The 52,670-nt window shown below is 62.5% G+C and carries 50 protein-coding genes and 2 pseudogenes; 25 read left to right on the forward strand and 27 right to left on the reverse strand.

The window, feature by feature from the left end; translation table 11 throughout:
* Positions 1 to 278: 278 nt before the first annotated feature.
* Positions 279 to 1,700, forward strand: a complete 1,422-nt coding sequence (gene tcuA, locus EXZ48_RS29325) for an FAD-dependent tricarballylate dehydrogenase TcuA (protein ID WP_130520429.1) — start codon at positions 279 to 281, stop codon at positions 1,698 to 1,700.
* Complete coding sequence (gene tcuB / locus EXZ48_RS29330; protein ID WP_130520431.1) at positions 1,697 to 2,830, forward strand: tricarballylate utilization 4Fe-4S protein TcuB; 1,134 nt, start codon at positions 1,697 to 1,699, stop codon at positions 2,828 to 2,830. The genes tcuA and tcuB overlap by 4 nt, the downstream gene beginning before the upstream one ends.
* A 252-nt stretch (positions 2,831 to 3,082) precedes the next feature.
* Here the strand turns inward: tcuB and EXZ48_RS29335 are convergent, their stop codons facing one another.
* A complete protein-coding gene (locus EXZ48_RS29335; protein WP_023515563.1) occupies positions 3,083 to 3,769 on the reverse strand; it encodes an SMC-Scp complex subunit ScpB in 687 nt (228 codons plus the stop codon).
* Positions 3,770 to 3,771: 2 nt separating this feature from the next.
* The gene (locus tag EXZ48_RS29340) at positions 3,772 to 4,725 is read right to left on the reverse strand and encodes a DUF1403 family protein (RefSeq protein ID WP_130520433.1); all 954 of its coding nucleotides are present in this window, start codon (positions 4,723 to 4,725) and stop codon (positions 3,772 to 3,774) included.
* 277 nt (positions 4,726 to 5,002) lie between these two features.
* Here EXZ48_RS29340 and EXZ48_RS29345 point away from each other — a divergent pair, with 277 nt between their 5' ends.
* The 3 genes from EXZ48_RS29345 (at position 5,003) to EXZ48_RS29355 (ending at position 9,585) form a co-directional block, all read left to right on the forward strand.
* Positions 5,003 to 6,763, forward strand: coding sequence for a penicillin-binding protein 2 (locus tag EXZ48_RS29345; RefSeq protein ID WP_023515743.1), 1,761 nt, complete (start codon positions 5,003 to 5,005; stop codon positions 6,761 to 6,763).
* 114 nt (positions 6,764 to 6,877) lie between these two features.
* A complete protein-coding gene (locus EXZ48_RS29350; RefSeq protein ID WP_024269936.1) occupies positions 6,878 to 7,816 on the forward strand; it encodes an AraC family transcriptional regulator in 939 nt (312 codons plus the stop codon).
* A gap of 197 nt (positions 7,817 to 8,013) precedes the next feature.
* Positions 8,014 to 9,585, forward strand: a complete 1,572-nt coding sequence (locus tag EXZ48_RS29355; RefSeq protein WP_165909464.1) for a calcium-binding protein — start codon at positions 8,014 to 8,016, stop codon at positions 9,583 to 9,585.
* 113 nt (positions 9,586 to 9,698) lie between these two features.
* Here EXZ48_RS29355 and EXZ48_RS29360 read toward each other — a convergent pair whose 3' ends face one another.
* The gene (locus tag EXZ48_RS29360) at positions 9,699 to 10,637 is read right to left on the reverse strand and encodes a phytanoyl-CoA dioxygenase family protein (protein ID WP_130520435.1); all 939 of its coding nucleotides are present in this window, start codon (positions 10,635 to 10,637) and stop codon (positions 9,699 to 9,701) included.
* Between the two features lie 129 nt (positions 10,638 to 10,766).
* Between EXZ48_RS29360 and EXZ48_RS29365 the strand changes: the two genes are divergently transcribed.
* Entirely contained in the window at positions 10,767 to 11,621 is an 855-nt protein-coding gene (locus EXZ48_RS29365) for an AraC family transcriptional regulator (protein WP_023515186.1), read from the forward strand.
* Positions 11,622 to 11,717: 96 nt separating this feature from the next.
* On the opposite strand, the gene EXZ48_RS29370 is transcribed toward EXZ48_RS29365, so the two are convergent.
* Positions 11,718 to 11,909, reverse strand: coding sequence for a DUF3008 family protein (locus EXZ48_RS29370; protein ID WP_023515187.1), 192 nt, complete (start codon positions 11,907 to 11,909; stop codon positions 11,718 to 11,720).
* Positions 11,910 to 11,997: 88 nt separating this feature from the next.
* Positions 11,998 to 15,723: a PAS domain-containing protein gene (locus EXZ48_RS29375; RefSeq protein ID WP_130520437.1), complete on the reverse strand. Its 3,726-nt coding sequence runs from the start codon at positions 15,721 to 15,723 to the stop codon at positions 11,998 to 12,000.
* Between the two features lie 290 nt (positions 15,724 to 16,013).
* On the opposite strand from EXZ48_RS29375, the gene EXZ48_RS29380 reads away from it, so the two are divergent.
* From EXZ48_RS29380 to EXZ48_RS29395, 4 genes are all read left to right on the forward strand, one after another.
* The gene (locus tag EXZ48_RS29380) at positions 16,014 to 16,220 is read left to right on the forward strand and encodes a hypothetical protein (protein WP_023515189.1); all 207 of its coding nucleotides are present in this window, start codon (positions 16,014 to 16,016) and stop codon (positions 16,218 to 16,220) included.
* Positions 16,221 to 16,233: 13 nt separating this feature from the next.
* Entirely contained in the window at positions 16,234 to 16,626 is a 393-nt protein-coding gene (locus EXZ48_RS29385) for a CBS domain-containing protein (RefSeq protein ID WP_023515190.1), read from the forward strand.
* A 2-nt stretch (positions 16,627 to 16,628) separates the two neighbouring features.
* Positions 16,629 to 16,889, forward strand: coding sequence for a DUF982 domain-containing protein (locus EXZ48_RS29390; RefSeq protein ID WP_088016523.1), 261 nt, complete (start codon positions 16,629 to 16,631; stop codon positions 16,887 to 16,889).
* Between the two features lie 301 nt (positions 16,890 to 17,190).
* Positions 17,191 to 17,562 (forward strand): CBS domain-containing protein, encoded by a 372-nt coding sequence (locus EXZ48_RS29395; protein ID WP_023515192.1) that lies wholly within the window; start codon positions 17,191 to 17,193, stop codon positions 17,560 to 17,562.
* A gap of 268 nt (positions 17,563 to 17,830) precedes the next feature.
* Here the strand turns inward: EXZ48_RS29395 and EXZ48_RS29400 are convergent, their stop codons facing one another.
* The 6 genes from EXZ48_RS29400 to EXZ48_RS29425 form a co-directional block, all read right to left on the reverse strand.
* A complete protein-coding gene (locus EXZ48_RS29400) occupies positions 17,831 to 18,679 on the reverse strand; it encodes a sugar phosphate isomerase/epimerase (protein ID WP_023514287.1) in 849 nt (282 codons plus the stop codon).
* Positions 18,679 to 19,884, reverse strand: a complete 1,206-nt coding sequence (locus EXZ48_RS29405) for an NAD(P)/FAD-dependent oxidoreductase (RefSeq protein WP_130520439.1) — start codon at positions 19,882 to 19,884, stop codon at positions 18,679 to 18,681. The genes EXZ48_RS29400 and EXZ48_RS29405 overlap by 1 nt, the downstream gene beginning before the upstream one ends.
* Before the next feature lie 49 nt (positions 19,885 to 19,933).
* A complete protein-coding gene (locus tag EXZ48_RS29410) occupies positions 19,934 to 20,878 on the reverse strand; it encodes a substrate-binding domain-containing protein (RefSeq protein ID WP_023514289.1) in 945 nt (314 codons plus the stop codon).
* Positions 20,879 to 20,954: 76 nt separating this feature from the next.
* The gene (locus EXZ48_RS29415; protein WP_023514290.1) at positions 20,955 to 21,266 is read right to left on the reverse strand and encodes a MocE family 2Fe-2S type ferredoxin; all 312 of its coding nucleotides are present in this window, start codon (positions 21,264 to 21,266) and stop codon (positions 20,955 to 20,957) included.
* Positions 21,263 to 22,297 carry a sterol desaturase family protein gene (locus tag EXZ48_RS29420; protein WP_130520441.1) on the reverse strand — a complete coding sequence of 345 codons (1,035 nt, stop codon included), beginning with the start codon at positions 22,295 to 22,297 and terminating at the stop codon, positions 21,263 to 21,265. The genes EXZ48_RS29415 and EXZ48_RS29420 overlap by 4 nt, the downstream gene beginning before the upstream one ends.
* A gap of 171 nt (positions 22,298 to 22,468) precedes the next feature.
* Complete coding sequence (locus EXZ48_RS29425) at positions 22,469 to 23,470, reverse strand: LacI family DNA-binding transcriptional regulator (RefSeq protein WP_130520443.1); 1,002 nt, start codon at positions 23,468 to 23,470, stop codon at positions 22,469 to 22,471.
* 476 nt (positions 23,471 to 23,946) lie between these two features.
* Here EXZ48_RS29425 and EXZ48_RS29430 point away from each other — a divergent pair.
* A pseudogene (locus tag EXZ48_RS29430) lies at positions 23,947 to 24,624 on the forward strand (IS30 family transposase); the annotation flags it as partial.
* Positions 24,625 to 24,706: 82 nt separating this feature from the next.
* On the opposite strand, the gene EXZ48_RS29435 reads toward EXZ48_RS29430, so the two are convergent.
* On the reverse strand, positions 24,707 to 26,641 hold the full coding sequence (locus tag EXZ48_RS29435; protein WP_130520445.1) for a methyl-accepting chemotaxis protein: 1,935 nt from the start codon (positions 26,639 to 26,641) through the stop codon (positions 24,707 to 24,709).
* Between the two features lie 389 nt (positions 26,642 to 27,030).
* Complete coding sequence (locus tag EXZ48_RS29440) at positions 27,031 to 27,942, reverse strand: LysR family transcriptional regulator (protein ID WP_024269931.1); 912 nt, start codon at positions 27,940 to 27,942, stop codon at positions 27,031 to 27,033.
* Between the two features lie 147 nt (positions 27,943 to 28,089).
* On the opposite strand from EXZ48_RS29440, the gene dctP reads away from it, so the two are divergent.
* The 4 genes from dctP to speB are packed head-to-tail and all read left to right on the forward strand — an operon-like array spanning position 28,090 to position 32,059.
* Positions 28,090 to 29,094, forward strand: coding sequence for a TRAP transporter substrate-binding protein DctP (gene dctP / locus EXZ48_RS29445; protein ID WP_130520447.1), 1,005 nt, complete (start codon positions 28,090 to 28,092; stop codon positions 29,092 to 29,094).
* Positions 29,095 to 29,146: 52 nt separating this feature from the next.
* Positions 29,147 to 29,764, forward strand: a complete 618-nt coding sequence (locus EXZ48_RS29450; protein ID WP_024269929.1) for a TRAP transporter small permease — start codon at positions 29,147 to 29,149, stop codon at positions 29,762 to 29,764.
* A 3-nt stretch (positions 29,765 to 29,767) separates the two neighbouring features.
* Positions 29,768 to 31,048, forward strand: a complete 1,281-nt coding sequence (locus EXZ48_RS29455; protein ID WP_130520449.1) for a TRAP transporter large permease — start codon at positions 29,768 to 29,770, stop codon at positions 31,046 to 31,048.
* Positions 31,049 to 31,075: 27 nt separating this feature from the next.
* Positions 31,076 to 32,059 carry an agmatinase gene (gene speB / locus EXZ48_RS29460; RefSeq protein ID WP_130520451.1) on the forward strand — a complete coding sequence of 328 codons (984 nt, stop codon included), beginning with the start codon at positions 31,076 to 31,078 and terminating at the stop codon, positions 32,057 to 32,059.
* 214 nt (positions 32,060 to 32,273) lie between these two features.
* Here the strand turns inward: speB and EXZ48_RS29465 are convergent, their stop codons facing one another.
* The 10 genes from EXZ48_RS29465 to EXZ48_RS29510 are packed head-to-tail and all read right to left on the reverse strand — an operon-like array spanning position 32,274 to position 41,508.
* Positions 32,274 to 33,041: an HpcH/HpaI aldolase/citrate lyase family protein gene (locus EXZ48_RS29465; protein ID WP_130520480.1), complete on the reverse strand. Its 768-nt coding sequence runs from the start codon at positions 33,039 to 33,041 to the stop codon at positions 32,274 to 32,276.
* 7 nt (positions 33,042 to 33,048) lie between these two features.
* Positions 33,049 to 33,831: a fumarylacetoacetate hydrolase family protein gene (locus tag EXZ48_RS29470; protein WP_023513513.1), complete on the reverse strand. Its 783-nt coding sequence runs from the start codon at positions 33,829 to 33,831 to the stop codon at positions 33,049 to 33,051.
* A 14-nt stretch (positions 33,832 to 33,845) separates the two neighbouring features.
* Complete coding sequence (locus EXZ48_RS29475) at positions 33,846 to 35,300, reverse strand: 2-hydroxymuconic semialdehyde dehydrogenase (protein ID WP_050746030.1); 1,455 nt, start codon at positions 35,298 to 35,300, stop codon at positions 33,846 to 33,848.
* A gap of 28 nt (positions 35,301 to 35,328) precedes the next feature.
* Positions 35,329 to 36,006, reverse strand: coding sequence for a class II aldolase/adducin family protein (locus EXZ48_RS29480; protein WP_130520453.1), 678 nt, complete (start codon positions 36,004 to 36,006; stop codon positions 35,329 to 35,331).
* Between the two features lie 4 nt (positions 36,007 to 36,010).
* Positions 36,011 to 36,868: a VOC family protein gene (locus EXZ48_RS29485; protein ID WP_023513510.1), complete on the reverse strand. Its 858-nt coding sequence runs from the start codon at positions 36,866 to 36,868 to the stop codon at positions 36,011 to 36,013.
* Positions 36,865 to 37,725, reverse strand: coding sequence for a VOC family protein (locus EXZ48_RS29490; RefSeq protein WP_130520455.1), 861 nt, complete (start codon positions 37,723 to 37,725; stop codon positions 36,865 to 36,867). The genes EXZ48_RS29485 and EXZ48_RS29490 overlap by 4 nt, the downstream gene beginning before the upstream one ends.
* Positions 37,726 to 37,782: 57 nt before the next feature.
* Positions 37,783 to 38,754 (reverse strand): TRAP transporter substrate-binding protein, encoded by a 972-nt coding sequence (locus EXZ48_RS29495; RefSeq protein ID WP_130520457.1) that lies wholly within the window; start codon positions 38,752 to 38,754, stop codon positions 37,783 to 37,785.
* A complete protein-coding gene (locus EXZ48_RS29500) occupies positions 38,751 to 39,704 on the reverse strand; it encodes a 3-hydroxyacyl-CoA dehydrogenase NAD-binding domain-containing protein (RefSeq protein ID WP_130520459.1) in 954 nt (317 codons plus the stop codon). The genes EXZ48_RS29495 and EXZ48_RS29500 overlap by 4 nt, the downstream gene beginning before the upstream one ends.
* Positions 39,704 to 40,975: a TRAP transporter large permease gene (locus EXZ48_RS29505; protein ID WP_130520461.1), complete on the reverse strand. Its 1,272-nt coding sequence runs from the start codon at positions 40,973 to 40,975 to the stop codon at positions 39,704 to 39,706. The genes EXZ48_RS29500 and EXZ48_RS29505 overlap by 1 nt, the downstream gene beginning before the upstream one ends.
* Positions 40,972 to 41,508, reverse strand: coding sequence for a TRAP transporter small permease (locus EXZ48_RS29510; protein WP_037404858.1), 537 nt, complete (start codon positions 41,506 to 41,508; stop codon positions 40,972 to 40,974). The genes EXZ48_RS29505 and EXZ48_RS29510 overlap by 4 nt, the downstream gene beginning before the upstream one ends.
* Positions 41,509 to 41,693: 185 nt before the next feature.
* On the opposite strand from EXZ48_RS29510, the gene EXZ48_RS29515 reads away from it, so the two are divergent.
* Positions 41,694 to 42,392, forward strand: a complete 699-nt coding sequence (locus EXZ48_RS29515; RefSeq protein ID WP_245462390.1) for an FCD domain-containing protein — start codon at positions 41,694 to 41,696, stop codon at positions 42,390 to 42,392.
* Positions 42,393 to 42,525: 133 nt separating this feature from the next.
* On the opposite strand, the gene EXZ48_RS29520 is transcribed toward EXZ48_RS29515, so the two are convergent.
* A complete protein-coding gene (locus EXZ48_RS29520; protein ID WP_130520463.1) occupies positions 42,526 to 43,857 on the reverse strand; it encodes an NAD(P)/FAD-dependent oxidoreductase in 1,332 nt (443 codons plus the stop codon).
* 136 nt (positions 43,858 to 43,993) lie between these two features.
* Between EXZ48_RS29520 and EXZ48_RS29525 the strand changes: the two genes are divergently transcribed.
* From EXZ48_RS29525 to EXZ48_RS29545, 5 genes are read left to right on the forward strand one after another with little or no spacing between them, the layout of a single operon-like run.
* Entirely contained in the window at positions 43,994 to 44,632 is a 639-nt protein-coding gene (locus EXZ48_RS29525) for a sigma-70 family RNA polymerase sigma factor (RefSeq protein ID WP_130520465.1), read from the forward strand.
* Positions 44,629 to 45,282 (forward strand): ChrR family anti-sigma-E factor, encoded by a 654-nt coding sequence (locus EXZ48_RS29530; RefSeq protein ID WP_130520468.1) that lies wholly within the window; start codon positions 44,629 to 44,631, stop codon positions 45,280 to 45,282. Before EXZ48_RS29525 ends, EXZ48_RS29530 begins: the two co-directional genes overlap by 4 nt.
* A 3-nt stretch (positions 45,283 to 45,285) precedes the next feature.
* Complete coding sequence (locus EXZ48_RS29535; protein ID WP_130520470.1) at positions 45,286 to 46,095, forward strand: DUF1295 domain-containing protein; 810 nt, start codon at positions 45,286 to 45,288, stop codon at positions 46,093 to 46,095.
* Positions 46,092 to 47,129: a cyclopropane-fatty-acyl-phospholipid synthase family protein gene (locus EXZ48_RS29540; RefSeq protein WP_130520472.1), complete on the forward strand. Its 1,038-nt coding sequence runs from the start codon at positions 46,092 to 46,094 to the stop codon at positions 47,127 to 47,129. The genes EXZ48_RS29535 and EXZ48_RS29540 overlap by 4 nt, the downstream gene beginning before the upstream one ends.
* On the forward strand, positions 47,126 to 47,725 hold the full coding sequence (locus tag EXZ48_RS29545; RefSeq protein ID WP_023512067.1) for a hypothetical protein: 600 nt from the start codon (positions 47,126 to 47,128) through the stop codon (positions 47,723 to 47,725). The genes EXZ48_RS29540 and EXZ48_RS29545 overlap by 4 nt, the downstream gene beginning before the upstream one ends.
* Here the strand turns inward: EXZ48_RS29545 and EXZ48_RS29550 are convergent.
* Positions 47,690 to 48,091 carry a DUF2177 family protein gene (locus EXZ48_RS29550; RefSeq protein WP_050746054.1) on the reverse strand — a complete coding sequence of 134 codons (402 nt, stop codon included), beginning with the start codon at positions 48,089 to 48,091 and terminating at the stop codon, positions 47,690 to 47,692. The two genes, EXZ48_RS29545 and EXZ48_RS29550, sit on opposite strands and share 36 nt — an antisense overlap.
* 120 nt (positions 48,092 to 48,211) lie before the next feature.
* Here EXZ48_RS29550 and EXZ48_RS29555 point away from each other — a divergent pair, with 120 nt between their 5' ends.
* The 3 genes and pseudogenes from EXZ48_RS29555 to EXZ48_RS35995 form a co-directional block, all read left to right on the forward strand.
* Positions 48,212 to 48,592, forward strand: a complete 381-nt coding sequence (locus EXZ48_RS29555) for a DUF2147 domain-containing protein (protein ID WP_023512065.1) — start codon at positions 48,212 to 48,214, stop codon at positions 48,590 to 48,592.
* Positions 48,593 to 48,614: 22 nt separating this feature from the next.
* The gene (locus tag EXZ48_RS29560) at positions 48,615 to 49,439 is read left to right on the forward strand and encodes a DUF1365 domain-containing protein (RefSeq protein WP_023512064.1); all 825 of its coding nucleotides are present in this window, start codon (positions 48,615 to 48,617) and stop codon (positions 49,437 to 49,439) included.
* Positions 49,440 to 49,558: 119 nt separating this feature from the next.
* Positions 49,559 to 49,651: pseudogene (locus EXZ48_RS35995) on the forward strand (IS5/IS1182 family transposase); the annotation flags it as partial.
* A gap of 254 nt (positions 49,652 to 49,905) precedes the next feature.
* Here the strand turns inward: EXZ48_RS35995 and EXZ48_RS29570 are convergent.
* Positions 49,906 to 50,829, reverse strand: coding sequence for a GntR family transcriptional regulator (locus tag EXZ48_RS29570; RefSeq protein ID WP_130520476.1), 924 nt, complete (start codon positions 50,827 to 50,829; stop codon positions 49,906 to 49,908).
* 77 nt (positions 50,830 to 50,906) lie between these two features.
* The gene (locus EXZ48_RS29575; RefSeq protein ID WP_023512062.1) at positions 50,907 to 51,560 is read right to left on the reverse strand and encodes an FMN-binding negative transcriptional regulator; all 654 of its coding nucleotides are present in this window, start codon (positions 51,558 to 51,560) and stop codon (positions 50,907 to 50,909) included.
* A gap of 55 nt (positions 51,561 to 51,615) precedes the next feature.
* Here EXZ48_RS29575 and EXZ48_RS29580 point away from each other — a divergent pair, with 55 nt between their 5' ends.
* On the forward strand, positions 51,616 to 52,611 hold the full coding sequence (locus EXZ48_RS29580) for an amidase (RefSeq protein WP_130520478.1): 996 nt from the start codon (positions 51,616 to 51,618) through the stop codon (positions 52,609 to 52,611).
* The last annotated feature ends 59 nt before the right edge of the window (positions 52,612 to 52,670 follow it).

A 52,670-nucleotide genomic window follows, 5' to 3' on the forward strand; every position in this document is an offset into this window, starting at 1 on the left:
ATCACTCCCGCGTTCGGCGCTGATCATCAAATTCACGCCGACCGCTGGCGTGATAAGCGCCTTATAGATAATTTCCTATTCCTTCGCCACACCGATGTATCCATTTGCATACTGCCCTTCGGCGAATGGGGGCTTCTCCAATTGCGAGGCCCTGTTTTCATTTCCGATTTACCATTCGATGCAGCGCGAACGTCGCGCCCTTCCGGCACATGCTTGACTGTATACAAATGTGTGCAGTATGAATGGCGCAAGTGCAGCAAAAGCGGAACGGCTCCAGCATGCTTGACGGCTCGACAGACTATGACGTGCTCATCGCAGGTGGCGGCAATGCCGCGCTCTGTGCGGCGATCAGCGCCCGGCGTGCCGGCGCGCGCGTGCTCGTCGTCGAAGGCGCGCCGCATTTCTACAGGGGCGGCAATACGCGCCACACGCGCAACATGCGCTGCGCGCACGATGCGGCGACCGAAACACTCTCCGGCCCCTATACCGAGGAGGAGTTCTTCGAGGATCTTCTGCGGGTGACCGGCGGACGGACGGACGAGGTCCTGGCGCGCATGATGATCGCCGAATCCAAGGAGATGCTGACCTGGATCGTCGAGCAGGGCGTGCGTTTCCAGCCTTCCCTTGGCGGCACGCTCAGCCTCGGGCGCACCAATTCCTTCTTCCTCGGTGGTGGACGGGCGATGCTCAATGCGCTTTACCGCACGGCCGAAGGCCTCGGTGTCGAGGTCGTCTATGACACTGAGGTCGTGGACCTTTCGATCGAAGGCATGCACTTTCGTTCCGCCACCGTGCGACATGCGGGCAAGGACGTCGTCCTCCGCGCGAAAACCTTCATCGCGGCCAGCGGGGGGTTCGAGGCGAATATCGACTGGCTGAAGGAAGGTTGGGGCGAGATTGCCGAAAACTTCCTGATCCGGGGTACGCCCTACAATCGCGGCACCGTGCTGCGGATGCTCATCGACAGGGGCGTGATGCAGATCGGCGACCCCACCCAGTGCCATGCCGTCGCGATCGATGCGCGCGCCCCGAAATTCGACGGTGGTATCATCACGCGCCTCGACTGCGTCGTCTTCGGCATTGTCGTCAACAGGCATGCCGAACGCTTCTACGATGAAGGCGAGGACGTCTGGCCGAAACGCTATGCCATATGGGGGCGGCTCGTTGCCGCCCAGCCGGACCAGATCGCCTACATCGTCTTCGACGCGCCCTCGCTCGAACTCTTCATGCCGTCGCTCTTTCCGCCGGTAAAGGCTGATACGATCGGCGGGCTTGCGGAGAGGCTGGGTCTGGAGCCGGAGGCGCTGGAGCGCACGGTTGCCGGTTTCAATGCCGCCGTCCGGCCGGGTACTTTCGATCACACGACCCTCGACAACTGTCGGACCGAGGGCATCGAGCCGGCCAAGACCCACTGGGCACGGCGCATCGAGACGGCGCCTTTCTATGCCTATCCGGTCCGGCCGGGTATCACCTTCACCTATCTCGGCGTCAAGGTTGACCGGGCGGCGCGCATGGCGATGGGGGATGGGCAGCCTGCCGCCAACATGTTCGCCGCCGGAGAGATCATGGCCGGCAACGTGCTTGGCCAGGGTTATGCCGCCGGCATCGGCATGACGATCGGCAGCGTTTTCGGCCGTATTGCCGGCCGGGAGGCTGCCCGTCTCGTTTCGTCCGCCAGCCAGTCCCCGGAGGCCGCATGAACATCCATACCCAGCTCAAGCCGGCCCATGCGACGGCCAGCCTTGCCGAGGCGGACCGTCTGATGACGGTTTGCAATTCCTGCCGGTACTGCGAGGGGCTTTGCGCCGTCTTCCCGGCCATGGAGATGCGGCGTGCCTTTTCGGACGGCGATCTCAACTATCTTGCCAATCTCTGTCACAGCTGCGGCGCCTGCTTCCACGATTGCCAGTTCTCGCCGCCGCACGAATTCGATGTGAACGTGCCGAAGACGCTGGCGATCGTGCGCAACGATTCCTACCGGGCTTATGCCTGGCCGCGAGCCCTTTCCGGCCTTTTTCATCGCAACGGGCTGGCGATCAGCCTGATTGCGGCGCTAAGCGTGGCGCTCTTCATTGCTGGCTTTGCCGCCTGGCACGATCCTGCCGTGCTCTTCGGCGTGCATACCGGCCCCGGTGCCTTCTACAAGCTGATGCCGCACAATGCGATGGCGCTGCTTTTCGGCGCTGCCTTCGCCTATGCCATGGTGGCGATGGCAATGGGCATCCGCAATTTCTGGAAGGATATCGGCGAGCCCGCCGGCACGCTCAGGGAGTCCGCCTCGATCTGGCAGGCGGTCCGCGATGCCGGAAGCTTGCGCTACCTCGACGGTGCCGGCGTCGGCTGCATGAACGAGGACGACAGGCCGACTGATCGGCGGCGCCTCTATCACCACATGACGTTCTACGGCTTCCTTCTGTGTTTTGCTGCAACCTCGACGGCGACGCTCTACCACTACCTTCTCGGTCTCGAAGCCCCCTACCCGGTGTATGATCTCCCCGTCGTGCTCGGCACACTCGGCGGTATCGGGTTGCTCGTCGGGCCGGTTGGCCTGCTCCATGCAAAATGGCGCCGCGATCCCGTCCTCAAGGACGGTTCGCGCACCGGCATGGACGTCGCCTTCCTCGTCATGCTGTTCCTGACGAGCCTGACCGGTCTTCTGTTGCTTGTCCTGCGCGCCACCCCGGCCATGGGCCTGCTGCTCGCCCTGCATCTCGGCGTCGTCTTCAGCCTGTTCGTCACCATGCCCTATGGCAAGTTCGTGCACGGCATCTACCGGTTCCTGGCGCTGGTGCGCTATGCCAAGGAGAAGCGGCAGCTCGATGGGGCATGAGGATCACGGGGCTGGAGGCGGGGCATTGCCGAAGAAGTCGCCGAGAGCGCCCCAGACATCGTCACCATCGAGCATGGCGGACGCGCGCGTAGGCGTCGTCGCCGGCAGCATCTCTCGCCCATGCCATGCAGTCGACGAACTTCGCCCTTCGTTCATCCACGCCAAGCGAGTCTTCGGCGGCGCCCCGCGCATGCAGGCGGGTCGCGGTAGACCCCGCCGCGCCGCCACCGGTGCCTCGCCCTTCCGGCCTGATCACCCCTCCCCGTCGTCCGCCGCGGCGGGAAGAGTTTCGTCCAGCATTTCCTTGCGGCTGAGCAATCCGGCGTCTTCGAGGGCCTCGATATCCGGCAAGTCGCGCAGCGTTTCCATGCCGAAGGCCGAGAGGAATTGTTTGGTCGTCACATAGGTGTAGGGGGCGCCCGGCGTCGGGCTGCGCGGGCCGGAACCGATGAAACCTATGTTGCGCAGGGCGCCGATCGTGTCGCGGCTGACCTCCTTGCCGAAGATCTTCGACAGCTCGCCTCGTGTGACCGGCTGGAAGTATCCCACGGCCATCAGCACCATCGCCTCGAATTCTGACAGCAATGATCCGCCGCCGCGCGTGGGTGTGGAGGATGCACGGATCGCATCGGTATAGCGCAGGCGGGTCCGGTGCTGCCAGCCGCCGGCAACGGCGACGATCTCGTAGGGCCGCCCGTGCAAATCTTCCTTGAGGTCGTCGATCAGAAGATCGATGCTGCAATCCTTACCAACGATGCGGGCCAGGGTCTCACGGGTTACCGGTTCGGCCGAAGCGAAGATGACGGCCTCGATGCGCAGCATCCATTCCCGCCAGCGCAGGTCCGGCGGCAGATCCTCTAGTTCGCGATCGAAGAGGATTTCCTTCTCCGTCTTCGCCTTGCCGGCGCGCGGTGCCCTGGGAGCGGTCGATCCGGTCATCGTCACAACCCGAAGATCCTGAAGGAGGTGCGGCCGGACAGTTCGCGCACGGCGCCGAACCCTTGCAACCGCTCGAACAGCCGGGTGCTGGCCCAGCGGGAGAGGTTGGTGCCGCGCGCGGAGGCCGAGATGGCATCCTCGTCGAGCAGTTTGCGGATAACGGCGCCCGCGCCCTTGGTCCGCACCTTCGGTGCGGCGGCAAGAAGCTGCTCGGCACGGCGCGCGACTTCGTTGGCCGACCTTAGTGCTGCACCGGCACCTTCGACCAGCGCGAGGCAGACGGCGCGCTCGAAGCCTGGTTCGCCGGGGCGCACCCGTCCCCTCCCCGCGATCGTCCGGAAGGCGGGGCCGTGGCGCTCGGCCATCAGCAGCGGTACGGGGTGCTGCCATTTGAGTTTTTCCGCGATCATCGCATCGCCGAGCGCCCAGGCGAGGGCTTCGGCATCCGGCCGTTCGGCATGGATGGCGGCCACGAGTTCGGCTGCGGCGAAGGGCGCAGGGCGGCCCGACTGCAGGACCGCTTCGGCGTGATCGACGGCTGCCTCGAGCCGCGTGTCCCAGGCGAGGCCGAAGAGATCGGCCATCTCGGCGACGAATTTCGACGAGATGGCACCCTTGCGGCTTGCGAGCTTGCCGAAGGCGAGGAAGAGCTTTCCGGCGGGCCCCGGATCATCGCCAGGCGCCGTCAGGAGCGCGGCATCGCGCAGGGCCGCCTCGTCCTCTCCCCTGCCCGCCAGCCGGACGGCAGCGACGGCGCAGGCAAGCGCCTGGCGCGCGCGCCAGCAGCCGATCCACACGGGTTCGCTGCGAACGAGGTCGTCCAGGGTTTTCAGGGCTGTGCCGGCGGCAAAGGCGGCGTCGAGGTCATCCGGCGTCCGGCTGCGCGGCAGGGTCCAGCCGGGCAGGTGCGTGGGCGGCAGGACGACGGGAGCAGGCGGGCGGGTGCGCGAATCCATGTCGGCGAGTTTACATGGCGCGTGCGGTTTGTGCTGCTTTTTCCAGCGGACTCGCACAGCTTTTCGATTTCCCGTAATGCCCTCCTGCCCGGGGAACCCTAAAGGATCGTTAAGCAGGTCAATACGACTTTAAATGTATATTAATGCAAATTTAATCGTGCACCGGTGATCACCTACTCTTTCCTTGGTTTTCCGGCTTTCTGCATGCAGGCTCCCTCCAGTCAGCGCGCAGGGATCCGCCCTTCGTTTGCGGCGACAGGGCCTGGATTGCTGTGGAATGATCTCGTTCGTCATTCGGTTGAAGAGCCGAGCACATTTCGTCCTCGACCGGGACGGGCACGCCAACGGCGAGGCCTTCGTCGGCACCAATATGCGTCGCCGCAAGCAGGCCCGGCAGCGTGTAGCGATCATGATCGCGATCTTTTCGGCGGTCTATCTGGTGATCGGCGGCCGTCTCCTGCAGTACGGCCTGTCCGAGCCCGTCGTTTCCGCATCGATCGGCGGCAATGTGAATGCGGTCGCCTCGCGCCCCAACATCGTCGACCGCAATGGTGAACTGCTGGCGACCGACCTACACATGGTCTCGCTCTACGCCGATCCCCGCCGCATCGTCGATGCCGATGAGGTGGTCGAAAAACTCGCCCTCGTCATTCCCAATCTCGACTGGGGCGATGTTCACAGGAAGCTGCGCTCCTCCACGGCGTTCCAATGGCTGCGGCGGCAGCTGACGCCCAAGCAGCAGGCGGATATTCTGGCGCTCGGGATTCCGGGGATCGGCTTTCGGCCGGAAAAACGACGGTTCTATCCGGGGGGCGCCACCGCCTCCCATATTGTCGGCCACGTCAATGTCGATAATCAGGGTCTTGCCGGCATGGAGCGTTATCTCGACCAGCAGGGGCTGGCGGACTTGAGAGCTGCCGGGCTGACCGACAATGCACGCCTTGCGCCGGTCCGGCTGTCGATCGACCTTCGCGTCCAGAACATCGTGCGCGATGTCGTTGCCAAGGCGATGACCGACTATCAGGCGGAAGCGGCAGGCGCCGTCATCCTTGACGTGGAGACCGGCGAGGTGCTGGCCATGGCCTCGGTGCCGGACTATGATCCGAATGCGCCGTCCCGCACCCTGGCGGACGGAAGCATCGACAAGGAATATGAGAAGGGCTGGTTCAACCGGATCAGCAATGCGACCTTCGAGATGGGCTCGACCTTCAAGAGCTTCACCCTGGCGATGGGGCTCGATGCAGACAAGATCACACTGAACTCCGTTGTCGACGCCTCCCGCCCGATCCGCATGGGTGGCTTCACCATCCGCGATTTCAGGGGCAAGAACCGTCCCCTCTCCATCCCGGAGGTGTTCCAGTACTCCTCCAACATCGGCACGGCCGCGGTGGCGGACATGGTCGGCATCGAGGGCCACCAGCAGTTCCTCACCCGGCTTGGCCTGCTGTCGAAGCTTGCAACGGAAATGCCGGGTGTCGCGACACCGACCCAGCCGCGGACGTGGAAGAAGATCAACTCCGTCACGATCTCTTTTGGTCACGGTATTGCCACCACGCCCCTGCAGACCGCCGTCGCGGCGGCGGCGCTCATGAATGGCGGCTTCCTTATCCCTCCGACCTTCCTGCCACGTACGAAGGAGGAGGCGCAGGCGCTCGCAACGCGCGTCCTGAAGGACAAGACGAGCGCCGACATGCGCTTCCTCTATGATTGGAACGGGCAGCGGGGGTCGGGCAGGAACGCGCAGGTCGAGGGCTTCCATGTCGGCGGCAAGACCGGGACGGCCGACAAGGTCATCAACGGGCGTTATGCCAAGAATATCAATTTTAATGCCTTCGTTGCCGCCTTCCCGATGGACAAGCCGCGCTACATCGTCCTTTCCATCATCGATGCACCCAAGACGGGCGAGCGCGGCGGGCGGACCGCGGCGTCCACCGCGGCCCCGATGATCAAGGCCATTATCCAGCGTGTCGCACCGCTCCTCGGCGTCCAGCCGCGCTTCGGTACACCCGAGGCGGAGATGCGATTGATCGACTACTAGGCTTCCATTCGGTCGAAGCGCGAATAGACGCGCAAACCAGCACGTCTTGATCCTGTGGCCTTCAGCGACATATCTGCTCTGCGGGTCGTACGATCAACGATTGCCGGGGGCCAGATGTCCGTCGTCCAGTTTTCCACGCGAGAGACCGCCGAGTGCCTGCGCAAGGAACTGGTCGAAGCCGTCTATAACGGCCATGTCCGCACCACGATCGATTTTCTTGGCGACGTGCCCGTGGATATCGACATGCGGCTGCGCGGGGTTGGCGGCGTGCATATTGCCGGCGCCAACACGACACCTGTCACACTGGTTACCCCCTCGGACGAGGAGGACCTGCTCTATCTCAGCATTGCCGGCGGCAATGGTGTGCACGATGCCCGCGGCGAGGACCTCTTCATCCGGCCGGGTGACGTCAACGTGATGCGGCGCGACCGCAAGACGGTGACAACGGTTGCCGAGAAGAGCTCCTGCCTCAGCATCGCCATTCCGCGTGCGCTGATCATCGATCGTATCGCATCCTCCGACAACCTGTTGAAGACCTGGTCGCTGCGCGATCCAACAGCCCATTTGTTGCACAGCTATGCCATTTCGCTGCTCGCCAGCGACGCCGAAATTGGCGAAGGCGACCAGACGGTCTTTGCCGCCCATATCGTCGACTTAGCCGTTCTGATGTTTGGCGCAAAGCGCGACGCGGCCCACCAGGCGCGCGGGAACGGCGCGCGTGCGGCACGCCGCCAGGCGCTCAAGGTCGATATCGCGACGCATCTCAGCGATCCACGCCTCTCCCTCGAATGGCTCGCCAAGCGCCACGGCATCAGCGTGCCCTATGTGCGTGCGCTGTTCTACGAGGAGGGGACCAGCTTTACGGATCATGTGACCGCCGAGCGGCTCGACCATGTGCACGGGCTTCTGCGCGATCCCGGCCTGAAAGACCACACGATCGCCACCATTGCCCTGATGGCGGGCTTTGGCGATATTTCCTGGTTCAACCAGCTCTTCCGCCGCCGCTTCCAGGCAACGCCGTCCGATATTCGCCAGCACTTCCTGTCGAACTGACGCGCCGCAGTATCTCAAAACCCTGGCTCCCTCCCCAAGCCACCACGGCCGGCCGCGGTGTAGGCTTGTCATCCTGTCGGCGTTCGGCTCACCGGGCAGCGATGGGAAAGTCGGCGTCTTGTTGCAGCAAAACCGATGGTGCGCTGCCGCGAGCGCCGGAACCGGCGGTACAAGCCGCCATGGCAAACGAGGGCGACATGGCACGCGATCCAAACGGCAGCAACAACGGCACGGATGGCAACGACATCCTCTGGGGCAAGGCCCTGGTGCTGAGTGACGGCACCTATGACAACTACAGCGACTTCGCTTCCGACGCGTTGCGTGGCTTCGGCGGCGACGACCTAATCTTGGGCGATATCTACAACGACGGCGATGACCATACCGAAGGCGATACCGCCTATGGCGGCGACGGCAACGACGTCATCTACGGCGACTGCGGCGCCGATGAGCCGAACTGGGAGACGAGCCAGAATGGTGCGAGCGACGTGCTCTACGGCGATGCCGGCGACGATCGCATCTATGGACAGGCCGGCAATGACAGGATGGAGGGCGGCACGGGCAACGATCTCCTGGTCGGCGGCAGCGGCGGGGATGCCCTGCGGGGCGGCGACGGCAACGACGTGCTCTGGGCCGGCCTTCAGAACGACCTGACATACGAGACGACTCGTAACACGCTGTTTGGCGACGGCGGCAATGACAAGCTTTACGGCAGCGCCGGCGCGGATGAGATGGATGGCGGCGACGGCCGCGACATCCTCAACTGCGCGGCGGGCGACGACGATGTCGCCGGCGGCAATGGCTCGGATGTCATCTATGGCGGCGATGGCAACGACTACATCGCAGGCGGTGGTTATTACGCGACCGAGACGGGCGATGGGGCCGACGTGCTCTATGGCGGCAACGGAAACGACAACATCTTTGGTCATTCCGGCAATGACAGGCTCTTTGGCGGGGCCGGCGAGGATGTGCTGAACGGCGGAACGGGCAGCGACATATACGATGGCGGTGCGGGTGCCGATATCTACCGCTGCGCCAGCGGCGGCAACGATACCTACATCTTCGGGGCCGGAGACAAGTTCGAGTGGGACTATGCGGACGATGGGGTCGATCTCGTTCTCTCCTCCATTTCCCACACGCTTGGTCGCTACCATGAAAAGCTGACGCTGACCGGCACGGCCGCCTTGATGGGGGTCGGCAACGGTTCTGCCAATGTCATCATCGGCAACGGTGCCGCAAACACGTTACGTGGCCTCGGCGGTGCTGACGTCATCAGTGGCGGTGGTGGCAACGACCGCATAGAAGGCGGTGCCGGCAACGATGGGCTCAGTGGCGGTGCGAACCATGATGTCCTGTTCGGCGGCGCGGGGGCCGACCGCCTCAACGGCGGCGTTGGCAATGACAGGCTCAATGGCGGCGCGGGCAAGGACATCCTGACCGGCGGAACCGGAAACGACACCTTCATTTTCGTGCACAAGCCGACGGCCGCCAATCGTGACGTGATCACCGATTTCAACCGGGCGGCCGATACGATCGGCCTCGAGAAGGATATCTTCGACGACCTCGGTCAGCTCGGCAGGCTCGGTTCGGCGCTGTTCAAGACGATCGGTGTTGGTAATGCCGCCGTCGACGCCAGCGACCGGGTGATCTACGACAACAAGAGCGGCGCTCTCTACTATGACTTCGACGGTTCCGGCAGTGCGGCACGCCAGCAGATTGCCACGCTGGACTCCGGCCTGCGGCTGACATTCGCGGATATTCTGGTTCTCTAGGAGCTGTCGATGTTCCGGGGCGGGCCGGAAAGCCGATCCGTTCCGCGCCCTGCTTCAAGCACGGCAATTGCCACTTCCCTGGCCGCAACATTCCCGTTGCGGCCAGGCACCCGTTACCACCGGGTAAGGCCGAGGAGCTTTTCACCGAGTGGCGTCAATGTCGCAGTCTCCGCATTGTGCTTCTCCCATTCGCGCGGGTCGCCGGGGAAGGCGTCACGTTTCGGGTGGTCGCGGTCCTGCCACAGGCGGATACGCTCCTGCCGTTCGGCCGCGTTGTCGAATTCCGCCGGATGCATGGAGATATACTGCGCCATGCGCACCCGGGTGTCCGAATGGTTCGGCCGTACCCCGTGGGCAAGCAGCGAGTTGAAGATCATCATGTCGCCTGGATCCATCTCGATATTGACGACGCCGAGCCCGGCCATGTCGGGATGCATGGGATCGCGATCTTCCGGTTGCGTCTTCACCCATTCCTCAAAATGATCGAAGAGCCAGGGCACGCACTGGAAGCCGCCGACGTCGCCGTCCTGCTTTTGCAGACTGAGCACGCCCTGCACGCCGATCGGCAGCGGGCGGATCGAGGTGTCCACGTCCCAGTGGATGAAGCCGTTAGGATTACCCTTGATCTTCTTCGGCGGGTTGAGATTGGCCCGGTCGATGGTGACCCACAGGTCTTCCCGGTCCCAGATATCGACGAAAGCGTCGTAGACGCGGGGTTCCATGCGGTTGTCCCACAGATGCTGGTGATTGTAGATTTCCAGCATGCCGGTGTTGTTGAGCTCCTTCATCTTGTGTTCGCGTCGCTGCGGTGCGTACCAGGTGGACGGGTCTGCGGGGTTCTTTTCATCGAACCGCCAGAGAAGGTCGACGAGCCGCTCCACATTGGCCGCCGGCACTGCCTGGCGAATGATGACGTAGCCCTTCCTTGTCCAGTGTTCCCAGTCCGCCTTCGACAGGACGCGCAGCGGTAGCGCCTTGTCGATCTCTTTGAGCTGCGTTGTGGCTGCGCTTGTCGGGTGGCTGTCGCGTTTGTCTGCGGTGGCCGGATGCATCTTGTTCTCCCGTGGTTGCCGTCCCGGATGTCGGGTTTGGAAGGAGAGTATGCTTTTCTGGGCTGACGTGTTGTCGGTAGCTGGCCGGTTCTGATACTATTCCGGCGTTTCAGGCAATGTAGACGCTTCATGCGGCCCTATCTCGAACATCGCGTACCTAGCCCGGATTCGTCCTGGCACAGGCTCAACCGGCGTCTCGACGAGACCATCCCGTTCGAATGGCACCATCATCCCGAGTTCGAACTGACGCTGACGCTCAACTCCCGCGGCCAGCGTTTCGTAGGCAACCATGTGGCGGCCTATGACCACGGTGACCTTGTTCTGATTGGCCCGAATCTGCCGCATACCTGGGCATCGCGTGAAAAGCTCGATGCCACGCAGCCGCATATCGCCCTCGTCTTCTGGTTCAGCAGGGAGTGGATCGAAGGGCTGGCCGGCGGTTCGGTGGAGTTTGCGCCGATCCGGCGGCTGATCGACGAGGCGGCGACCGGTCTTGCCTTTGGCAATGCGCTCGGTGGGGCGCTCGCCGTTGATTTCGAAACGATCTTCACACAGGCGCCGGCGGAGCGGTTGATCGGCTTGCTGCAGATCCTGGTACGGCTGGCGGGTGCGGAAGGCCGCCAACCCCTTTCCTCCGTCGTCCCGCAGGAAATGGAGGGTGACAGATCCCGGCTGGACCGGGTGCTCATGCATCTTCACCAGCATTATCACGAGCCCTTGCTCATGGCGCAGCTGGCCGACATCGCGGCACTCAGCGAGAGCGGCCTGCACCGGCTGTTCAGGAAGCACACTCAATCGACCGTCTCGGACTATCTGGCGGGATTGCGGATCGGCGAGGCGTGTGCCCGGCTATCGGCAACGCGCCAGCCCATCCAGCATATCGCAGCCGATGTCGGTTATGGCTCGCTTGCCAATTTCAACCGCCAGTTCCTGCGCCTTCGCGGCATGACCCCGCGGGCCTACCGCGCCTCGTTTCAACGGTGACGGAAAGGTCTCCCCACCTCGCTTCCCATTTGATCGCCTCGGAACGGTGCAGCGGCGATCTTGCCCGGTGCCATCGTTGCTGCTGATCTCGGCGCATCACGCGGGTTTGGAGACGTGTTCGGGCTTGCCCTTGCGCTTCGTCGACGCCAGCTCCTTCAATGCGCTCTCGGACATGGATTTCTCCATGCTGCGCGAGGCGCCTTTCAGCTCGCTTTTCTTGATGTCGCCGCGCTTGGCTGCAAGCGCGGCTCCGGCGGCCTTCTGCTGTGCTTTCGATTTTGCAGGCATGGAATGGTCTCCTTGCTAGGAATGTTTCCGCCAAACCCGAAAAGGTCTTCCAATGTTCCCGCGGCGCCCGGGCACCAGGCAAAGCGTCTCAGCCAACCGCTGCCGCGAGGGCGGCGGCGATCTCGCGGCCGTCATAGGGCTTCAGCAGCAGGATGGCCGCGCGATCGCCGGGAATGGCAGGCAGGTGGTCGTGGCCGGTGGCGAAGACGACACCGATCCCTTCGTTTACCGTTCGGGCATGGACGGCAAGCTCGGCACCTGACATGGCGGGCAGGCCGATGTCCGTGAGGAGGACGTCGAAGCGCCTCTCCTTCAGCAACGGCAATGCCTGTTCCGCCGTTGCCGCTTCCACCACCTCATGGCCGAGTTCCTGTACGAGATCGACGGCATTGAGCCGGATCAGGAAGTCATCCTCCACCAGCAGGATCGTCAGCCGCCTGGCTTCCGTCACTTCGGCTCCCGTGCCGTCTTCCGGCGTCCCTGCTTGTGGCGACAAGTGCTGACGGCCCGCAAGGCTGGCACGGATTTTCCGGGCCAGAGCCTCCCGACTGTAGGGTTTGGAGAGGAGGTCGACACCAGCATCGAGCCGGCCCTCATGCACGATCGAGTTTTCCGTGTAGCCGGAGGTGAAGAGCACGGCGAGGTTCGGCAGGCGCTCACGCGCCTTGCGGGCAAGATCGGGGCTGCGCAAAGGCCCGGGCATGACGACATCGGTGAAAAGAAGGTCGATGGCAACGCCGCTTTCGATGACCGACAGGGCGCTGGCCGCATCGCGCGCCTTCAGCACCGAATAGCCGAGGTCGCCCAGCATCTCGACGACGGTTGCGCGTACCTCGTCGTCGTCCTCTGCCACAAGGATGGTCTCCGTGCCGCCGGTGACCGGACCGAAGTCGACCTCGGCAAGTCGGTCCTCCTCTTCCAGTGAGCGCGGCAGGTAGATGCGTACCGTCGTACCCTCCCCCGGCTCGCTGTAGATCTTCACATGCCCGCCCGATTGCTTGACGAAGCCATAGACCATGGACAGGCCGAGGCCACTGCCTTTGCCGGCGGGCTTGGTGGAAAAGAAGGGTTCGAAAACGCGCGCCAGCACGTCCGGCTGCATGCCCTCCCCCGTATCGGTGACGGCGATGAGGACATACTGGCCTGTCTTGATATCTGGATGGTGGCGGGCATAGGCATCGTCGATATGCGCGTTGCCGACCTCGATTGTCAGTTTCCCCATGCCGTTCATGGCATCGCGGGCATTGATCGCCAGGTTGAGGATGGCGTTCTCGATTTGTGAGGGGTCGATGAACGTGTTCCACAAACCGCCGGAGCGGATGGTCTCGATCTCGATCGCCTCACCGATCGTGCGATGCAGAAGATCCTCCAGGGCCATGACGAAGCGGCCGATATTGATGACCTTCGGCTCGAGGGCCTGGCGACGACCGAAGGCCAGCAACTGGTTGGCGAGCTTGGAGCCGCGGCTGACGCCGGCAATGGCATTGGCGACGCGCTGCTCGGCACGGCCATTGCCCGCCACGTCCTTGCCGAGCAGCTGGAGGTTGCCGGAGATGACCTGCAGGAGATTGTTGAAGTCGTGGGCGACGCCGCCCGTCAGCTGGCCGATCGATTCCATCTTCTGGGCCTGGCGAAGCTGATCTTCAGCCTCCACGAGCGCCTGGGCCTGCTCCCGTTGCGCGGTGACATCCCGGCCGTAGGCGAAGGTCAGCCCCTCTTCTGCAAAAATGCGCCAGGAAATCCAGCGCACCGAGCCGTCGAAATGGCGGAAGCGCATGTCGAGGTCCGGAGCGCCGGAGCGCCTGTTGGTGGTGGGGAAGGTTGCGGCGTCCTCCGGCCAGACGAAGCTGCCGAGGCGTCGGCCGATACTTTCACGCGCGGGAAAGCCGAGGACCACCGACCATGCGGGATTGACCGAGCGGATCGTGCCGTCTTCGCCGGTTACGACAAGGAGGTCGCGTGCATTGCGCCAAAGGCGGTTGACCTCGGCGGTGCGTTCGCTGACCTGTCGTTCGAGCGAGTTCGCGAGCTGCTCCAGCTTCTGTTCGACCCGCCTTCGTTCGACGGCGATGCGCGTACGCGCCGCGACGTCGCGCACGAAATCGAGCTCGCTTTCCGACCATTGGCGTACCTCAGCATGATTGAGGTAGAGCAATGCGACGAGGCCGGAGGCCTCCGTCACCGGCATGTTGATGAAGGCCCGTGCCTTGATCGCCTTCAAGGCGTCGGCGGTCACCTTCGTGCGGGGGTCCTGTTCGGCGTCCGCCACCACGACGGTCTCGCCGCGCTTCAGATCGTCGATATAGGTGCCGTACTCCCGGAAATTGAGCACGCCGGCGATGGTCTCGACGCCGGGGGCATTCCAGTCGCGCTCGATGGTGATCGTCTCAGCGACGAGGTCGATGGTGCCATAACCGGCGCGGCTGACATTGTGCGCCTTGGCCAGTGTCTCGGCGGCGGCGAAGGCGATGTCGGCCGGATCGGTGAGCTGGCTGAAGCGATCGGTCAGCTCGATCAGGGCGTTGCGGCGAATTTGCTCTGCTCGCTCCTCGGTAATGTCGACATTGACGCCGATCATGCCGAGGAACTCACCGCCGGCGCCGAAGCGCGGCTGGGCCTGTGTATGCAACAACCGGTAGCACCCGAGCTTGCGGCGATAGCGCGCCTCGGCTGTGAAAGGTACCTGCCGGCGCATGGCGTCTTGCATCGTCGCGGCCAAAGCCTGCCGGTCGTCGGGATGTACGGTGCCGGCCCAGTCGAAGCTTGAGACGTCCTCGGGGGCGACGCCCCAAAAGGCGCGTTTAGCCGCATTCAGGTAAAGGCATCTGCTGTTCTGGTCGCCCATCCAGAGCATGACGGGCGCGGTATCGGCTGCCAGGCGAAACCGTGCTTCACTTTCCCGCAGCGCCTCTTCGGCCGCCCGCTGTTCGGTCACGTCATGCCCCTGCACGAAGACGCCGGTCGCCTTGCCGTCGTCGCCGAAGACAGGCTGATAGATGAAATCGAGATAGCGCTCCGCCGGCGCCTCGTCATGCCGGCGTCGCAGGAGGACGCGCGCGCCCTTGCCGACATAAGGCCGGCGGGTTGACAGCACGCGGTCGAGCAGATCGACAAAACCCTGTTCGACAACCTCTGGTAATGCCTCGCGGATCGGTTTTCCCAGAATGTCCCGGTGATCGACCAGCTGGAGATAGGCGTTGTTGGCGATCTCGAAGACATGATCCGGTCCGGTGAGCGTTGCCACGAAGCCCGGCGCCTGTTCGAACATCTGGCGCAGCCGCTCTCCTTCCGTCTTCGATCGTTCCTCGGCCTTCACCTTGGCGGTCGTCTCGACCACGATGGCGATGACGCCGGCCGGGCGGCCATCTTCGCCGAGCACCGGAGAGTAGTCGAGGTTCATCCAGACCTGTTCCGGCTCACCCCGGTGCCGGTAGAGCGTCAGTTCCTGGTCCTTGTAGGCGAGCGTTCCGCCGGCAAGGCCGACCTTCATGATATTGTCGTTGAAGTCGGCGACTTCGGGCCATCCCTCGCGCACCTTGCTGCCAAAAATGGCCGGATGCCGGCCGCCGGCAAAGATGGAATAGGCGTCGTTGTAGATCATGATGCCGTCTTCGCCCCAGAGCAGGACGATGGGGACCGGTGAACGCAGCAGTAGGCCCGCTGCCGTCTTGAGGCTCTGCGGCCAGGCATCCAGACAGCCAACCGGCGTGCGGGACCAATCGAAAGCGGCAATCAGCAGGGCGGCATCCCCGCCCCCGCTCAGGAACGGATAGCGGCTGTCCACCGCTCCGTCCGGACCTTCACCCAAACCCATCCATCACCTCTTTCACGCGTCCCACGGCCGGTCACGCCCGTGAAAGGCGCTTTCCCGGAAAAAGCAGGCCCCGTCCTGTTTCGATCAGTTCCGTCCATGCAAGGAGGATGGAGCCGCGACAGGAGATAGGGCGCTACCCCGCTGCGTCAAATGACGGATTTGGGGCATTCGGCGTGCCGGCTCGATGCAAACGGGAGCGTGCGGACGGCAAGGCCGTTGCGGTTTTTGGGGAACCAAGCCGGAGTGCGTGCGTTTATCCAAAAGATGAAGCCCGTTCGCAGGAGTTCGATGTGCGCCAGAAAAAGAAGCCGCTTGCCCGCAAACCAGCCGTCGCCACCGATGCCGAGCTTCGGAACGCCCGCAAGCGCCGCAATTCCTGGGAGCCGCAGGTAATCGTGCCGCAGCAGGTCGATCTGCCGCTCAGCCGGCAGGAACACGAAGAGGTGGTCGTGCCCACGGCGCCAAATGGCCGCAGCCTTGTCAACGGGCGGTTCTGAAAGGGCGCGGGACATGCTTGTGAAGGACGTGATGTCCGCCCAGATGGTGACCGTGTCGCCCAATGATACTGCCCAGTCGGCCGCACGGCTGATGCTTGAGGCCGAGGTCGGCGCCCTGCCGGTCGAGGTGCCCGGCGTCGGCGCCATTGTTGGCATCATCACGGACCGCGACATCGTGATCTCGGTCCTCGGGCGGGGGCATTCGACGTCCATGGCGATTGCGGAATTCATGACCGTGTCGCCTGAAGTGTGCGACGAGAGCGATGACACTGCCACGGTGGCGCTCCGCATGCGCGGGCTGGGCGTGCGCCGTCTCGTGGTGGTAAACGGGGGGCGGCGGGTCGTCGGCATCGTCAGCCTTGTCGACATTCCTACCGAGGGCCCCGCAGCGGAGGAATCGCAATGACGATCTTTGCGACCGACCGGTTGTGGGATGAGGCTGTCGTGCTCGAGGGCGATTTGCAGGTGCTTCGCGTGCAAAGCACACGGGACGCCCTCCTTTGCCTGAAGAACCACTGGCCGATTGAAGACGGGCCTGCAGGGCTGATGGCCAGAAACGTCTGCGAGCAGGGACTGGCGAGTGACGACGATCCGGGCTTTGCGCGCCGCGCGTTTATCGAGGCGGCGAAGGAGGCCGGCTTCAGGGTGAATTCGTGGACGGCGGCATAGGTTGTCTGCGACGAGGCCCCCAGGCACCCATGCGCATTGGACGAGGCGATGACCGACGGCTCCTTTGAGCTGATACAGCCAACGGCAACGGAACGGTCTTCAGGCAGGTCGGCCACCGTCGATGGCGACGCGCAGGCCATGCTGGGAGCCGATACGGGAACCAAGGTCTGGATCGTCTGTTCCTGGCGCAGCGCTGGTGGGATCCGGTTCGCCGTCCCTGCTTCAGGGGCTTTTTTATCGCATTTTCCGACGTTGACGTGGTCGGAGATGCACCAGTCAAAGCGCACAGCAAGAGGTCCTCATGCCTATCGGTGACATCATGACCCGCAATGTCCATCTTGTCCGGCCCGAGGAGACCCTGCAATACGCTGCAAGCCTGATGGCGGAATGGGACATTGCCTTCCTGCCGGTGGTCGATGCCAACGGTCTCGTCGGCACACTTACGGATCGCGATATTATCCTGCGGGCTGTGGCGCCGGGGCTCGACGCGGAAACGACGAAGGTCGGCGATGTCATGACGACCAACATCACCTATTGCTTCGACGACGAAGCACCGGAAAGTGTGCTGGTCAATATGCAATCGCTGCACCTGCGCCGTCTCGCCGTGCTCGACCGGCAGAACCGGCTGACCGGTGTCGTTTCGCAATCGGATTTCAAGCGCCGCCGGCCCTGACGGCGGCGTGCCTTCGGCCAGCGAGGCGATGTCTCCATCCCGATCCATTCGGCATCAGCCGCGCCTCCATGCCGCATGCGTCAGGATCACGGTTGGTGGCTCGACGGAGGGTTACGGCGTTAACGATTCAAAGAACGGCTGGCAGTTGCTCTGTTGACGGAAAGCCCCCCTCCCTCCTCTGTTGTTGGCTGCAGGTACTCGCTAATTTGGGAGGCAACGGGTTCTTGCTGGGCAGGATCTGTGTCTCATCATGCACATTAAGTGCCTGTTAACCATCCCGATCAGGCAGGGCACTGGCAGCCCAGAGGTCGAGTGCCATCCTGCGGAGCTCAAGCGCTTCCGCCCACCGGTCCGTCGTGTCGTTGCCGTCCCGGCCGGTGATCGCGTAGGGCTTGGGGCCGAGCTCGCAAGTGAAGACCAGCGTGGCGTCCACGGCTGCGCGGGAGCGCCAGTCGCAGAAGCCATAGCTCCACCACTGGCGGAAGAGATCGACCCAGGGACGATGGTGCGGAAAGGAAAGTTCGATCTGCACCTGCTCGCGCGAGGCGATGCGGCCGTGGAAAGCCTGGGCGTTCTTGAGGATGCTGTGGATCAGCGCGTGGTTTTCTTCCGAGACCGGGAAGGCGAATTCACGCCCGACCAGAAAATGCGAGAGGTCGGCGAGGAGCGGCAGGTCGGGCCGCCGGTCGAGGAGATCGAGCGTGAAGTAGAGATCCGTGGTCATCCGGTCTCGATGCGTCTCGATATAGACGGGAATGGCGGCCTCTTCGGCGAGCCGTATCCATCCATCGAGAAGCGGCAGACAGTCCTCGATCCGGCGCGGCCGGATATCGGGTTGCAGGTTGATATGGCTGACCGGATACTCTGCGGCCAGCTCCAGCGCCAGGCGCAGATCATCGACGGTGCTCGGAAAGCAGACCCCTTCGATCCTCAGGCCGGTGCCGCGTAGTGTCTCGTTAAGGCGGGCGACATCCGCGCGGTTTGTATAGTGCGCACTGACACCGTCGAACCCTGCCTTTGCGATCATCGCGATGTTTTCCGCAAGGCTGCGTTCAACGCCATCCGTATGGCGGCGCTCCATGGCCCAGAGCGACTGGAAGACGAGCAGCGTCTGCATCAGGCGGCCCGGGCGCTCTTGAGAAGACCTTTGAGGTTCACGGCCGGATCGGCAAGCGCCGACCGGTCAGGTGTGATCCCGGCCGCAATCAGCATCTCCACCAGCTTGATGTCTCTTGCCACTCCGTTGCCGGTTCCGAGACCGGCCGCCGCCACGAGACGTCCGTCCTCAAGGTAGAATTCCAGTTCACCTTCCGCTATGGAGCGGAGAATGCTCTGGTGCCCGGATTGGGGCAGGCCTGTCACCTGCAGGCTGAGATCATACTGGTCGGACCAGAACCACTGTGGGGCGCAGAAGGCTTCGTGGGCGCCGGTCATGTTGCGGGCGGCCGTCTCGGCCTGGCTGCGTGCGTTGCGCCAGCTCTCGAACCGCGTGGTGCCGCCATCCGGCTGGGAGACGGCGGCGCAGTCGCCGGCGGCGAAGATATGCGGATCGCTCGTGCGCAGGAAGGCGTCGGTGACGATGCCATTCGCCGTTGCGAGCCCTGCCCTATCGGCAAGCGCGACGTCGGGCAGAACGCCGATGGCTGAAACCACGGTTTCAGCGGGAACGCGGGTACCATCGGCAAGCATGACGGCATCGGAGGTGATTTCGGTAAGCCCGAGGCCGAGATGAAAACGCACCCCCTCCCCCCGGTGCCGCGCATGCAGCCTTTCGGCGAAGCGTGGCGGAACGGCCCGCCCGAGCGGTCTGGGTGCGGCCTCGATGATGCTGACAGGAATACCCCTGCCCCGCAGCACCGCGGCAAGCTCCATGCCGATCAGTCCGCCGCCGATGATGACGACAGGTCCGCCAGTTTCTGCACGGGAAAAGAGGGTTGCGGCGTCGCCATAGGTGCGGAAATCGAGCGCGCGCTCGGCACCGGGGCATGCCAGCCGTCGTGCTCGTGCGCCGGTGGCGAGGAGCAGTTTGCCGTAGGGCAGTGCCCGGCCGTCGCTGAGGGCTATGGTGCGGCTGGCGGCGTCGATGCGGGTGGCGGTGCGGCCCGGGCGATAGGTAATGCCGGCCGCTTCCAGTGCCTCAGTCGTGCAGATCGCCTTCATCTGCACGGCTCCTTCCAGTGGTTTGGAGAGCGGAGGGCGCTCATAGGGCAGGTGTGGCTCCGCGCCAATCAGCGTGACGGCGCCGGAAAAACCGGCTTCACGGGTGGCGAAGGCGGCGCGGGTCCCGGCTTCGCCCGCCCCGATAATGACGATGTCGTCCATGCTGGTCTCCGTGGAAAGGGACCGGCGCGTGGCGCCGGTCGGGGGAGGATCAGTTCCGGCTGGCGTAGTCGGCCATGTTCTTCGGGGTGACAAGCTCGAAGGGCACCCAGACCTGCTTTTCGATCGCCTCGCCGCGCACCAGCGCCACCGCGGCATCCACCGCGCTTGCCGATTGGCCCTTGGCGTTCTGGAACACGGTCGCGTCGAGATCGCCTGCCGCCATGGCTGCGAGGCCGTCCTGCGTCGCGTCGATGCCGATGATGATGACGTCGTCCATGGAGACGCTTGCCGCCTTGAGAGCCTGAATCGCGCCGATCGCCATTTCGTCATTGTTGGCGAAGACCACGTCGATGGGCTGGCCAGCAGTGATCCAGTTGGTTGTCAGGTCCATGGCATTGGTGCGTGTCCAGGCGCCGGACTGTTCGTCGGCGATGGTGACACCCTTGCAGTCGCTCGCTGCCAGCGCATCCTTGAATGAGGACGTACGGTCGCGCGAGGCCTGGTGGGCAAGGTCGCCCATCAGGATGTAGACCTGTGCATCGCTTGCCTTGCCCTTCTCCTTCAGCAGCGAACAGGCGGCCTGTGCGCCAAGTTCGCCGGAATCCGTCTCCTTTGATCCGACATAGGCCTGCTTTTGCGGGAGCTTGGCGATGTTGTCCGGCTCGAGGTTGAGATAGACGAGCGGAATGCCGGCCTTCTCGGCAGCCTCGCTGATGCCCGGGGCGGCGGAGGTGTCCGTCAACGTCATGATGATCGCATCCACCCCGGCAGCGATGAAATTGTTCACCTGATTGAGCTGCTTGGAGATGTCGGTCTGGGCGTCTTCGACCTGGACATTGACGCCCTTGACCTCTGCGGCTCGCGCGCCAATCCCTTCGCGCAAGAGGGTCTGGAAATTGTTGTCGAAACTCTGCATCGAGACGCCGATCGTCTCCGCTGCGGCAGCACTTCCCATCAAGGCGGCCAGAATTGCCGCCAGGCACATGGATTTCATGGTATCCTCCCAGTTTGGGTGCCGGTCCACCCGCTCGCACTCCGGAGACCCGGCGGGCCTGCTTGTCGGCGCCGCCCTAGCCGAGGGCGACGCGAACCTCTCCGTCGATCACCTCGGCGGGATAGGTTTTCAGGTTCTCGCAGGCCGGCAGGCGCAGGGCCTCGCCGGTGCGATAGTCGAAAGCGCCGGAATGCTTGGGGCACTCCACCTCGAAATCCATCACCAATCCTTCGGCAAGATGGATCGCCTCGTGGGTGCACAGGCCGGCGGTGCAATAGACGCTGTCATCCGGCGCGCGGTAGATGGCGTAGGTGCGGCCGCCATGGTCGAAACGGACAGCGCCTTCCTGTTCGATGTCGGCGAGCTTGCAGGCGGGAACCCAGGTCATTCGGCAGCTCCTTGAACTTCGGTACGAGCCTTGCGGGCGGCGAGCTTTTCCTTGCGCTTGCGGTAGCGCTCCTGCATGCGGGCTTCGCCTTCCGTGGAGCCGTCGTGCCAGGTGCCGAACCACTTATCGAGCGGGATCAGGGCATCGCCGTAATTCACCTCGAAATACTTGTGGTGCAGGTAATGCGCATAGGCGTGGCTATCGACCAGCGTCTCTTCGCCCACTTCCACCTTGTCGAAGCCGACATGGCCGGGAATGGCGCCGAAGCCGGCATAGTGAAGCTGATAGAGCATCAGGATGGGGTTTGACGGCAGGACCAGGTGATAGAAGGCGGTGCCGAGATAGAGCAGGTGCTCGACCGGGTGCATCGACAGCGACGACCAAGGCGACGGGTTCACCGAATTGTGGTGGACCGAGTGCACCCATTTGTAGAGAAACGGAGTGTGGATGAGCCGGTGAATGCAGAAGAAGTGGAACTCGTGGATGATCGGCACGGCGAGGGCGACGAGTGCCAGTGTCCACGGGTTTTCGGCAAAGCTCAACCAGGGGGCGTAGCCATTGGCATAGGCCCAGAGCATGGCGACCTCGATCGCCGTCCAGATGGTGACGCCCGAAAGAAACGTGCGCAGGATGTTGTCGAGGTTCTGGCTCTCGAACCAGAAGGCCTTGTTCTTCTGATCGGCAGGGAATTTTCCGTTGTATTTGAAGCGGTTTTCCTGCCTCTTCAACACATAGAGATGCACCTCGAAGGCGCCGTAGAAGAGAAGGACACAGACCGCATTCACCGCGTAGAGCCAGGCGACCCAGCCGATGCCGAGGCTCTGCAGCGTTTCGATTGGCGGGATTATCCAGGCCCAATAGGCGATAGCGGAAGCCGCGAAGATGGCGTTCCACGGAAAGAAATAGTGCGGCAGCCACTTGAGGATCGCCAGGAGGCGAGGCGGAAAGACGAACAGCGGTGCGGTCTCGACCGGCTGGTTCGGTGCCCAGTCCCCACGCTTATTGCGCGTTCCGTATTTCAGATCGTCCATTGTGCTCTCCCTCGGACGTGCGAGCGGTTTCACACTCGCTGAATTTCCTTGTTGGAGGGGGCGCATGTCGCGCCGCTGGCCCTGTTGCGCCTTGCGCAACCGGCTCTCCTCCCGACCTGGAAATTATCAAGAGCGAGCCGGAATGCCGAACGGTTCCTTGATCAAATCAGATCAGAGGCCTTCGGCCGTGATGGTGATGAAGCGGATGGGGCTTGGGTCCGGTTCGACATCCGTCAGGCCGATGCGGCGGAGGACGAGGTCGAGCGCGCGCTGGGCCTGTGCTTCCGGCGCCTGGTCCAGCACCACATCCATGATGCCATCGCTGAGCGCCGCGCGGGTGTAATCAGTCAACTCGTGTCCGATGAACAGGATCTCCCTGCTCCGCGGATGGCGGCGCAGCACGCTGATCAGGGCGGAGTTGGCACCGCCGGCATTGTAGAGGCCGACGAGATCAGGATATTTCTCCAGCGCGATTGCGAGTGTCTCCGCGCTGAAATGCTCTTCGTCCCGTGTGAAACCCAGCCATTCGAAGGCGATGGGACCGGGATGGGCGGCGAAGTAACTGGAGAAACCGCGGATGCGATCGCGGTGTACCTGATAGATCGGATGACAAAGCGCGACGACAGGGCCTTTCGTGCGGGCCATGCGGGCGATGAACCAGGCGGCCGTCCGCCCGGCGGCCTCGTTGTCTATGCCGACGAAGGCCCCGGTCTTCTCCAGGGCACGGGTGACGACATGCACGATGGGCACGCCCTGGGCCGCCACGGCTTCCACTGCCGCCTTGATAAGCGGGCTGTTCGGGACGGCAAGGATCAGGCCAGCACGCGGCAAATCGGTCGAGCGGATGTGGCGGGCGATCTGCTCCGGGTTCATTTCCTCGGTAAAGCTGCGATGCACGACAACCAACGGATCCAGCGTGGCTGCGATGCGCTCGAATGCCTTGGAAAGGCGCCGGTAGAATGTCGTTTCGGGGCGGACCATCAGGACTTCGATGCGCAGCAAGCCGCGGTGCGCATCGGGCAGCGTGCGGGGATAGTTCAGGCTGCGGGCGGCTATCACCACCTTTTCGGCGAGCTCGGGGCGCACGCCGCCACGCCCGTTCAGCACCCGCTCCACGGTCGCTGTACCGACACCGGCAAGGCGGGCAATGTCCCTGTAGCTGGACTTGCTCATCGTATCGTGGGCTCCTTGAACCGATCCCTGCATGCCACGGAAGCGTACGCCCGCCGTCGACTACCGTATGACTGCACCACCAAATAGCTGTCTTCGACAAGATCCAGTCGCGATAAATCTGTCGATGAGGCATCCGGCAACAAGCCATGGGCGGGATGAGGGGCAGGATGCTGCGCGATTCGATGCTCTTGCGCTACGGATCGTCTGAGGGCCGTACTTCGAGAGCGCCACGAAGGATCGGGCGGCATGCGGTGGAGGCTTGCGGGAAGGTGGAAAAGTGGCGGTGTAGCAAGGAATTAGCCCTTTTGCACCAACCCACGGTGACCGGCTGGAAGGTTAGCAACCTTAAAAACCTCGCCCCCCCCAGAGAATCGCACATTATCCCGCTTACGTGATCATTGGCTGTCGTGGCTATTTAGCAATGCGACAGTCTTGCCTCTCGATGTGTTGGTCAACGCCCACGTTGGGAGCAAGGCTCGCGTGCCCGTCAATCCGTGATCGATCGGATCAAGCACGGCTGATCGCCGCAACAGATTGCCGGAAGGAGGCGTCTGGAGCTGCATCCAATCTCGGTCAGCCACGAAACGACCTACAAGTTCGAATGCTTAACCGACGGCCAGGCGATCAAGTTATGGCAACATGTGCCGGAGCATCGTGCCAGACATCGACCCCTTCACGCCAGACGCAAGCATGGTCAGAGGTTTGGCCCAGATCTCAATATTCTACGTCACCCGGATGTCGTGGCCGATCGCAAGCAGTTCGAGCATTGTGAAAGCGATCTTATCCAGTTTTGGAAGACGTTCGGAAAAGCCAATGTGATATCAATGGTCGAACCGGTCAGCCGGGTCGCGATTTTCCCGCGCAACAACGATCGGCAGTCCCGACCGGTCAAGAACAGCCTTGGGAAGGGACTACAAGCCCTGTCCCACCTCGCCCGCCGTTCCATCACCTTCGACGGTGGACCGGAGTTCACCGACTGGCCATACCTCCAGGTGAGCATCGGCAACCAGACGTGGTTCTGGGATCCGCAGTTGCCGTGGCAAAAGGAACTGCCGAAAACACCAACGGTCGCGTGCGGAAATGGCTTTCGAGAGGGAGCCGATCCTTTATCTGTCACCGGCGCAGACCTCATCGAGATCTGCAACCGGCTAAACATGCGGCACGGAGCTTAGGATGAGACGCTCCCGCAAGCCGCGCTTCGCGCGTGAACGCCACCATCCAAATGCACGACGCTCATCAGAACTCTTCCCAACTATCCTTGCCGGTATCGAGAGCGGCATTGCCCGAGAAGGCTGACGCGATCCTGCGGCTGAGCGCCCGAACCGGCAAGGCAGCTGCGGTGTCATAGGCTCCGGTCTCGCGAGGCGGAGAAGATGCGGAGATCGTGGTCCGCAATTGCGGATGCGAGAGCCTGAACTGTGCCAGCAACTGTCTCAGCGATGCCACTTCCCGCGCCAGACCGTGACTGGCGGCGGTCGATTCCTCGACCATTGCGGCATTTTTCTGCGTGTCGTGATCCATCTGGTTGACGGCCGTGTTGATCTGCTGAAGGCCTGAAGCCTGCTCCTGCGCCGATTCCACGATCGCTGCCACGTGCCGGTTGATTTCCTGAACCTCGGACACGATCGTTTCCAGCGCCCTCCCCGTATCGCCGACGAGTTGAACCCCTTCACGCACCTGATTGTTCGACGTGGTGATCAGCCCCTTGATATCCTTGGCAGCGCTGGCGGAACGCTGGGCCAGTTCCCGCACTTCCTGTGCAACGACAGCAAAGCCCTTGCCCGCGTCACCGGCGCGTGCGGCCTCGACACCTGCATTCAGCGCCAGCAAGTTCGTTTGGAACGCAATCTCGTCGATAACGCCGATGATGTTGCTGATCTCATTGGCTGACTTCTCGATCTGCTCCATCGCATGCACGGCGCGGCGTACGACATCACCGGACTGCTCAGCGCCAACCTTTGCGCGGACGACAAGCTGACCCGCATCCTGAGCGCGAGCCGTGGAATTTTTGACCGTTCTCGTGATTTCTTCGAGAGCTGCGGCCGTTTCTTCCACGGCTGCCGCCTGCTGTTCCGTGCGCTTGGCCAGGTCGTCGGCCGCCGATTTGATCTCGTTCGCGCCGGCGTCAATGCCAAGGGCGTTCTGCGCGACCCTGTTTAGAGCGTCCTGAAGCTTTTCGGCCGAGTTGTTGAAGTCGTTGCGCACGGAATCCAGCGAGGCCGTAAATGGCCGCTCGATCCTGTGTGACACGTCACCGTCCGACAGCTTCGCAAGACCGGCAGCCAGATTGTCGACCGCGAACTGCACATCGGCAGCTTCTTTCGCTTTCAGTTTCTCTCGCGCGATCCGCTCCTCCTCCGACAATGAACGGCTGGCTTCCGTTTCCTGTTCAAGACGAATACGCGCCAAAGCGTTCTCACGGAAAACCGCGACCGTTTTTGCCATTCGGCCTATCTCGTCCCTGCGCTCCTCGCCATAGATGGCAATGTCGAGCTTGCCGCCAGCCAGCGAGGCCATTGTATCTGTCATGATATCGATCGGTCTGATGACACCCCTGATGACGGTCCAGATCGAAAATACTGCGATAGCCGCAGCAAACGCACCGATGAGGGCCATGATCGCCAACAACAGGGACTTCAGGGCTTCCCCTTCCGCCATGCCGTCTTCAGCAGCGGTGAGCTTAAGGGCAATGAGCTTGTTGATATCCTCGCTCAGAGGATCAACAAGCGGGTAGAGCGCGTTGGTAGCAAACTCTGCGAGAGCCCTATCGTCATTCGCCGCGACCAGGTCCGCCAGCCCACCGAGCTGCGTTGCTGCATTTTCAAGGTTTTGCCCAAACTGGTTGGCCAGCGTCTCCTCCTCGGCCGTCAGTTTGGTCGAAAGATATATGGCCCACTGTCCGTCGATGTTCTTGAGAGCCGACCGGATATCCTGTTCGCCCCTTTCATTTGTTACCGTGCCCGCTGCGACCTTGTGAACGGTATCAACGATCTTCACGGCATATTCGTCGGCTATCGTCTTCAACTGGCTCATGGGTATGACGCGGTCGGCCACGATCGACCGTACGAGCTTTGCTTCCTCGTTCAGAGCATAGAGGGCGAAAGCTGCTATGGCGACCAGAGTGGCAACAAGCAAAGATATGCAGGAAAGGAGTTTCAGGCGAATGGACATTGCAACTACTCCAAATCTGATAAGTGACGAAATGTGTTTTTCGGGGCTAAAATCACTACCATGGAGTGTCTGCGCGGACACTTGTTATCGAAGATTGCATATATGTGAATAAAAATTGGTTAAACTATAGGCATTTGCCTCGTGTTTTAGCATTCCCGAGTATTGAGCAGGGCGGCATAAGAGTGATCCGTCTTTGCTGAGCGAACCCAGATAGTGTGGACCGCGCCGTATTCTCCGTTGGCGCACAGGGTTCTCCGCATCGCCGATCGCAGAGCGATCGGCGTGGTTGTCTATGATAGTCTTAAGAAAAACAGCCGAGGCAAGGATTGGCGCACGCCCATTGCGCCAAGGCAGAAGTCAAGCGCCTCGCGATCGATGGTCGCTCCGCTTCACACTGGCGAGCCGACGCGTGACAACTCCAGGGAGATGTCCCTTGCAAAGATCACGGCGATTTCCGGTGGCGTCGGGCGGGCACGCAGCGCAACATAGAACTGCGACTGCCATTCCAGCTCCAGCCCCCTGATCTGCCGCATCTCGTTCTGTTGCACCCAGGGCCGCGCGAAATGCGTCGGGAGGAATCCGAGAAAACAGCCACTTCGTACCAACATGGCCTGCGCCTCCATGTTGGAAACCGACGCCGTCACGATAGGTGAGCGGAATTTGGCCAGTTCACTCTTGTGCAGGTAAGGCCTTACCGTGACCGGGTGACGTGACACCTCGGCCAGCGTGATGTCCTCATTGGGGCGATGGAACAGAGGATGATTTTCGCCGCAGAAAAGGGCGTGCTCCTCGACATAGACCGGGGTGTACTCGACGTTGAGATGACGCTGCGGAAAGGGTCCGACGGCAACGTGGAGTTCACCTGTCTGCAGCCCTTTGGCGAGCGTTTCGGGTGTACCGACTTCGAGTGACAGGCGAACCTTCTGCTCGCGCAGGAAGAACCGCCGAATGGCGAGGTGGACAGGGAGCTCCGGATTGCTGGCTTCGCTGTCCACGATTCCGACGCGCAAGTGGCCTGTCAGGACGCGGCGCAGCTGGCCAAGGCTTGTCTCGCAGGTTTCGATCGACCCCAGCAGCTGCTTGGCCTCGTCGTAGACGGCCTCCCCCTTCTCCGTCAGGGCAAAACCCGCACGCCCCCGATGACAGAGCGTGAAGCCCAGCGTCAGCTCAAGGTCTTTCAAATGGGTCGAGATGGCCGAGATGCTACCGCCAAGCACGGCCTGTGCACCGCCAAAGCCGCTGTGCTCGACGACGGCACAGAAGGTGCGCAGGTTGCGAAGGGTATAGTCGCTGATCCGCATGGCGCCGAGCCTCCTCGTTTGGCCCAGCGTAACTTCAATTATTCTGAAGTAAATGTGCAAAGATTGCGATTTAATGAATTATCGCACGCCTGAATACTCCTGCCATCGGCCGTGGCTGTCGCGCCCGCCGACCAGAGGGAGGAAGACATGAAAAATTTTGCCAGGGCCGCAGCCGTCGCTGCCGTCGTGACCTTCGCCGGCAATGTCGCGAAGGCTGAGGAGTGGAAATTCGCAATCGAGGAAATTCCTGGCTCGATCATGGACAGCTATGCGCAGGAGTTCAAGAAGCGCATCGAGACGGCGACCGCCGGAGAGGTCAAGGTCACGGTCTATCCGCTGGGTTCGCTCGGCACGCCGACCGAAGTGGCCGAACAGACGGCGGACGGGGTCATCCAGCTTTCAAACCTTTCGGTCGGTAATCTCGGCACGATCGTTCCGGAGAGTCAGATCTTTCTCTCGACCTATGTTCTGCCCAGCGATCCCAAGCGCATGAACGACATGCTGGCGACCAGTCCCGTGATCCATCAGGAGCTGGCAGGGCATTTCGAGACCAAGGGATTGAAGCTTGGCGCTCTCTACAGCGAGGGGCCGCAGGTCTGGACCACCCGGAAGGAAATCCGCAAGCCGGAGGATCTGGCCAATTTCAAGATGCGCGTGATGGTTTCGCCCATGCTGTTGAAGGCCTATGAGGATCTCGGTGCCTCGCCGACGCCGGTTCCGTTCGGCGAAGTCTACGGCGCCCTGCAACTTGGCCAGGTCGATGGCCAGATCAATCCCATTCCGACGATCGAGGAGATGAAGTTCTACGAGGTCACGGATTACCTGATCTGGGCCGGCGAGCAGGAACTTATCACCGCGGTTCTTGCGAGCGACGATTGGTACAAGGATTTGCCCGAAGATCGTCGGCAACTTCTCGACAAGACGTTCGCCGAACTCAACGGTTTCATTCCCCCGGTCGTGCAGCGCTTCAATCAGGAGCGGCTGCAGAAGATCCAGGCGGCCAAACCCACGATCAAGCTGGTCGAGCTGACGGAGGCCGAGCGGGCAGTCTTTCGTGAGCGCGCAAAGGTGACAGCCGATGCCGTTGCGGATGTCGCTGGCCCCGATGCCGGCGCGCTCCTGAAGAAGCTTCAGGCCGAGTCCGTTCAATAGGGCGCGCGGCCCGGCAATTTGCCGGGCGCATCCCGGATCAGGAAACAGAATCATGGAACAAGCACCGCGCTCGCGCCGGAACGCCCTTTTGCGGCTGGATGATGGAATCGCCTCCCTCGAGGCGGCGGTTCTCAGCCTGACGATGATCGTCATGGCGCTGAACACGATTGCCAATGTCTTCGGCCGGTACGTCCTGGCACACAGTCTGTATTTTTCCGAAGAGCTGAACGAGATCCTGATGGTGACCGCCACCTTCATGGGCCTTGGATATGTGACGCGCAAAGGCCGCCACATCCGCATGTCTGCGGTCTACGATCTGGTTCCGGAAACCGCCCGGCGGTGGCTGATGGCCGCCATCGCGCTGACCACGGCTGCCGCCATGTTCCTGCTTGCATGGCATGCCTGGGAATATGTCGCCAAGGTTGCCGCCCGCGGGCGGCTTACACCAGCGATGCAACTGCCGCTCTGGACAACCTATGTCGTCGTCGTCGTCGGCCTCGCGCTGACCGGCATCCAATACCTCCTTGCCGTCGTCGCCAATGTCACACGCCGGGAGGGGGTCTGGGTCTCCTTTGAAGAGACCGACGCCTTCGAGGATCCCGAAGTGACGAAACTTCTCGAATTGCAGGTCGGCGAAGAGGCCGGTCCTGCCCGCGCCACGGGAGGCTGAACCATGACACTCATGATGATCGCCGTCATGTGCCTGCTGCTCCTGGCAGGTTATCCGATGATGATGCCGCTTCTCGCCGCGACGGTTCTTGCTTTCTGGCTGTACCTGCCTGATCTTGCCATGCAGCAGATCGTCCAGCAGATGATCGGTGGGGTAAAGCCTTCCGCGCTCGTTGCCGTCCCCATGTTCATTCTTGCCGCCGACATCATCACGCGCGGCCAGTCGGCCGACCGGCTGGTCGACCTCGTGATGCGCTTCATGGGGCACCTGCGCGGGGGCCTGGCGATTTCGGTGACATCCGCCTGCGCCTTGTTTGGCGCGGTGTGCGGCTCGACCCAGGCAACCGTCGTCGCCGTTGGCGGGGCCATGCGGCCTCGCATGCTGCGGGCGGGCTACCGCGATGATTTCACTATCGGGCTGATCGTCAACGCGGCCGACCTTGCCTATCTCATTCCACCGTCGATCGGCATGATCGTTTACGGGGTCCTTTCGGGCACGTCGATTTCGGAACTGTTCATCGCCGGTATCGGGCCGGGGCTGCTCGTGGTCGTGCTGTTTTCCGTATGGTGCTGGTATGTCGCCCGGAAGGAAGGGCTTCCCGTCGAACGCCGGGCCACCTGGGCGGAGCGGTTTCATGCGGCGCGGCGCGCGCTCTGGCCGCTCGCCTTTCCGGCTCTTGTTGTCGGCGGCATCTATGGCGGCATCTTCAGCCCCACCGAAGCCGCCGCGATCTGCGTGCTCTATGCCACGCTGCTCGAGCTCCTGATCTTCCGCTCGATCGGTTTGAAGGATCTCTGGAACATTGCCCTTTCGACAGGAATGATGACCTCCGTCGTCTTCATCCTGATCGCCACGGGCGCGGCCTTCTCCTGGACGATTTCCTATGCCCAGGTGCCCCAGCAGATTCTGGCTGCCATAGGGCTGGAAGGTGCCGGTCCGATGAAGGTGCTGCTGGTGATAAACCTCGCCTTCTTCATCGGCTGCATGTTCGTCGATTCACTGGTGGTGATGCTGATCCTCGTGCCGATCTTCGCGCCATTGGTGGCCGCGACCGGGCTCGATCCGGTGCTGGTCGGCATCCTGGTCACGCTGCAGGTTGCCATCGGAGCGGCGACGCCGCCTTTCGGATGCAATCTGTTCACGGCCGTCGCCGTGTTCCGCCGACCCTTCGTCGATGTGGTGCGTGGCGTACCGCCCTTCCTTCTCATCCTGCTGCTGGTCGCCGTGCTGCTGAGCCTGTTCCCGTGGATCGCGCTCGGGCTGCGTGACCTCGCGTTCCGCTGACCAAATTCAATCACAAGGAGACTTTTCATGACGGATACAAAATCCGGCAATGCGCACGGCTACGAGAACGGCAGGCTCAATCTACCCTTCGTCGGCATCTCGACCTTCGGCAAGCGCCCCTATGTCGAAGACTGGACGAAGATCGATGCGGATGTGGCCGTGCTCGGCGCGCCCTTCGACTTCGGCACCCAGTTCCGCGCGGGTTCGCGCTTCGGGCCCCGCGCGGTGCGCGAAGCCTCGACGCTGTTCAGCTTCGGCCACGCCGGAGCCTATGACCACGAAGACGACCGCATGTACCTCGGCGAGGGCGTGCGTATCGTGGACATCGGTGACGCGGACATCGTGCATACGAACACGGAAAAGAGCCATGCGAACATCCGCAAGGGCGTCAATGCGATCCTGGACGCTGGTGCGCTGCCTGTGGTGATCGGCGGCGATCATTCCGTCAACATTCCCTGCATCGAGGCTTTCGAAGGCCGCGGCCCGATCCACATCCTGCAGATCGACGCCCATCTGGATTTCGTCGACGAGCGCCATGGCGTGCGCAACGGCCACGGCAATCCGATGCGCCGGGCAGCGGAAAAATCGTGGGTGAGCGGGTTGACGCAGGTCGGCATCCGCAACGTTTCGTCAACGGCGAAAGATGGCTACGACGCAGCCCGCAGCATGGGATCCGACATCCTCTCCGTCCGGCAGGCGCGAGGGCTTGGCGCACGCGGCGTGATCGACCGTATTCCCGAAAACGCACGCGTCTACGTCACGCTCGATATCGACGGTTTCTGCCCCTCGATCGCTCCGGGCACCGGCACACCCAGCCACGGTGGCTTCCTCTACTATGAGGTGCTTGAGATGCTCCAAGACCTGGCGCGTCGCAACGAGGTGGTCGGCATGGATCTTGTCGAGGTTGCACCGGATTATGACCATACTGGCGGGACCGCCATTCTCGCCGCGCAGGTTCTGCTCAACTTCCTCGGTTTCGTCTTCGACGCCCGCGCACAACACGCGCGCTGAAACAACCGCTGAACGCACGGCGGCAGCCTTGGACAGCGGCTGCCGCCGTGACATCAGGTGAAGCCAAGCGTGGCACCTGCGATGAAGGGTACCCCTCCTCTCCTTGAGAGCCCTTCATCGGCCTCGCCTGGAAGCCTGCCGTGCCAGCACGCGGATGGTGCAAACACAGGCACCTGCCGTTGGCGTGCGGGCAGCGGCAGGCCCACTGATGGGCTTAGCCGTCCGCCAGATCCTTGAGTACACCCTGGGCGGCCTTCACCAGGAGGCCGAGATCGACCGCACCGGCAATGAAGCGGTAGCCCCAATGCCTGTAGCGGACGGCGTCGGCCGCGTTGGTGGCGAGGATGCCCGGGGCCTTGCCGGTGGCGACGATGCGGCGTGCCGCATCTTCAAGCACGGCCTGGACCTCCGGTGCTCCGGCGCGACCGAGAAAACCCATGGAGGCGGAGAGATCGGAGGGACCAATGAAGACGCCGTCGACGCCCGGAACAGCCGCGATTTCCTCCAGCCTGGCAAGGGCATTGGTGGTTTCGATCTGCACGAGCACGGCGATCTCGTCGTCGGAGACGGCAAAATAGTCCGATGTCAGGCCGTAGCGGCTTGCCCGGGTCGCGCCAGCGACGCCGCGAAGTCCCTTGGGCGGGTAGCGTGTGGCGGTTACGGCTGCCGCCGCCTCCTCGGGAGTTTCAACAAAGGGAACGAGCAGGGTCTGCGCACCCATATCGAGTACACGCTTGATCAGCACCTTGTCGTTCCAGGCGGGGCGGACGACGGCTTGGGCCGTGCCCACGGCCGCCGCCTGCAACAGGGGCTGGACGCTGGCAAGGTCGATCGGGGAATGCTCGGTGTCGAACAGCAGCCAGTCGAAGCCAACAAGCGAGAGAGCCTCGGAGGAAATCGGGCTGCCGAGGGACAGCCAGAGCCCGTTCTGCGTGTCGCCGGCAAGGAGCCGGCGCTTGAACGTGTTGCGGGGAGCCTGCATCATCGCCTCACACGAACTGCACGGCGACCGAGCCGAGCGGGCCGAAATCGGCGTGAAGGGTATCGCCCTTCTTGGCCCAGACGGGGCGTGTGAAGCTGCCGGACAGCAGCATGTGGCCCGGCTCCAGCGTCACGTCGAATGGGGCGAGCTTGTTGGCAAGCCAGGCGACCGCCATCGCCGGATGGCCGAGAACGCCGGCGGCCAGTCCCGTCTCCTCGATTTCCGAATTGCGATAGAAGATCGCACCGACCCAGCGCAGGTCCACATCCGTCGGTCGAACGGGCCGCCCGCCGAGCACCAGTCCGGCGGCCGCGCCGTTGTCGGCGACCGTGTCGAAAATCCTCCGCGGTTCGGTAACGCGTGCGTCGATGATCTCGATGGACGGGATGATCCATTCCGTTGCACGCAAAACATCGACGAGGCCGACATTCGGTCCCTTCAGCGGCTCCTTGAGCACGAAGGTCAGTTCCGGCTCGACACGCGGCACGCAGAAGTCCTCGAACCGCACCTTCGCGCCATCTGCCAGCACGAGGTCGTCGAACATATAGCCGTAGTCGGGCTCATCGATCTTCGAGGCGGCCTGCATGGCCTTTGACGTCAGGCCGATCTTGTGGCCGATGATCTTCACGCCGGCCTTGACCTTGGCCTCTGCCACGGCGGAGGAGATCGCATAGGAATCTGCGATCTCGATCTCGGGATACATCTCAGAGGGACGCGGCCCCTGCACCTTGGTACGGTGGCTTTCCAGCAGGCTCGCGACACAGCGCGCGCGTTGTTCTTCGTTCAGCATGATCAAGGGGCCTTTCAGAGTTTGATGCAGACGTTGCGCAGCTCGGTGTAGAATTCGAGCGAATGGATGCCCCCTTCCCGGCCGATGCCGGAGGCTTTCGATCCGCCGAAGGGTGTTCTGAGGTCGCGAAGGAACCAGCAGTTGACCCAGGCGATGCCGACCTCGATCTGCCGCGATACACGGTGCGCGCGCGACAGGTTCGTGGTCCAGATCGAGGTTGCCAGCCCGTAGGGGCTGTCATTTGCCAGCACGACGGCCTCCTCTTCCGTGTCAAAGGGCGTGATGTGCGTGCAGGGCCCAAAAATCTCGTCAGTGATGACGGGCGCGTGCTGTGGAAGGCCGGTCCAGACGGTTGGCTCCACCCAATAGCCGTTCTCATAGCCGGCAAGCTGCGGCACCCCGCCACCGGCAAGGATCGTCGCGCCTTCGGCCCGCGCCTTGTCATAGTAGGACAGGACCTTTTGCCGATGTTCGGCGCTGATGAGCGGGCCCATCGTCGTCGCCGGATCAAAAGGATCGCCGAACCGGTAGCTGTTTGCCTTGCGCGCGAGGCCCTCGGCCAGCCGCTCGAAGATGCCGCGCTGCACATAAAGGCGCTCTGTACCGAGACATACCTGCCCCGTATTGGCGAAGCAGGCGCGTCCGATCCCTTCCAGCGTGGCGTCGAGATCGGCGTCGTCGAAGATGATGCCGGCATTCTTGCCGCCGAGCTCCAGCGAGACGGGGCGAATGCCGCCGGCCGCTGCGCGCATGATCGCCTCGCCGGTCCGCGTCTCGCCGGTGAAGGTGATACCATCGACATCCGGATGGCTTGTCAGGAACTCGCCGGCAGCACCCGGCCCCTTGCCATGCACCACATTGTAGACGCCCGGCGGGATTCCGGCCGCATTCATCACCTCGCCGAGGAGCGTTGCCGTTGCCGGCGTTTCCTCGGATGGCTTGACGACGACCGTATTGCCGCAGGCGAGCGCTGGTGCGACCTTCCACGTCATCAGGAGAAGTGGCAGGTTCCAGGGGCAGACGACGGCTATGACACCACGGGGCAGCCTCAGCGCATAATTGAGCGCGCCGGCGCCGTCGGGCGTCGCCATCTCGAACGTCTCCGTCGAGGCCGTGAGGATCTGGTCTGCGAAGACATTGAAGTTCGCGGCGCCGCGAGGGATGTCGATATGTGACGCGATGGAGCGGGGCTTGCCCGTATCGTGGATTTCAGCCGCCAGGAACTCATCGAAACGTGCATTGATGCCATCGGCGACCTTGCGCAGCAGCGCGACGCGCTCTGCAAGCGGCATGCGGCCCCACGGCCCCTTCAAGGCCGCCCTCGCCGCGCCAACCGCGGCATCGACTTCGGTCCGGCCGGCGGCGGAAATCTCGCCGATCACCTCGCCGGTGCTCGGGAAATGATTGGCGAAGGTCTCGGCGCTGCCGCGGACGAACTTGCCGTCGATGAAATTGAGATAGGTCTTCACATCTTGTCCTTTCGCATGACCGCTTCCGTCAGGCCGCCCGCTCGGGGTCGCCGGCCGTCAGGTAGTCCCACATCCGTTCCACAATGCCGCCGCCGAGCGTCGCACGCTGCGCGGCATCCGCCGCCGTTATGACCGGCGCTTCGTTGGCCAATCCCGCAGCAAGGGCGGCAAGCTCGACGCGGCACATGTCTTCCAGATACCAGGCGAGCATCAGCGCCTCCTCGATCGTTCCGCCGCGAACGACCGCGCCGTTGCCGCGCATCAAGACGCCCGCGCTGTCGCCCATGGCCGTGACGACGCCTTCCGCCCGCCCGTCATCACGGATCAGCTGGATGTCGTCCCAGAAACCGACCCCGGGCGCAAAGTAGGTGCCGAAGCCGTGCCGCATCTGCGGCCGACGGCCGAGTGCTGCGAGTGCCATGACGCACGGTGACATGAAGCGGATGACTGCACCGACGGATGGCTGTGCCGCATAAATCTGCTGGTGGATGCGCACCTCACCCAGAACACCGGCCGGCAGATCACCCGTCACCGGTACCAGGGTGCAAGGTTCGCCCGGCTCGACCAGGGCCATCGGCCGGGGTGGGCAAGTCAGGAAGTGCTGCTGGTCGATACGGGCAGAGCAATGACCGTAGGCGTGCACGAGACCGGCACGACCAAGGGCGCGGGCGGCCACCCGCACTGCGATTGCGATTTCGCTTGTCATGCTGTCAGTCCTTGAAGGCGGCGATGTTCGGCTTCGCCCCCCAGTGGCAGAAGCCCTTGGGTTCGAAGTGGAATTGCCGGTCGCGCCACAGCGGCTCGTCGTGGATCTCGCAAACGCCCGTCGAATATTCGAACGTCATGCCCTCGGGCCCGGTGAAGTAGAGGAACTGGGCCGAGGAGGTCGGATGCCGGCCCGGCCCGAAGGTGATGTTGACCTGATTGTCCCGCACGTGGCTGAAGGAACGCTGGATATCGTCTGTGCTTTCAACCTGGTGGTTGATGTGCTGGATCCCGGCCTTGTGAAAAGGAAACAGCGCGATCGAATGGTGGATCGTGCCGAGCCGCATCAGTGGCGCATCGCCTATCCGATCGGAAACGCGGGCGTTGCAGACTTGCGTCCAGAAGGACTCGTCACGCTCGGCATCCGTCGTGCAGAGGCCCACATGGGAAAAACCGGTAATGCCGGCATCGCGGGTACCATGGTAGCGCTTGCCCGACATTTCGGGGCGCACGACGAATTCGATGCCGTTGCCGGTCGGATCGTTGAACCGGATGAACTCGCGAACATGGCGTGCGTCGCATTCCTGTGCCGAGCCGTAGTGCACGCGATGGCCGAGACCTTCGAGCGTGGCGGCGGCGCGCTGAAGATCGTCGGAAGAACCGATCTCGAAGGCTGTTACCTGATCCTGTGGATCGCCCTCGAAGTAGCACAGCGTGTGTTCGCGGGCATCCGATTTGAAATAGGTCGCATCCCGGCGGCGCTCCGAGACCTCGAGGCCGAGGATGTTCACTGCGAACCATTCCGCGCCGGCAAGGTCGGTCGTGCCCAAGCGGCAGTAGACAACGTCTTTGAGCTCGATCATCGTTCTTCTCCTCCAAGGAATTCCGGCGCGAGGCAGGGCGAACCCCAGGTGCAATGCGACCGGGCGGTGTCGGAAAACTGGCGTGGACCCCGGATGGCGATCTGGGGGCCGGTCTCGGTATCGGCTGCATAGGAATAGTAGATGTCGCCCGGCCCCTTGGCCGTGACGAAAACCGCTTCGGACGCGGCATGACGCCCCGGTCCGTGAACGACAGGAACCTGGCGCGATTGCAGGAAATACCAGCCCTGCATCACGTTGTTGACACCCTCGACGGACCAGCTCGCCCCCAGCACCCCATCGCGCTCGGAAGGATAGAGAGCCACACGGTGATGCGCCTCATCGAGGCGGAGGAAAGTTGCATCGCCGATCCAGTCGGAAACCTCCAGCCCGACGCCGCGCGTCCAGAAATCCTCATTGGCGGAGATATCGGTGCAGGCGAGCTGTACTGCCTGGAACCCGGTAATGCCTGCATCGCGCGGCCCATGATAGCGCCAGCCCGACGTCAGCGGCCGCCAGACGAGCTCCACCGTTACACCGTTCGGTGCCTTGACCGCGATGCCCTTCTTGATCTGGCGGATCCTGCATGCATCTGTGTCGAGACGGACGGGAGACCACTTCGCCAGGCGGCTTTCAGCCGTATCGAGGTCTTCCGCCCGCGCGACCGTCAGCGCGACCGCGGTGTCGCCCGTCTTGCTGTAGCAAAGCGCGTAGTTTCGCGCATCGGATCGAAAGCGGGCATGATCCTCGTCGCGGTCGCCCGCCTGAAGGCCAAAGATCTCCGTGGCAAAGGCAGCGGCGGCAGCAAGATCGGGCACCGGCAGGCGCAGGTATCGAAGGTCTCGGTAGATTGCAGTCATTTTCATCTCCTCAAGGGTGCGCCGGATGACGCACCCTTCCGTCAATGCCGGTAGCGCTCAAAGCGCGCCGGCTTCTGCTTCCAATTCGATCAGAAGTGGCGTCTTCTTGCGCCATTCGGCGTACCAGGCATCGACTGCTGCACTGAAAAACGCCCGGTCCGCAGCCACGACGGGTACATCCGTCGACTTGAGTTTTTCGAGATAGTCATTGTCGATGGAGGAATAGGCGCCGACGATTGCGTCGAGTTCTTCCGCCATCAGCTTTTCCACCACCGCGCGATCCGCTTCGGAAATGCCCTGCCATTTGCGCGCCGAACCGACAGCGATCATCGGGAACATCATGTGGTTGGACGCAAGGATTGTACCCGCATGCTCGTAATATTTCGAGTTCCAGGTGCCTTCGAAGTCGATCTGCATGCCATCGACCTGGCCATTGGCAAAGGCGTCATAGAGCGCGGGCAGCGGCATCGGCGTGGGGGCGGCGCCCAGCTGCTGCCAGAAGAACAGCTCCTGTGCAAAAGGCACCGTACGTACCTTCTTGCCGGAGAGGTCGGCGGCCGAAGCGACCTTGCCGCGCATGACGATCTCGCGCATTCCGGCCATGCCCCAGCCGAAGCCCTTGAGAGCGAATTTGTCGAGGCCGGCGACGAGCTTTTCCGCCACTTTTCCCTTCAGCAGCTTCTGCGCGCCGGCGGCATCCTTGACGATATAGGGCGCCAGGAAGACACCATAGTTCGGATCCCGATTGGCAAATTCGCCGAGCGTCAGGAAGGCGAAGTCGATGGCACCAGTCTGCAGCTGCTGCAGCATCTGTGCCTCGCTGCCGAGCTGGCCGGACGGAAAGATCGAGATGTCGACACGCCCTTCGGTCGCATCCTTGATCTTCTTTGCAAGGCTTTCAGCGCTCTTGCTCCATTGATGCGGCGGCGGCGTGATCAGGCCGAGCCGGTATTGCTCGGCGAGGGCCGGCGCCGAATGAAGACCCGCCACGATGGTTGCCACCGCGGCCAGGAATTTTGCAGCTTTCATCCGTTGTTTCCTCCCGTTTGGATGTGTTTGGAACCGGCGGTTTCCTCCGCCAGAAATGTCATCAGGCTGGCCAGCTTGTCGTCGCGGTCAGCGGCAATCGCCTCCACCGGCCGTGGGTCGTGCGCTTCCATGCCGCTTGCGAGCAGACGGCGTGCCTTCTCGTCCAGCGCAGGGGCCCCGAGGCTTTCCCACCAGCGCTCGATCTGCGGGCCGAGCTGGTCGATGCACCGCGCAATGCCGCCTTCGGCGCCCGCGAGATGAAAAACCCCGGTCGGACCGACGAAGCACCAGCGCGGTGCAAGCCCGGCCGTCACCGCCCGTTCGATATCGCCGACGCTCGCAACGCCCTCGCGCGCGAGGTAAACTGCCTCCCGCCACAGGGCCGTCTGCAGGCGATTGACGAGGTGGCCGGGCATCGGCCGCGACAGTTTCAACACTGTCTTGCCCATCGCCTCATAGAATCGCTGGGCCCATTCGATCGTGGCCGCAGAAGTTTCCGCACCACCGCAGAGCTCCACCACCGGCATCAGGTAGGGGGGATTGCAGGGATGGGCGATCAGCAAGCGCTCCGGCCGGGCCAATCCTTCGGCCATCTGGTCCGGATCAAGCCCGGACGATGAAGAGGCGATGATCGTATCGGGGTGCAAAAAGGGTTCGAGCGCTTGCAGGGCTTCAATCTTCAACGCCATCCGCTCCGGCAGGCATTCCTGCACCAGCTCCGGTTTCGCCCCCGCCGTTGCGACCGTTGTGCTCCATCGTGGAGGTACGGCGGCAGGAGAGAGCTGCCCGAGCCGTTCCACAACGGGTCGGCCCGTGCTCCAGGTGGCCGCGAGGCGATCTTCAGTCGCCGGATCGGGATCGATCACCACGGTCTTGTGGCCTGCCCCCGCAAAGGCGACTGCCCATCCGCAGCCGATGAGGCCGCCGCCCAGGATCCAGACATTCGCCATCACAGCAGCTCCTTCAGGCCGATGGAGAGCACCGGGAAGAACACCAGAAGAGCGAGAACGACGAGCACTGCGGCGAAGAACGGCAGAAGGAGAACGGAAAGGCGCTCCGCCCGCACATTGCCCATCAGCGAGGCGACGAACAGCCCGGTTCCCACCGGAGGTGTCAGGAGACCCAGCGTCAGGTTGAGGCAGACGATGATGCCGAAATGGAACGGGTCGATGCCATAGACATTGGTCGCGACCGGCAGGAAGACGGGCACGATCAGGATGATCGCCGGAATGGGATCCGTGATCATGCCGACCACCAGAAGCAGGGCGCAGAGCAGCAGGAGGAAGATCGTCGGCGAGGAGGTCATCGCCTGCATGGATTCGGCGACCATCGCCGGCAGGTTTTCAAAGGTGATGACCCAGCTGAAGACCTGTGCGGCGGCGATGAGGAAGAGAACGCTCGCCGCGCCTTTCGCGGCATTGGCGAAGGCAGGCAGGACGTCTTTGGCGTCGAGTTCGCGATAGACGAACATGCCGATGGCAATTGCCGCGAGGCTGGCAACGGCGGCCGATTCCGTCGGCGTTGCGATACCCCCCAGGATCGAACCCACGATGATGATCGGGATCAGCGCGGCCGGAAGCGCGTCCTTCACCGCGGCAAGACGGGCCCTCATCGGCATGGGCGGCGTCATCGGGAACCGATGCCGGTGACCAAGCCACGCTATGACGGCGATGAAGGCAAAGAAGATAAGGAAGCCGGGCACGATGCCTGCGATGAACAGGTCGCCGATCGGGATCTGCGCAATGACGCCGAAGATGATGAAGAGCATGGAGGGCGGGATGATCGGCGCAAGCAGGCCGCCGGCCGCCGTGATCGCCATCGACACATCCCGCGGGTACCCATTGCGCTCCATTTCCGGGACCGCGAGGCGCGACATGATGGTGATTTGCGCGACAGTGGAACCGAGGATGGAGGCCATCATCATGTTCGCGACGAGATTGACATAGGCAAGGCCGCCACGCAGCGGACGAAGCAGCGCAAGTGCCAGCCCCATCAGGCGCCGGCCGATGCCGCCGGCATTCATGAACTCGCCGAGCAGGATGAAGAGCGGAAGCGCAAGCAACCCGTAGTTCTCCAGGCCGCCGAACATCTGCTGGCCATAGGACTGGAGGAGCACCGTGTTGCCACTGGTGAAGATATAGATCATCGCAAGTGCGGCCAGCGCGAAAGCGATTGGCATGCCGACGGCGATCAGGCCGACAAAGGAAGCAGTAGCAATCATTGTGCGGTCTCCGCCGGAGCGTTGTAGCGGGCCAGAAGTGATGCGACGACGTGCAGAACCGAAGTCAGGCAGAAGATCGGGAGAACCAGCCAGAACCAGAATTTCGGAACGCCAAGCGTAATTGTCGGCTCCTGGTAGATGAAATTGAAAGCGGAGGAGGAGAAGGCATCGACTGATCCAGCGCGCCAAAGGCCGATCGGATCGAACCAGTTCCACAACTGGACGATCAGCACCGCAAGAAAGACGAGCAGCAGGCCATCGACCAGAAGCGCGAGGCGTCGGCGTGCGGCAGCTGGCATTGCATCGGGAAGCAGCGTCACCGCGATATGCTGGCGGTGGGCCAGCCCCATGGACGCGCCGACAAAGGCGACCCAGGCCATCAGCAGCACCGCCAGCTCGTCTGCCCAGATAAGGGGTAGACCGAGGGTCCGGCAAACGACATTGGCGAGCAGCAGCAGGAAGATCAGGAAGATCAACGCGCCCGCCAACCATGCTTCACAGGCAGCGATTTTACGGCTGGCAACCATGAGCATGCCGGCGCCGAAGGCCTTTGGCTGCGCCTCGAGATGGTTGACGGATGGATTGTTTTGTGACGATAGCATCGATATTCCTCCCGCGACGGATAAAATATCGATATTATTTGAAAGTCAATTTCTAAATTGATGTTTTTTAGAAAATGGAATAAATATCGAAAATCAAAAAAGGGGAGCTCGCATCTTTGTCGAAAACGCAGCAGGACGTTCTGGAAACCGGGGACGAAAAGACCCAGGCGGAAAAGGCATACAGGCTCATGCGGGAAGACATCGTGTCGGGCGCGCTTGCGCCGGACATGAAGCTGAAGATTGATGTCCTGCGGGACCGCTATGATATCGGCGCGGGGCCGCTGCGTGAGGCGCTTGCGCGTCTTTCCGGGGAGTATCTGGTGACCCTGCTTGGCCAGCGCGGTTTCGTCGTCGCGCCGATGTCCGTGTCGGATGCGCGGGAAATCGGGCACCTGCGCAAGATCTTCGAGGCGGACGCCCTCTCCCAGTCCATTCCCAAGGGGGACCGGCTGTGGGAGGAGAAGGTCATTACCACCTACCACCGCCTCGAACGGATCGAACTTTCCGACAATCAGGGTGCAGACCGCCTGAAGGACTGGGAGCGACTGAACAACGACTTTCACGAAGCACTGGTGGCAGCCTGTCCCTCGACCTGGGTGCTGCGCATGCGCGAAATGATGTTCCGCCACCACGAACGGTATCGGCGTCTTTCACGCATCAAGACGGTGTTCACACGCGACATCCATCTGGAGCACCGTGCCCTCCTCGATGCTGCGCTCGACCGGGATACAGCCCGTGCCATAGATATTATCCGCAGCCATATCGAACGCACGACCAATGCGGTGGCAGAAGCGCTGGAGCGAATGGTCGCCTGATTTCGATGTATGAACCTGGGCTTGGCGAAGCCGAATTTTGAGGTTTCGGGACATAGTGGATCGGTCTGCCCTATCCGCGGCAGCCTTTCTCCTCTGCTTGAAACAAGGAGCGACTGCGAACGGAACACGAGCGCTAGGCAGACTGCAAGGTCCGGAAAATGCGATCCGATTCCCCTTCGACGGACCATGGCCTGGCCATACCGCCAAGGCTCTCAGCAACCGCAAGCCCAGCCTGTATTGCATCCTCATGAAAGCCGGAGCCGAAGTAGGAGCCGCAGAACCAGGTATTGTCTTCACCCTGAAGTGACCAGAGTTGCTTCTGTGCCGCAAGCGTTTCGGCATTGAACAAGGGATGCTGGTACACTCCACGCCAAATGACTTTGTCTTCCGCCACGGCGTGCAGCGGGCTCAGCGTCACGAAGAACGGACGCGGATCCTCGATCCCCTGCAATCGGTTCATCCAGTAGGTCACGCAAGGTTTGCGGGGTGCTGTGCCGTCGCGCCCGGACCGCGCCAGGTAGTTCCAGCTCGCCCATACGCGCCGCCGGTTTGGCATCAGGCGTTCATCCCTGTGCAGCACCGTTTCATTGTCGCCATAGGAAAAAACGCTCAAGAGCGCGGCCTCCTTTTTCGATCGGTCGGCAAGCATGCCAAGTGCCTGATCGGCATGAGCGCCAATCACGACGTGATCAAACCATTCGGGCTCCGCCCCCAGCACGGAAATTTCCACGGCACCGTTTACACGACGGATCGACTTGACTGGCGCATTGACACGGATGCGCTCGCGCAAGGGCGCGGTCAGCCGCTCGAGATAGGCGCGGCTACCGCCGTCCACCGTGCGCCAGACCGGCCGGCGCACGAATTTCAGAAGACCGTGGTTTTCACAGAAGCGCACGAAGGAAAGCGCCGGATAATTGCCGATCTCGAGCGCCGGCGTCGACCAGATTGCCGCCGCCATGGGATAAAGGTGATCTTCCCGAAACGCCCGGCCGAAACCCGCGCTGTCGAGATAGTCGTTGAGACTTGCGGCTGGATCAAGATTTCTCACGCCGCTCGGTGCATGTCGATAAAAGCGCACAAGGTCGCGCAGCATCGACCAGAAACGCGGGCTTGCGAGATTGCTGCGCTGGGCAAACAGACCTGCAAGGTTTGTTGCCGCATATTCCAGCTGACCGTCATCCATCGAAACGGAAAAGGACATGTCCGACGCCTTGGTCGGGACGCCGAGATGTGCAAACAACGCTGTCAGGTTGGGATAGGTCGCCTCGTTATAGACAATAAATCCCGTATCGACAGGAGCGCCGCCCGCTTGCACGGTGTGAGAATGCCCCCCGATGCGGTTGTCCGCCTCGAAGACGGTCACGTCATGACGTTGTGCTAGAAGCCATCCAGCCGAAAGGCCGGCGATACCCGTGCCGACGACGGCGATTTTCAGGGGCCGGTCCGATGTGGGAAAATGGCGCATATCGATCCTTTTGCGGCACTCGAAATCACAGGAAGCAATTAGTACCCTTTACGAGGGCGGGCCTCTGGCGGATCACTTTGGAAGGCCTATTTCGATACATGTGATCCGTCTCGGAGAACGCCGCGTAGAAGGAGGCATGAATGAAGCTTCAAGCCCTATCGAGATTGAGCACAAACCAAGCGTGCCGACAGGCCGGCGGCTTGCCGTCGTGAGGTCAAAGGAAGCACAAGACATACCTTCGCCCGATGCTCTCGCCGAGATGGTTGGGCAGGTCGCTCACGGCCGTGACCGTCAGGCCTTCGCGCTGCTTTTTGGCTATTTCGGGCCGAAGCTTAAGACCTTCTTTCTTCGCTGGTCTCTCTCGTCCGTCGTTGCGGAAGACCTCGTGCAGGAGACGATGCTGAATGTCTGGCGCAAGGCCTCCTATTTCGATCCTGAGCGAGCGGGTGTCGCGACATGGGTCTTTACCATTGCACGCAACATCCGCATCGATCACTTGCGCAGGCAGCGGGATCCCTCGATCTTGCCGCCCGACCCGGAGGGTGGGCGGCAAACGCTTGAGGACGACCTGCTCGGGGCGGAACGGGACGAGCGGGTGCGCCATGCGCTCACCGCGCTCTCGATGGAACAGCAGACGATCATCCGTCTCTCCTATTTCAGCGAGAAATCGCAAACCGAAATTGCCGATGAGCTGGGTATTCCCCTGGGGACCGTGAAATCTAGAACACGTCTGGCCATGAACCGCTTGCGCGCGCTGCTGGAAGACCAAACATGACCATCACACATCATGCAAAAGACGAAACATTGATGCGCTTTGCCGCCGGCACGCTTGCTGCAGGCCCCGCCATCGTCGTCGAAGCGCATCTGGCAAGCTGCCTTGTCTGCCGCACCCGGGTCGGCGAATACGAGGCGCTCGGTGGCGCTCTTTTGGAAACGGCTGAATCTACGCCGCTTTCTGCAACGGCACTGAACGATGTGCTTGCAATGCTCGACGAAGAGGAGGGCGTGTCGCCCGTCGCCACGGCGCCTCTGGTGCCGGTGGAGATAGAGGGCGTTCCCTTGCCGGAGGCCTTGCGCGGCTGCGATATCGGGCACTGGCGCTGGATCGGCCCGGGCATGAAGATGAGTCGTGTCGGTGTGCCGCAAGATCCGGATGCCAATCTCATTCTGCTCAAGGTGGCGCCTGGCCGGGCGTTGCCCGATCACGGACATGTCGGCACCGAATTGACCTATATCGTCTCAGGCTCGTTCTCTGATCGGTTCGGCACGTTTCGCCCCGGAGATCTGGCGGAAATGGACGAAGACGCCGAACACCAGCCTGTTGTCGACAAGGACGGCTATTGCATTTGCCTTGCCGCCATGGAGGGCAAGATGCGCTTCAAGAACGTCATCGGCCGCATGCTGCAGCCGCTCTTCGGCATCTGAGCCATGACGGCGGCGGCGCTTTCCATCCTCCTTGCGGCCGCTGTCTCCCTCGCAATGACCGCGGTGTGGCTCACTGTGGTCAAGGGTGCGGTATCCGGCTGGGTCGACGCGGTTTGGTCCTTTCTTGTCGGTGCTGCCGGTATGGTCGCGGCGCTCACGCATGTCGACGGCTGGGATGGCGATTACCGGCGGCGCCTCCTCGTCGCAACCATCGCGGGGGTCTGGTCCTGTCGCCTCGGCATTCATATCCTGCGACGCACGCTGCACGGCGGGGAGGACCCGCGCTATGCCAGCTTACGCGAGCAATGGGAGGAAAGCTGGCGTTCGCGCCTCTTCCTGTTCCTTCAAGTCCAGGCAGCGGCTGCGCTCCTCCTGACTGCGACGATTTTCATTGCCGCTCGAAACCCTGCCAACGGTCTTCACTGGAGCGATGCTGCCGGTATTGCAATTCTCGTCATAGCCGTGATCGGAGAAGGTGTCGCCGATACGCAGCTGGCGCAGTTCCGCAGTAAAGCTGCAAACACGGGAAAGGTCTGCGATCATGGCCTCTGGAGCCTTTCGCGTCATCCGAACTACTTTTTCCAGTGGCTTGGATGGGCAGGCTACGCGGTCATCGCCATCGGTCCCGCGGGCGTCTGGGGCTGGACGGCACTTGCGGGGCCCGCCTTCATGTACTGGCTGCTCGTCCATGTCTCGGGGATTCCGCCGCTTGAGGCCCATATGATGCGCTCGCGTGGCGTCGCTTTTGCTGCCTATGTCGAACGTGTCAATGCCTTCTGGCCTGGCCCCCAAAAGAAGGGAAGGATGACATGAACCTTGCCGTTGCCGCTATCACTGCCGCCGAGCGCCTGCCACTGCCCGATCACGCAGTGCGCTTTGGCATCAACCGACTTGTAAGCCGCACGCGCCGCCTGTTGGCGCAGGACGGAGGCCCGACCGACCGCGAATTTGCGCGATCAATGACCGAATGGCCGATTGCCGTTCACACAGATGAAGTGAACGCCCAGCACTACGAGCTTCCGGCGGCGTTCTTTTCGCTGACGCTCGGTCCGCGCTGCAAGTATTCCTCCTGTCTTTATGCCTCACCCGGCACCACGCTTGCGGAGGCCGAGATTGCGGCGCTGGACGAATCCTGCGCCCATGCAGACCTTGCAGATGGCCAGGACATTCTGGAGCTCGGTTGCGGTTGGGGCTCCCTCTCCCTGTTCATGGCCGAGCGCTACCCGGCTGCACGTATCGTCAGCGTGTCGAATTCATCGTCGCAGCGCGCCTTTATCGAGAGGGAAGCTGAGCGGTGCGGCCTGCGAAATCTGACCGTCATCACCGCCGACATGAACAGTTTCTCCCCTGGCAGCAGGTTTGACCGGATCGTCTCGGTGGAGATGTTCGAACATATGTCGAACTGGCAGATGCTTCTCGAGCGGGCAAGCAGCTGGATCCGCCCGGACGGGCGGCTCTTCCTGCACGTCTTCTCCCATCGCAAAACCGCCTACCGCTTCGATCACACCGACAAGGCGGACTGGATCGCCCAGTATTTCTTCACAGGCGGTGTCATGCCGAGCCACGGTCTGGTGCGGGAGTTAAGCGACAGCTTCACCGTCGAAAGGGACTGGCGCTGGAACGGCAAGCACTACGAACGCACGGCGCTTGACTGGCTCGACAATTTCGACCGCAACCGAGAGGCCATCCGCACCATCTTCAATGCGACTTATGGACAGGAGGCGGCGCTCTGGATACGCCGATGGCGCATGTTCTTTCTCGCAACCGCCGGGCTTTTCGGCCATGCCAGCGGCGAAGAATGGGGCGTCAGTCACTACCGCCTCCGACCCGCCGGCGCGGGGCCATGATCTCCCTGTTCCCTGCTCTGATCAAGACGGTACAGGCTTACGCCCGCCATCCGGATCCGCGTGTCGCTGCGGCAAATGTGATCGCACTGCTCGTCGCCTCGAACCAGCCTTTCTATCCGTTCTATCTTTTCTGGCTTGTAAGCCCCGACATCACCCCCGCCTGGTTCACGTTCCTGTCGACACCGTTCTTTCTCGCCGTACCGGCCATCGCCCGATGGAACACCGTCGCCGGCCGAGGACTTCTGCCTCTGGCGGGTATCGGTAACACCGTGCTTTCGACATGGCTGTTCGGCGCAGCATCGGCGGTCGAGATCTTTCTTGTTCCCTGCGGGGTGCTTGCCCTCTTGCTGTTCCGCCCGGGCGAGCGCTGGGCAGGCCTGATGCTCACCGCCCTCGCCTTTGGCGTCTTCCTGGGGTTACCCGACGCTTATGGACCACCCCTTGCACGGTACGACGCCGCCGAATATGCCGCACTGGCGCGGCTCAACGTCATCAGCGCAGGCGCACTTACCGCTTTCGTCGCCCTCATGTTCTCCGGCCTCCTGGCGCAGGCCGAACAATCAACCGACGCGGCTGGCGACAAAAAAGCCCGCTGATGCGCCGACAGCGGTCACGAAGGCACCCCAGGGGATGTCGGCGAGGGTGATGGAAAGCGGCCAGTCCTTCAAGGTCGCCTGGTTGGTAAGGTCATAGGTCGCATAGGCCACGAGCCCAAGCACTGCACCGTTCAGCGCAGCCCTGCCGAGGCCACCGCTCTCGAGAGCCGGCAAGACGGCGAAGAACACAATGCCGGCGACATAGATCAGGTAGAAGGCGATCGCCGGGATCAGATGAAACTGCGGTACGAGCTTGTCGCCCAGAAGCGGCCGGTAGAGCACGTCTGCCATCGTCGAAAGCCAGATGGCATCGACGATCAGAAAGGCGATGCCGGTTGCCAGATAGGCTGCGATGGCGGTTTTCATGCCGATGTCTCCGATGATGTACCCGGCATTTTCTACGATTTTCTCGCCATGACGGATCACCTTGAGTGAACCGATCGGCCCGCCGGTGCGTATTTCACCAAAAGCGACGAGGATGGACCGATGAGGCTAGCCATTCTGGCTGCATACGCTGCGGTGATATCGACTGCCACCGCCTCCTACGCACAGCAATCCGCCGATCCGAGCGGTGTCTGGCTACGGGACGACGGGAACGCGCGCGTGCGCATCGCACCTTGCGGCAGCAACATCTGCGCCACCAATCTTTGGATCCGTGATACCAGCAAGGGAGAGGAAGCCGGCGACCGCCTGGTCATGTCGCTTGAGCCCAAATCGCCCGACACGCTGTCCGGCACCGCCTACGACGCCAAACGCGACCGCACCTATTCGATCACCGTTCAGGTTTCGGACAGGGCCCTTCTTACGCGCGGCTGCATTCTAGGCGGTGTGTTGTGCAGGAATGTCCACTGGCAGCTGGCGCGGTGAGGGTTTCGGCAAGGGATAAGGCATGAGGGAAGCCCGCATCACCAGCATGGCAGAAAACGGCCCGCCGCCTCCAGCTGCCGGCACGCTCTATCTCGGGAAGGTCATGCACCAGAGGCTCAATCCCTTTGGCCACCGTTTCAGCTACAGCGTTTTCTCCTTGCTGGTGGATATCGACCGCCTTGGCGAGCTTGCCGAACTCACCCGCCTGCTCTCGGTCAACCGGGCCGGTATCCTGTCGGTCCACGAGCGAGATCATGGCGAAGAGGAGGACGAAACGCTGCGCCGGTTCGCTGACCGTCTGCTGGCGCATGCCGGGCTTGAAAGGCCTGCGGCGCGCATCCTTCTGCTCGCCTATCCGCGCATGTTCGGCTACGTTTTCAACCCGCTCTCGACCTACTTCGCCTATGATGAAGAAGATCGGCTGGTCGCGCTCATCTACGCGGTGCGCAACACCTTCGGCGAGCGGCACAGCTATGTGGCGCCGGTACTTGCGGGGGAAGGGAGCGCTGCCGGCATCCGCCAGACACGGACGAAGATCTTTCACGTCTCGCCCTTCATGGACATGGGGTTGCGTTACCATTTCCGCATCCTGCCGCCGGGCAAAACGGTTCGCGTGCGCATCCATGAGACCGCCGGCAAGGAGCCCGTGCTGGCCGCCACGTTCAACGCGGATGCTGCGCCGTTGACCGACGCCAACCTCGCCAGCTGCCTCCTGCGTTTTCCTTTCATGACTCTGAAGGTGATCGCCGGCATCCATTGGGAGGCGCTCAAGCTCTGGCTGAAGGGCGCGCGATTCCGCTCCAGCCCACCTGCACCCGAAGCCGCAAGCTATCGGGACACTGCCTGACCTGTCTTCGGCCTGCCGGCGCTCGCGGCCCGCGACATCCGCTGCAGCAGGCAGACACCATATCGCCACGAGAAAGCGCTCTATAGACGATGTCGCAAGGTGGGGGACCTGTTGTCCAGCTCAGCGACTGGCGGCGCATTGCAACGCGATACGGCCGATGTGTCCATATATTTCTCTCGGCAATCTGCACCGCAGCACCGGTCATCTTATGGTGTCAATCAATGAGACCTGCGTCTGGCCGGCGCGGGGAACCGCATACAGAGGCGATGACCTAGCGGGCGACACGTGTCATTCAGGCTTCATGCGAGAATTTCGCAGACTTTTATCTTGAAAAAAACAATGCCTGCATTGCATCTCCTCAGGAATCTTCAGCGGGCACAACAACCATTTTCCGCGGAGTCCGATACCGAGGGCGCAAGAAACCCGACGACCGCCGCGTTGGTGGCCTGGATGTCTGATCGACGGCTTACGGATTGCCGGACGTGGTGGCGGAGAAAGCGCCAGGCTTGAAATGGACGACGTCGAGGATGTGCTTCTCCATGAGGATCGCAGCCTCTTCCATCCGGCCCTCCAGCACGAGGTCGATCATGGCGACGTGCTCCCGATAGAAGCTGTGAACGCGCTCCAAGTCCTGGTAGCTGCGATAATCGACGAGGCGCCGCGTGCGGCTTTGCTGCTGGATGGCCTGCAGGATGAAGCGGTTGCCCGAGAGTTCGGCGAGCAGTTCGTGAAAGCGCACGCTGGCGGCAAAGATATCCGAGGGACGTGTCCTGTCGCTGAGGTTTTGCAGGAGATGCGTCTGCTCCTTCTTGCACGCCAGAAGCCGCTTGCGATCAATGCGAAAGGTCGGTTGCCGCAATCCCGCGGGCTCCAGGATCAAGCGAAAGTGCTGGCTCTCGTCGCTGGCGCCAAGCGTGCGCAGCAGATCCTCGAACTGCCAGCCATAGCCCGGATTGGCGCGAATGATGCCTTCAGCCTGCAGGCGCGCCAGCGCTTCCACCAGTGCAGGGCGGTCGGCATTGTACCGCCGCAGGAGATGGGCTTCGCTCACCTTCCCCTCCAGCCGGCCTCCGAGATAATCGCCGATCATGCCTTCGTAGATGAGGTCGCTTTGTCGCTCCTGCCTGATTTCCGGTGCTTGCATCCTCGAAACATCGGCGGTGAGGAAGTAGCCGCGATTGGCGATGCGTTCGACATGGCCGCGGCGCTTCAAGAGGTTGAGTGCCCCGCGAACCGGCGTGCGCGATACGCCGAATTCCGCAGACAAGGCCGCCTCGGTCAGATGCGCCCCGACAGGCAGTCTTGAGCCATGGGCGAAGGCGAGAATCCTGTCGGCGATATCCAGTTCGAGTGCGGTCGCGGTTTCGGTAATATCGGGTTCATCGGGCATGTGCTGTTTTATGCGCACCTGCCCGTCTGTTTCAAGCGTTGCGCCGCCGGGCGGCCACGGCAATCGGTCTGCATCAACTACGAATCGGGCCGGTGGCGCCCGGGGTGCAAGGTTATGCGCTCCATGGTTTCTGCCACGGCACGGGCCTGTTTATCGTCGGAGGTGGCCAAACCTTCGATGACGGCAACGACATCGGTCCGGCGCTTGTCCTGGCTCATCTTGTGGGCGGCCTCGATCGACGTTACGGCAATCGAAAACGAGGCCGTCCCCTTCGAATACATCTTCACCGTTTCGGGACTGATATCGCCGAGGCGCCAGCCTTGGCCAAGCCGCGCCTCGAAATGCTCGACGGTTCGCAGAAGTACACGGTCGTTTTCCGCCGCGTCCGGAGCGTGGCGCAAATGGCCACGCAGCTGCACGGCGGAGTAGTTCCAGGTCGGAACATCCTCCTCCGCCCGGTAGTGACCCGGCGATACATAGGCGTCCGGCCCTCGGAACAGGAGGAGCACCGCATCCCCGTCCATGATGCTGCGCCAATGGGGATTGGCCCTCGCCATGTGGCCGATAAGGGTTTGCCCTGACGGATCGTCGGGATCGAAGAGCGCAGGAAGAGCCGTCGCCTGCAAGCCCGCTGAAGGACTGTGCGACACAAGAGTGGCCAATCCGTATCGGCTGATCAGGTCTCGGATTTCCCGCTCGTCGGCCTCGCCAAAGCTGGTGGAAGTGAACATCGTGGCCCTTGCATAAATTGTATTTATAGATAAGAAATACAATAAATGGAGGGCAATGCAATTGTTTTCTGACTACGCCAACTACGATGGACTGGGTCTTGCCGAGCTGGTTCGGACCAGGCAGGTCCATCCAAGCGAAGTGCTGGACGCGGCCTGGGACACGATCGAGAAACTGAACCCGCGCATCAACGCCATCGTTGCATCGATGCGCAGCATTGCCGAAAGGGACATCCGCCTGGGGCTCCCGGACGGACCGTTCAAAGGCGTGCCCATCGCGCTGAAGGACGAGTACCTCTTCTATTCCGGCTTTCCCTGTGATTTTTCCAGCCGGCTCGGCGAGGGTACGACGGCCCCCTATGACTCCACCCTGATCCAGCGTTACCGGGCGGCCGGCCTCCTTATCACCGCGAAATCAAACCTGCCGGAATTCGGGGCAAGTGTGACCACCGAGCCCGTCGCCAAGGGCGCCTGCAACAACCCCTGGGATCTTGGCCACACCAGCGGCGGCTCCTCCGGCGGTTCGGCCGCGGCCGTTGCGAGCGGTATGGTGCCCGTCGCCTATGCCAATGACGGCGCCGGCTCGATCCGCATACCGGCCTCCTGCACCGGCTGCTTCGGCCTCAAGCCGACACGCGGCCGTACGCCGACAGGCCCTGTCGACGGAGAATACTGGAACGGGCTTGTTGTCCAGCATGCGATTGCCCGCACCGTACGCGACAGTGCCGCCCTCCTCGACGCATCGGACGGATGGGAGCCCGGTTCGAGCCATGCCGCACCCGGTAAAACCGGTCCCTACCTCAAGGACGTCTCGACACCGCCCGGGCGGCTGCGAATTGCCGTGTCCACCATTTCACCTGCCGGTACGATGGTCGATCCATCCTGCATCGAGGCGGCGCAAAAAGCGGCCCGGCTCTGCCGGGACCTCGGACACGAGGTGGAGGAGGACGCCCCGAACTACAGCGGGCAGGAACTGGCAAGCCACATCGCAAATCTCCTCGCCATCCATCTGGCCCACGGCATCGATCAGCTTGCAGTGTCAACGGCGGAGTAAAAACCGGCCACGGGGCGGAGCAAAAGTCGGCCACTGCGGCGCCGGCCTGAGACCGCCGG

It is taken from the genome of Shinella sp. JR1-6 (genome assembly GCF_004284735.1).
GTDB lineage: Bacteria > Pseudomonadota > Alphaproteobacteria > Rhizobiales > Rhizobiaceae > Shinella.

What these genes read in the sequence shown, in the direction of transcription:
- tcuA (WP_130520429.1), top strand. Translation starts at nt 279, where the DNA reads ATGCTTGACGGCTCGACAGACTATGACGTGCTCATCGCAGGTGGCGGC.
- tcuB (WP_130520431.1), top strand. Translation starts at nt 1,697, where the DNA reads ATGAACATCCATACCCAGCTCAAGCCGGCCCATGCGACGGCCAGCCTT.
- EXZ48_RS29335 (WP_023515563.1), bottom strand. Translation starts at nt 3,769, where the DNA reads ATGACCGGATCGACCGCTCCCAGGGCACCGCGCGCCGGCAAGGCGAAG.
- EXZ48_RS29340 (WP_130520433.1), bottom strand. Translation starts at nt 4,725, where the DNA reads ATGGATTCGCGCACCCGCCCGCCTGCTCCCGTCGTCCTGCCGCCCACG.
- EXZ48_RS29345 (WP_023515743.1), top strand. Translation starts at nt 5,003, where the DNA reads ATGATCTCGTTCGTCATTCGGTTGAAGAGCCGAGCACATTTCGTCCTC.
- EXZ48_RS29350 (WP_024269936.1), top strand. Translation starts at nt 6,878, where the DNA reads ATGTCCGTCGTCCAGTTTTCCACGCGAGAGACCGCCGAGTGCCTGCGC.
- EXZ48_RS29355 (WP_165909464.1), top strand. Translation starts at nt 8,014, where the DNA reads ATGGCACGCGATCCAAACGGCAGCAACAACGGCACGGATGGCAACGAC.
- EXZ48_RS29360 (WP_130520435.1), bottom strand. Translation starts at nt 10,637, where the DNA reads ATGCATCCGGCCACCGCAGACAAACGCGACAGCCACCCGACAAGCGCA.
- EXZ48_RS29365 (WP_023515186.1), top strand. Translation starts at nt 10,767, where the DNA reads ATGCGGCCCTATCTCGAACATCGCGTACCTAGCCCGGATTCGTCCTGG.
- EXZ48_RS29370 (WP_023515187.1), bottom strand. Translation starts at nt 11,909, where the DNA reads ATGCCTGCAAAATCGAAAGCACAGCAGAAGGCCGCCGGAGCCGCGCTT.
- EXZ48_RS29375 (WP_130520437.1), bottom strand. Translation starts at nt 15,723, where the DNA reads ATGGGTTTGGGTGAAGGTCCGGACGGAGCGGTGGACAGCCGCTATCCG.
- EXZ48_RS29385 (WP_023515190.1), top strand. Translation starts at nt 16,234, where the DNA reads ATGCTTGTGAAGGACGTGATGTCCGCCCAGATGGTGACCGTGTCGCCC.
- EXZ48_RS29395 (WP_023515192.1), top strand. Translation starts at nt 17,191, where the DNA reads ATGCCTATCGGTGACATCATGACCCGCAATGTCCATCTTGTCCGGCCC.
- EXZ48_RS29400 (WP_023514287.1), bottom strand. Translation starts at nt 18,679, where the DNA reads ATGCAGACGCTGCTCGTCTTCCAGTCGCTCTGGGCCATGGAGCGCCGC.
- EXZ48_RS29405 (WP_130520439.1), bottom strand. Translation starts at nt 19,884, where the DNA reads ATGGACGACATCGTCATTATCGGGGCGGGCGAAGCCGGGACCCGCGCC.
- EXZ48_RS29410 (WP_023514289.1), bottom strand. Translation starts at nt 20,878, where the DNA reads ATGAAATCCATGTGCCTGGCGGCAATTCTGGCCGCCTTGATGGGAAGT.
- EXZ48_RS29415 (WP_023514290.1), bottom strand. Translation starts at nt 21,266, where the DNA reads ATGACCTGGGTTCCCGCCTGCAAGCTCGCCGACATCGAACAGGAAGGC.
- EXZ48_RS29420 (WP_130520441.1), bottom strand. Translation starts at nt 22,297, where the DNA reads ATGGACGATCTGAAATACGGAACGCGCAATAAGCGTGGGGACTGGGCA.
- EXZ48_RS29425 (WP_130520443.1), bottom strand. Translation starts at nt 23,470, where the DNA reads ATGAGCAAGTCCAGCTACAGGGACATTGCCCGCCTTGCCGGTGTCGGT.
- EXZ48_RS29435 (WP_130520445.1), bottom strand. Translation starts at nt 26,641, where the DNA reads ATGTCCATTCGCCTGAAACTCCTTTCCTGCATATCTTTGCTTGTTGCC.
- EXZ48_RS29440 (WP_024269931.1), bottom strand. Translation starts at nt 27,942, where the DNA reads ATGCGGATCAGCGACTATACCCTTCGCAACCTGCGCACCTTCTGTGCC.
- dctP (WP_130520447.1), top strand. Translation starts at nt 28,090, where the DNA reads ATGAAAAATTTTGCCAGGGCCGCAGCCGTCGCTGCCGTCGTGACCTTC.
- EXZ48_RS29450 (WP_024269929.1), top strand. Translation starts at nt 29,147, where the DNA reads ATGGAACAAGCACCGCGCTCGCGCCGGAACGCCCTTTTGCGGCTGGAT.
- EXZ48_RS29455 (WP_130520449.1), top strand. Translation starts at nt 29,768, where the DNA reads ATGACACTCATGATGATCGCCGTCATGTGCCTGCTGCTCCTGGCAGGT.
- speB (WP_130520451.1), top strand. Translation starts at nt 31,076, where the DNA reads ATGACGGATACAAAATCCGGCAATGCGCACGGCTACGAGAACGGCAGG.
- EXZ48_RS29465 (WP_130520480.1), bottom strand. Translation starts at nt 33,041, where the DNA reads ATGCAGGCTCCCCGCAACACGTTCAAGCGCCGGCTCCTTGCCGGCGAC.
- EXZ48_RS29470 (WP_023513513.1), bottom strand. Translation starts at nt 33,831, where the DNA reads ATGCTGAACGAAGAACAACGCGCGCGCTGTGTCGCGAGCCTGCTGGAA.
- EXZ48_RS29480 (WP_130520453.1), bottom strand. Translation starts at nt 36,006, where the DNA reads ATGACAAGCGAAATCGCAATCGCAGTGCGGGTGGCCGCCCGCGCCCTT.
- EXZ48_RS29485 (WP_023513510.1), bottom strand. Translation starts at nt 36,868, where the DNA reads ATGATCGAGCTCAAAGACGTTGTCTACTGCCGCTTGGGCACGACCGAC.
- EXZ48_RS29490 (WP_130520455.1), bottom strand. Translation starts at nt 37,725, where the DNA reads ATGACTGCAATCTACCGAGACCTTCGATACCTGCGCCTGCCGGTGCCC.
- EXZ48_RS29495 (WP_130520457.1), bottom strand. Translation starts at nt 38,754, where the DNA reads ATGAAAGCTGCAAAATTCCTGGCCGCGGTGGCAACCATCGTGGCGGGT.
- EXZ48_RS29500 (WP_130520459.1), bottom strand. Translation starts at nt 39,704, where the DNA reads ATGGCGAATGTCTGGATCCTGGGCGGCGGCCTCATCGGCTGCGGATGG.
- EXZ48_RS29505 (WP_130520461.1), bottom strand. Translation starts at nt 40,975, where the DNA reads ATGATTGCTACTGCTTCCTTTGTCGGCCTGATCGCCGTCGGCATGCCA.
- EXZ48_RS29510 (WP_037404858.1), bottom strand. Translation starts at nt 41,508, where the DNA reads ATGCTCATGGTTGCCAGCCGTAAAATCGCTGCCTGTGAAGCATGGTTG.
- EXZ48_RS29520 (WP_130520463.1), bottom strand. Translation starts at nt 43,857, where the DNA reads ATGCGCCATTTTCCCACATCGGACCGGCCCCTGAAAATCGCCGTCGTC.
- EXZ48_RS29525 (WP_130520465.1), top strand. Translation starts at nt 43,994, where the DNA reads ATGAATGAAGCTTCAAGCCCTATCGAGATTGAGCACAAACCAAGCGTG.
- EXZ48_RS29530 (WP_130520468.1), top strand. Translation starts at nt 44,629, where the DNA reads ATGACCATCACACATCATGCAAAAGACGAAACATTGATGCGCTTTGCC.
- EXZ48_RS29535 (WP_130520470.1), top strand. Translation starts at nt 45,286, where the DNA reads ATGACGGCGGCGGCGCTTTCCATCCTCCTTGCGGCCGCTGTCTCCCTC.
- EXZ48_RS29540 (WP_130520472.1), top strand. Translation starts at nt 46,092, where the DNA reads ATGAACCTTGCCGTTGCCGCTATCACTGCCGCCGAGCGCCTGCCACTG.
- EXZ48_RS29545 (WP_023512067.1), top strand. Translation starts at nt 47,126, where the DNA reads ATGATCTCCCTGTTCCCTGCTCTGATCAAGACGGTACAGGCTTACGCC.
- EXZ48_RS29550 (WP_050746054.1), bottom strand. Translation starts at nt 48,091, where the DNA reads ATGAAAACCGCCATCGCAGCCTATCTGGCAACCGGCATCGCCTTTCTG.
- EXZ48_RS29555 (WP_023512065.1), top strand. Translation starts at nt 48,212, where the DNA reads ATGAGGCTAGCCATTCTGGCTGCATACGCTGCGGTGATATCGACTGCC.
- EXZ48_RS29560 (WP_023512064.1), top strand. Translation starts at nt 48,615, where the DNA reads ATGAGGGAAGCCCGCATCACCAGCATGGCAGAAAACGGCCCGCCGCCT.
- EXZ48_RS29570 (WP_130520476.1), bottom strand. Translation starts at nt 50,829, where the DNA reads ATGCCCGATGAACCCGATATTACCGAAACCGCGACCGCACTCGAACTG.
- EXZ48_RS29575 (WP_023512062.1), bottom strand. Translation starts at nt 51,560, where the DNA reads ATGTTCACTTCCACCAGCTTTGGCGAGGCCGACGAGCGGGAAATCCGA.
- EXZ48_RS29580 (WP_130520478.1), top strand. Translation starts at nt 51,616, where the DNA reads ATGCAATTGTTTTCTGACTACGCCAACTACGATGGACTGGGTCTTGCC.